The following is a 55,926-nucleotide window of genomic DNA, read 5'->3' on the forward strand; positions in this document are numbered from 1 at the left end:
TGCGACCTGTGGCGAGGGAGCTTGCTCCCGTTGGGGCGCGAAGCGGCCCCAAAAATGGGACTGCTACGCAGTCCAGCGGGAGCAAGCTCCCTCGCCACAGGGACCGGTTCTGTCTTAACTGACTGGCATTAAGGCTTGCCCCCTCCCGCATCTGATACTCAGGTGGCGACCGCCGCCTCAGCCTTGAGCTGCGCTTCCCTGGCCTGGTCATCCGCCAACCGATACAACTCGATATGCCCATCCCAGTGCTCGATCAACGCTGTACACGACTCCACCCAATCGCCGCAATTGAGGTAATCCACCTCGCCCACCTTGCGGATCTCGGCATGGTGAATATGCCCGCACACCACCCCGTGCAACTCACGTTTGGTCACCTCGTGAGCGATGGCCTCTTCGAAATCACTGATGAAACTTACTGCGGTTTTCACCTTGTGCTTCAAGTACGCCGACAGCGACCAATACCCGTAGCCATAGCGCGCTCGCCAGTGATTGAGCCAGCGGTTCAGAGTGAGGGTGAATTCGTAGGCCGAGTCGCCCAGGAAGGCGAGCCAGCGGTGATAACGGGTAATCACATCGAACTGGTCGCCATGAATCACCAGCAGATGACGACCGTCGGCGGTGATATGCACCGCCTCGTCCACCAGTTGGATATTGCCCAGAATCAGCTTGGAATAGCGCCTTAGAAATTCGTCATGGTTACCGGTGACATAGATCACCTCGGTACCACGCTTGGCCATGGTCAGCAGGCGACGGATCACGTTGGTGTGGGCTTGAGGCCAATACATGCCGCCTCGCATTTTCCAGCCGTCGATAATGTCACCGACCAGGTACACCTTGTCGGCGTGGTAACCCTTGAGAAACTGCGACAAGTGCTCGGCCTGGCAGTCCCGGGTGCCCAGATGCACGTCGGAAATCCACAGGGTACGCACGCGTTGTTTGCGGCTGGGCTTGGCGAATTCGGCACGGGTCATGGGTATCCCTCGACGCTGTTTTCGCGAGCTTGCGCCCTGGCGATTAATAGCCAGTGACAGCTGTGCGTCAGTCTGATGACAGCGCATTCGCCACCAGGCATTGTAGACTGCGCCCCTGTTACCCCTTGGCTCAAGGATCGCAATGACTCCCCGCTCAGCCCTAGGCGCCCTGCATATCGGCGCATTGATGTTTGGCCTCACCGGCGTATTCGGCAAACTGGCGGCCGCCTCTGCGGCCATCATCGTATTCGGGCGCGCCGCGTTTGCCGTGCTCGCCCTGGCGGTATTTGCACGCTTTGCCAGCAATGCGCCGTGGAAAAAACTGCAGATGCGCGACTGGCGCCGCCTGCTGGTCAGCGGCGTGCTGCTTGCCGCGCACTGGGTGACCTTCTTCATCGCCGTCAAAGTCGCCGGCGTGGCCGTGGCGACCCTGGGGTTCACCGCTTTCCCCGCCTTTACGGTGATCCTCGAAGGGCTGATCTTCCGTGAGCGGATTCGTGCCAATGAAATCGTCCTGGTAGCGCTGGTCAGCATCGGCCTGGTGCTGGTGACCCCGGATTTCAACCTTGCCAGCGAAGCCACGGGTGGCTTGCTCTGGGGCATCGCATCGGGGCTGCTGTTCTCGTTATTGTCGCTGAACAACCGCGCCGCCTCCGGCCGCATTCCAGCAGTACAGGCCGCGCTGTGCCAGAACGTGGTGGTCGCGGTCTGCCTGCTGCCCGTGGCGGCACCGGGGCTGGCGGATGTGCGTGGGATTGATTGGCTATGGATCGGGCTGCTGGGGGTGTTCTGCACCGGCCTGGCCCACAGCCTGTTCGTCGCCAGCCTCGCGGTGATCAAGGCGCGCACCGCTTCGGTGGTGTTTGCCATGGAACCGGTCTATGGCATCACGGCGGCCTGGCTGCTGTTCGCCGAAACGCCGACCCTGCGCATGTTGCTGGGTGGCGCGCTGATCATCGTCGCCATCGTGCTTTCCGGCCTGATGAGCAGCACCAGCCAGGCCAAGCAGCCGGCGGCGGTCTGACTTCACTGCGTACGGTCGTTATGCCCAAGGTCGCGCTGCGGGTCGATCTGGTCACGTACCCGCTGTTTAAGCACCTTGGCCTCGGGAAAACCGCCATCAGCCTTGCGCTCCCAGATTTGTACACCGTCGCACGTGATGCGAAACGCGCCCCCGCTGGAGGGTTCCAGCGACACTTTGCGCAGATCGTCGGCAAACGTACTCAACAACTCCTGGGCCAGCCACGCGGCACGCAACAGCCACTGGCACTGTGTGCAATAGGTGATCACGATTTCGGGCTTGCTGGCTGACATAACGTGAAAGGCTCCTGTGTGAGGGCGTCAGTGGATCGAGTGGCTATAATACCGGCCTTTATCGCCCAGCCTTGAGATTCATGATGCGCCGCCTGCTGTCCTGCCTGTTCCTGTGCCTGCTTCCCCTTCTCGCCGACGCCGTTGAAAGCCCACGCCCGAAAATCGGCCTGGTGCTGTCCGGCGGTGCCGCCCGTGGCCTGGCGCACATCGGTGTGCTCAAGGCCCTGGAAGAGCAAGGCATCCAGGTCGACGCGATAGCCGGCACCAGCATGGGCGCGGTAATTGGCGGGCTTTACGCTTCGGGCTACAAGATCGACGAACTGGAAAAGCTCGCCCTGAATATCGACTGGCAACAGGCTTTGTCCGACGCACCGCCCCGGGAAGACGTGCCGTTCAGACGCAAGCAGGATGACCGCGATTTCCTGGTCAAACAGAAACTCAGCTTCCGCGACGACGGCAGTCTCGGCCTCCCGCTGGGGGTGATCCAGGGCCAGAACCTGGCACTGCTGCTGGAGAGCATGTTCGCCCACAGCAGCGGCACGCGTAATTTCGACAAGCTGCCGATTCCGTTCCGGGCCGTGGCCACCGACATCACCACCGGCGAAAAAGTCGTGTTCAGCAAGGGCCACCTGCCCCAGGTGATACGCGCCAGCATGTCGATCCCCGCAGTGTTCGCTCCGGTTGAGCTGGACGGGCGCCTGCTGGTCGACGGCGGCATGACCGACAACATTCCGCTGGATGTGGCGCGGGAAATGGGCGTCGACATCGCCATTGTGGTGGACATCGGCACGCCGCTACGTTCACGCCAGCAATTGGCGACCGTGGTCGATGTGCTCAACCAGTCCATCACGTTGATGACCCGGCGTAATTCCGAGGAACAACTCAAGGCTTTGCACCCCAAGGACGTATTGATCCAACCCCCCCTGGCGGCCTATGGCGTGACGGATTTCGGACGCGCCAAGGACATAATCGACGCCGGCTACCGCGCGACACGCGCCCTCGACCTGCGCCTGGCGCATTTGCGGCCCGCCGAACCGGTAGACCCGCAACTGACCGCCGCCCGCACGCCAGGCGAGCGCACCCCGGTCATTACTGCGATCGACGTGGAAAACGATTCCAAAGTCAGTGACGACGTGATCCGCTACTACATCCGTCAGGAGTTGGGCGAACCGCTCAACCTCGGGCGCCTGCAATCGGACATGGGCACGCTGTACGGCCTCGACTACTTCGAGCAGGTGCAATACCGCGTGGTGAAAAAGGCCGGGAACAATACCCTTGTCATCAGCGCGCGAGGCAAACGCAGCGGCACCGACTACCTGCGCCTGGGTTTGAACCTGTCGGATGACATGCGCGGCGACAGCGCCTTCAACCTCGGCGCCAGCTACCGGGTTAACGGGATCAACCACCTCGGCGCCGAATGGCTGACGCGGGTGCAGATCGGTGATCGTCAGGAGCTGTACAGCGAGTTCTATCAACCGATGGACACCGGCTCGCGCTACTTCATCGCGCCTTATATCAGAGCCCAGGCGCAGAACGTCGAACTGACCTTGGACAACGACCCCATCTCGGAATATCGCCTGGAACGCTACGGTTTCGGCTTGAACGTCGGGCGGCAGATCGGCAACAGCGGCGAGATCCGCTTCGGCGTGGGGGAAGCCTGGGGCAAGGCTGACGTGCGTATTGGCGACCGCGACCTGCCAGGCGTGAGTTTCAGCGAGGGCTTTTATGAGTTGAAATACTCGTTCGATTCGTTCGATAACGTGTACTTCCCGCACAGCGGCGAAGACATCGCCCTGGCCTACCGCGAATTCGAGCCAGGGCTGGGGTCGGACCAGCGCTACCGCCAATGGGAGTTCAAGCTGGACAAGGCCATGAGCCACGGCCCCGACACCCTGATTCTAGGCGGGCGCTACGGACGTACCTTGGATGATTCGGACGTGGTGGTTTCCAGCTTCCTGCTGGGCGGCGCGCGGCAATTGTCGGGCTTTCGCCAGGATGCGATCTCGGCCCAGAACATCAGCCTGATGCGTGCGGTGTACTACCGCCGCCTGACTCCGCGCTCGTACCTGCCGCTGGATTTCCCGCTTTACCTTGGAGCCTCGGTAGAACGGGGCCGGGCATGGAACAATGACAATGAGTTCGACAGCGGGTATATCAACGCGGCGAGCATCTTCCTCGGCTTTGACACGCCGCTGGGCCCGTTGAATTTCAGTTATGGGTTCAATGACGACAACCAGAAAGCGGTGTATCTGAACCTCGGCCAGACCTTCTAGAAACGCTGCACACATCCAATGTGGGAGCAGGCGAGCGTGGCGAGGGAGCTTGCTCCCGTGGCGGCAGGGCAGCCTATAGCTATACGATTGATGCCCAGCGTGCCACATATGAGAGCTGGCTTGCCTGCGACGGCGGCCTGACAGCCAACCAGGATGCCGGGTTGGTCCGAGTGCATATCCATTGTCGCAGGACAGGCCCAGGACAGTCAGTTGTATAGATGCCTAGGGCGATCTCAGCCAAGCCGGTGCATTTGGAAACACCGGGGCAAACTGATTGGGGCCGCTTCGCGCCCCGGCGGGAGCAAGCTCCCTCGCCACGGTAGGCTCGCTCACGGTGGCGTGGTTTCAGGACTTTTCCAGATTCGCCAGGATGTGGCCATGCACGCGCATACACACACGCAAATCCTCTTCGTCCACCCCAACAAACAGCTCATGGCGCAACGCCGTGGCGATGGTCTCGATCTGGTCAATGAGGGGCCGGGCGGTGTCACACAGCAGGATACGTTTGGCGCGGCGGTCTTCCACTACTGCCTGGCGTTGCACCAGGCCCTGGCCTTCGAGGCTGTCGAGCAGACGCGCCAGGGTCGGCCCTTCCACTCCGACGCTTTGTGCCAGTTCACGCTGAGTCGGCGCTTCGGTAAAACGGGCCAGGTGCAGCAGCACCAGCCACCGCGCCTGGGACAAGCCCAGCCCCGCCAAACGGCGGTCCAGCTCGGCGCGCCAACCTCGGGACATTTGCGCCAACTGCATGCCAAAACGGTGTTGATCGGTTAACGGCATAAAAAACTCATGATTTATACTGAAAATAAAGTGTGGCTAATTATTAGTCAGCTAAGCATGAGCCATGCCAGTAGGCAAGGCCCGGTATGTACTGATTCGTTACATTGGCGCAATTGGCACTCTAAATTTCGAATTCCGACTGCAAAGCGGCACGTACGCAGTACAAAACGCCCTCAGGAACGCGCCCGGTAAACAGCGGCGCGATCTCTGCGACAGGTGGCAATTCGCCCTCCCCATCGAGAAAGGCATCCTGGATTTCGCCGAGCAAATCCTCAGGTAAATCAAGGGCCTGTTCCAATGACAATTGCTGCTTGCCGATGGCTTCGGCCAGCAGCGTGTACACGTTCCTTTCCGAGCATTGCAGTTGGCCGGCGATCTGGATCGGGGTCATGCCGGCACGGGCCAGGCTGATCAGTTCGTGACGGATATCGGCGATTTCCTTCGGCGCTTCGGCCTGACCGCCGAGAACCTCGAGGAAGGCCTGGCCATAACGCTCCAGCTTGCGCGCGCCCACGCCGCTGACCCTGGCCATCTCGGCCATGCTGGTGGGCTGCTCGCGCAACATCTCCAGCAACGTAGAGTCGGGAAAGATGACGTACGGCGGCACGCTGTGTTCCTGCGCCAGTTTGCGCCGCAGGGCGCGCAAGGCTTCCCACTGTTCGCGCTCCTCGCCACGCACCAGCTGGCTCGCCTGGCTGGTGCTGCTCTTGGCGGTGGTCTGCGGTTTGAGGTCGCGGCGCAGCTCCAGGCTGACTTCGCCCTTGAGCAACGGCCGGCAACTGTCGTTCAGGCGCAGGCCGCCGTAGCCTTCGATATCGATGTCGACCAGCCCGCGCGCCACCATCTGACGGAACAGTGAGCGCCATTCGCCTTCGGCGCGGGCCTTGCCGACACCGTAGACCGAGAGTTTCTCGTGGCCGAAGCTGCGGATTTTTTCGTTGTCCTTGCCCAGCAACACATCCACCAGATGACCCACGCCGTAACGCTGGCCGGTGCGGTAGATCGTCGACAATGCCTGGCGCGCCGGCTCGGTAGCGTCCCAGGTCTGCACACCGTCGATGCAGTTATCGCAGTGCCCGCAGGGTTGCGGCATGTCTTCGTCGAAATACGCCAGCAACGTCTGGCGGCGGCAGCGGGTCTCTTCACACAACGAGAGCATGGCGTCGAGTTTGTGCTGCTCCAGACGCTTGTGGCGCTCGTCGCCTTCGGAGTTCTGCAGCATCTGCTTGAGCATCACCACGTCTTGCAGGCCGTAGACCATCCAGGCGTCCGCCGGCAAGCCGTCGCGGCCGGCACGGCCGGTTTCCTGGTAATAGGCCTCAAGGGACTTGGGCAGATCCATGTGTGCCACGAAACGCACGTTGGACTTGTCGATACCCATGCCGAAGGCGATGGTCGCCACCATGATCAGGCCTTCCTCGTTGAGGAAGCGTTTCTGGTGAGCCGAGCGCGTTTCGTTGGGCAGGCCTGCGTGATAGGGCAACGCCGGATAGCCTTGCTCACAGAGGAACGCGGCCACTTCATCGACCTTCTTGCGTGACAGGCAATAGACGATACCCGCGTCGCTGCGACGCTCGGAGAGAAATGCGAGCAACTGCTTGCGCGGCTGCTCCTTGGGCACGATGCGATAGAAAATATTGGGCCGGTCAAAGCTCGACAGGAACCGCTCGGCGTTCTGCAAATGCAAGCGTTCGACGATCTCTTCGCGGGTACGCTTGTCGGCGGTGGCGGTCAGGGCGATACGCGGCACGTCGGGGAACAGCTCCGCCAGTTGGCCGAGCTGCAGGTATTCGCGGCGGAAATCGTGGCCCCACTGCGACACACAGTGGGCTTCGTCGATGGCGAACAGGGCAATTTCCAGGCTCTGCAAGAACGCCAGCATGCGCGGCTGCACCAGCCGCTCCGGTGCCAGGTAGAGCATCTTCACTTCGCCGCGCTTGATCCGCGCCGCCAGGTCGCGCTGCTGTTCGGCGTTGAGGGTGGAGTTCAAGGCCGCGGCGGCGACACCGAGCTCTTCCAGAGTGGCGACCTGATCGTCCATCAATGCGATCAGCGGCGACACCACCACGGCCAGGCCATTGCGCAACAGCGCCGGCACCTGGAAGCACAACGACTTGCCGCCACCGGTAGGCATCAGCACCAGGGCATCGCCGCCATTGGCCACGCGCTCAATGATCGCACCCTGGCGGCCACGAAAACTGTCGTAGCCGAAGATGTCCTTGAGGACGCGTTGAGCCTGCTCGAGCATGTAAAACTCCAAAATGGTGCTGAAATCCCTCTGTACAGGCTGGCCGAAAAAACCCGCTTTCATGGAAAATAATCCGTAAGCGAAGTTTTCCCGGATTGCTGCATGGCCTGCAGGGGCATCACAAAACGCGGCAGTATACCCGAGCGTTCATCGGCAAAGGGCGTGACTGACGAATAGACCACCTCTGTGTAAAACCGTGCAAATGTGCAGTGCGGCTGGCCTGGGCGCTCAAGAAAGCCTAGAATTCAGCATCGTTTATTCCCAAGGTAACTCTTCAATGTCCTTCGCTGAGCAACTAACCCGCCTGCAAGCCTTCCTCGACGCCGATGAGCTGCATGACGAGGCGCTGGACTACGTGGCCGCCCACGGCTACCTGACCGCCCTGTCGATCTGCTCTGATGTCGTGCCCGACCGTGAGTGGATCGACGCGTTGTTCGCCGAAGAACCTCACTACGCCGACGACGCCCAGCGCGAAGAAATCGAAGCCACCCTGCTGGCCCTCAAAGCCCATATCGCTCGCCAGCTCGCTTCCGATGAAGAGTTCGAGCTGCCATGCGAACTGGACCTGGGCGACGATCCGGACGACTCCGACCTGCGTGGCTGGTGCATCGGCTTCATGGAAGGCGTGTTCCTGCGCGAAGCCGCCTGGTTCGAAACCGCCGAGGAAGAAGTCAGCGAAATGCTGCTGCCGATCATGGTCGGTTCGGGGCTTTTTGAAGAAGAAGCTGAATTTTCCGATATCGCCGCCGACGCCAATCTGATGGACGACATGATTGTGCAGATCCCGGAAGCCCTCACCGCGCTGTACCTGCTGTGCAACGCGCCTGACGAAAAACCGGCGATCCTCAAGCCACGTCACCACTGAGTCGCTTGCCCGTGGACCCCATGGGCAACCGCTCGCCGCTCCTGCGTTATGGGCTGCTGGCCATCGGCTGGCTGAGCGTAGCGCTTGGTGTGATCGGCATTTTCCTGCCGGTATTGCCGACTACGCCCTTTCTCCTGCTTGCCGCCGCCTGCTTCGCTCGAAGCTCCCCGCGCTTCTACCACTGGTTGGTGGAACATCCGCGTCTAGGCCCCTGGATTCGTGATTACCTGGACGGTAGCGGCATCCCGCTCAAGGCCAAGGTCTACGCCATCGGCTTGATGTGGCTGAGCATCGCCCTCTCCTGCTACCTGGTGCCGTTGCCGTGGGCACGCGGCTTTATGCTGACCAGCGCGGTGCTGGTGACGATTTACATCCTGCGCCAGAAAACCCTGCCCCCTCGCTAAACAGCGACATCAAGTCGCGCTCAGACCTTGGTCGACACTGACTAACCCCGGCCATCATGCGAGACTGTCCAACCGGGCCCGGAATGCCTGGGTGTTCTTATGCTCGGAGTTACCATGACGCTGTCCAGCGGGCTGATCGCCGCCGTTGCCCTGGCCTATATGGCCATTATGTTTGCCATCGCCTTTTACGGTGACCGTCGCCATGCGCCGTTGCCACCGCGTGTGCGTGCGTGGGTCTATAGCTTGTCGCTGGCCGTGTATTGCACCAGCTGGACGTTCTTCGGCGCCGTGGGCCAAGCTGCCGAACAGCTTTGGGCATTCTTGCCAATCTACCTGGGGCCGGTGCTGTTGCTGGTGCTGGCACCCTGGGTGCTGCAGAAGATGATTCTGATCAGCAAGCAGGAAAACATCACGTCCATCGCCGACTTTATCGCCGCGCGCTACGGCAAATCCCAATCCCTGGCGGTGGTGGTCGCGTTGATCTGCCTGGTTGGCGTACTGCCTTATATCGCCCTGCAACTCAAAGGCATCGTACTCGGCGTGAACCTGTTGATCGGCTCCGGGCCCGACGCCACAGGCACTCGGGCCCAGGACACCGCACTGGTGGTGTCGCTGGTGCTGGCGCTGTTCACGATCGTGTTTGGTACCCGCAACCTCGACGCCACCGAACACCACCGGGGCATGGTGCTGGCGATTGCCTTTGAATCGCTGGTCAAGCTGTTCGCATTTCTGGCGGTCGGTGCGTTTGTGACCTACGGGCTGTACGACGGCTTCGGCGACCTGTTCAGCCAGGCAATGCTCGCGCCGCGCCTGGAGGAATACTGGAAGGAGACCATCAACTGGCCGTCGATGGTGGTGCAGACCGGCGTCGCGATGATGGCGATCATCTGCCTGCCCCGGCAATTCCACGTGACGGTGGTGGAGAATATCGACCCACAGGACTTGCGCCTGGCCAAATGGGTGTTCCCGGCTTATTTGATCCTTGCCGCGCTGTTCGTGATCCCCATCGCCCTTGGCGGCAAGATGCTATTGCCTGGCTCGGTGCTGCCGGACTCCTATGTGATCAGCCTGCCAATGGCCGAAGCCCACCCGGCCCTCGCCGTACTGGCCTTCATTGGCGGTGCATCGGCGGCCACGGGCATGGTGATCGTGGCCAGCATTGCCTTGTCGACCATGGTCTCCAACGACATGCTGCTGCCCTGGCTGTTGCGCCGCTCCAGCGCCGAACGCCCTTTTGAAGTGTTCCGCCACTGGATGTTGTCGGTGCGCCGGGTCAGCATCGTGATCATCCTGCTGCTGGCCTATGTGAGCTACCGCCTGCTCGGCTCCACCGCGAGCCTGGCGACCATCGGTCAGATCGCCTTTGCCGCCGTGACCCAACTGGCACCGGCGATGCTCGGTGCGCTGTACTGGAAGCAGGCTAACCGGCGCGGGGTATTTGCGGGCTTGGCGGCGGGTACATTCCTATGGTTCTACACCCTGGTCCTACCGGTTACCGCGAAAAGCCTGGGGTGGTCGCTAAGCCTTTTCCCCGGCCTGACCTGGATGCACTCGCATCCGTTCGGCTTTTCCGTGACCTCACTGACCTTAGGCACCGTGTTCTCTCTGGCCGGTAATTTCACGCTGTTCGTGTGGGTGTCCATGCTGTCGCGTACGCGGGTGTCCGAGCACTGGCAGGCCGGCCGCTTCATTGGTCAGGAAATCAGCCAGCGCGCCAGCGCCCGTTCCATGTTGTCGGTACAGATCAGCGACCTGCTCAGCCTGTCGGCGCGCTTTGTGGGCGAAGAACGTGCACAACAAAGCTTTATCCGTTTTGCCTATCGCCAGGGCAAAGGTTTCAACCCCAACCAGAATGCCGACAACGACTGGATCGCCCACACCGAGCGTTTGCTGGCGGGCGTGCTCGGTGCGTCTTCGACGCGAGCCGTGGTGAAAGCCGCCATTGAAGGTCGGGACATGCAGCTGGAGGACGTAGTACGAATCGCCGACGAAGCGTCCGAGGTGCTGCAGTTCAACCGCGCCCTGCTGCAAGGTGCGATCGAAAACATTACCCAAGGCATCAGCGTGGTGGATCAGTCGCTCAAGCTGGTGGCCTGGAACCGGCGCTATCTGGAGCTGTTCAACTACCCCGACGGCCTGATCAGCGTCGGCCGGCCGATTGCCGACATTATTCGCTACAACGCCGAGCGCGGCCTGTGCGGCCCCGGTGAAGCGCAAGTGCACGTGGCGCGACGCCTGCACTGGATGCGCCAGGGCCGTGCACATACCTCCGAGCGCCTGTTCCCCAACGGGCGCGTGATTGAGCTGATCGGCAATCCGATGCCCGGTGGAGGTTTTGTCATGAGCTTCACCGACATCACCGCGTTTCGCGAAGCCGAACAAGCGCTGACCGAGGCCAACGAAGGCCTGGAACAACGGGTGACCGAGCGCACCCATGAACTGTCGCAGCTCAACGTCGCGCTGACCGAGGCCAAGGGCGTGGCCGAATCCGCCAGCCAGTCCAAGACCCGATTTCTTGCCGCCGTCAGCCATGACTTGATGCAACCGCTGAACGCCGCACGCCTGTTCTCCGCCGCCCTCTCCCACCAGTACGAAGGCCTCTCGAGCGAGGCCCGGCAACTGGTGCAGCATCTGGACAGTTCGCTGCGCTCCGCCGAGGATCTGATCAGCGATTTGCTGGATATCTCGCGCCTGGAAAACGGCAAGATCAATCCACAACGCCAGCCGTTCGTACTCAACGAACTGTTCGACACCTTGGGCGCCGAATTCAAGGCGCTGGCCAACGAGCAAGGCCTGCGCTTCCGTTTGCGCGGCAGTCGCCTGCGGGTGGACAGCGACATCAAGTTGCTGCGGCGGATCCTGCAGAATTTTCTTACCAATGCCTTCCGCTATGCCGATGGTCCGGTGCTGCTGGGCGTACGTCGACGCAAGGGTCAATTGTGCCTGGAAGTCTGGGACCGTGGCCCTGGCATCCCGCTGGATAAACAGAAAGTGATTTTCGAAGAGTTCAAGCGCCTGGACAGCCACCAGACCCGCGCCGAAAAGGGCCTGGGCTTGGGCCTGGCGATCGCCGACGGCCTGTGCCGCGTACTGGGCCATCGCTTGAGCGTGCGCTCATGGCCGGGCAAGGGCAGCGTATTCAGTGTGCGTGTGCCGCTGGCGCGCAACCAGGTCAGCCCGCAACACCAGGCGCCCCCGGAAAAAAACGGCCTCCCGCTGAGCGGCGCGCAGGTGTTATGCGTGGATAACGAAGAAAGCATTCTCATCGGCATGCGCAGCCTGCTCACTCGCTGGGGCTGCCAGGTGTGGACCGCTACCGGCCAGGCCCAATGCGCGGCCCTGTTGGCCGAAGGCATGCGCCCGCACCTGGCGTTGGTGGATTACCACCTGGACCACGGCGAGACCGGTACCGAGTTGATGGGCTGGCTGCGCGCAGAATTGGCCGAGCCGATTCCGGGCGTGGTAATCAGTGCCGACGGGCGTGCGGAGATGGTCGCCCAAGTGCACGCGGCGGGGCTGGATTACTTGGCCAAACCGGTTAAACCGGCGGCGTTGCGGGCGCTGTTGAGCCGGCATTTGCCACTTTAACCAGGCTCCAATTATGCCCCTGTGCACTGCGAAGCATCAGTTAGCCAAGCGTCGACTGCCCGGCCGTTACGGGAGCAAGCTCCCTCGCCACAGGTTCAGTGCCGCAACCAACGTTGTGTCGATATCTATGGGCTTCGCAGGCCAGCCCCCACACCAGCGGGTTTATTCGGGGAGATGCGCCACGCCATCCGAATCCGTCATCGCCCTTTCCAGCAAATCCGCCGGCAGGCTTTTGCTGGCCCGAGCGCCAAGCAGGCGCAACTGCTCAGTGCGACTGACAAGATTTCCGCGACCGTCCGTCAGCTTGTTGCGCGCTGCGCTGTAGGCCTTATCCAACTGTTGCAGGCGATTGCCCACTTCGTCCAGATCCTGGATAAACAGCACAAACTTGTCGTACAGCCAACCGGCGCGCTCGGCGATTTCCCGGGCGTTCTGGCTCTGACGCTCCTGCTTCCACAGGCTGTCGATCACCCGCAGGGTGGCCAGTAACGTGGTGGGGCTGACAATCACGATATGGCGGTCAAAGGCTTCCTGGAACAGGTTCGGCTCGGCTTGCAGCGCTGCGGAAAACGCCGCTTCGATCGGCACGAACAGCAGCACGAAATCCAGGCTGTGCAACCCTTCCAGGCGCTTGTAATCCTTGCCGGCCAACCCTTTGACGTGATTGCGCAAAGACAGCACATGCTGCTTCAACGCCGCCTGGCCAATCACCTCGTCATCCGCCGCGACGTATTGCTGATACGCGGTCAGGCTGACCTTGGAGTCCACCACCACCTGCTTGTCGCCCGGCAACATGATCAACACGTCCGGCTGGAAGCGCTCGCCGTCCGGGCCTTTGAGGCTGACCTGGGTCTGGTACTCGCGGCCCTTTTCCAGGCCCGCATGTTCCAGCACCCGCTCGAGGATCAGCTCGCCCCAGTTACCTTGGGTTTTCTGGCCTTTGAGGGCGCGTGTCAGATTGGTGGCTTCGTCCGACAAGCGCAGGTTCAGTTGCTGCAGGCGCTCGAGCTCTTTGGCCAGCGAGAAGCGCTCGCGGGCTTCGTTCTGATAGCTTTCTTCAACGCGCTTCTCGAAGGATTGGATGCGTTCCTTGAGCGGGTCCAGTAACTGCCCCAGGCGCTCCTGGCTGGTTTCGGCAAAGCGTTGCTCGCGCTCATCGAAAATTTTCCCGGCGAGTTCGGCGAATTGCGCGCGCAGCTCGTCCCGGGAACCTTGCAGGTCGGCGAGGCGTTGTTGATGGCTCTCCTGTTGCTCGCGCAGCTCAGCGCGCAGGGCCGCAGCCAAGGCGTCAAGGCGACGCAGCTCGGTTTCCTTGGCGCTGCGGTCAAGATTCCAGGCGTGGGCGGCATCGCGGGCATTATCACGGTCGATCTGCAACAGCTCGACTTCGCGGCGCACCGCCGCCAGGTCGGCCTGTTTGGCGGCATTGGCGTGGCTCAAATCGCTGATCTCGTCGCGGCTGGCATCCAACTGGGCGGCAAGCCCTTCCTGGGCCAATTGCGCGGTCGCCAGGCGCTCTTCAAGCAGCTCCCAGCCGGTGGTGCGCGCGGTCAGTCGCCGTTGAAGCTGCCAGCACCATGCCAATAAAGGCAGGGCTGCGCCGGCAAGGCCCAGGGCGACACTGGTCCAGTCGAAAACCATAGTCATTTCTGCCATCACTAAAAAAGAGCAAGGTTAACCAAGCTATGCGCGGGAGGACAGCTCAGTCTGCGACCTGGCCCAGTTCGCGCTGAGCGCGACGGTCGCCGGCGCGGGCCGCGGAACGCAGCAGGTCCTGGCCGATACGCCGGTCTCGGGCATTTTCGCATTCACGGCACATCAATTGGCCCAGGCGGCTCTGCGCGGCCACCACGCCTTCGCGGGCAGGCTGCTTGAGCAGGCGGCCAGCCAAGTGCTTGATGTTGGTACTCTGCCCCAGGCGCGGGCTGTCTAGGAGCCACAACGCGACTTTCAAAGAGAAACGCTTGGGCGCGGTAACAGTTTGAGGGGTATCGGTAACAGAAGGTGATACTGAGCGAAACTTCATAAAGCACTGTGGGACAGAACGGAAGGCGCGCCACTCTACTCTTTTTTTCGTACAGGTAAAGCTGAAAAAATGCTGCACGCCCGTTCTAGAGCAAGCGCTTGGGACAATCCACAGAAGCTGTGGATAACTCAGTGGACAACCCGGCTTTAACCCTCGCAAAGGCCCATGGAACGGGGGCCGCAGTCAAACTGACGATTTTTTCACCAATAAAAAAAAGCGAGATTTTTCATTGACTTAAATTTTGAATGCAGGCAAACGAGCAGGCTTGCGGGCCGTTCGCGGTAAGGTTACACACGCCGCAACTAATGTGCACAAGTGCGCACCTGATGGTTATATCTCCGGCTTTTTTTGATCCGACGGAGTAGGAAATGTGACTGATACTAGATCCGGGGACTTTTCAAATGCCTTCCGGCTCGCCACACTCCCTCTCCGCTAACGCAACCGTGCTGGGGCCGATGAAAGGCATTCTGATATTCGCCGCATTGCTGCTGGCTATCTGCGTGACGTCCCTGGGCATCAACGCGATGCTGCCGTCGCCGGACGGCGCACTGTTTGCCATCGCGATTCTGCTGTCGGCCGCCTTTACCGCAGTGAGCCTGTGCATCGAACTGGGCGACGGCGCAATCAACGACATGCGTGATGTGATGAGGGTCATCGAAAATGGCCAGTCCCTGCGCCTGTCACTCGCCGCCTACGGGCTAGGGTGTGCCCTGGCTGCGTCGATCACAGTGCTGGTCTATCACGGGTTGCTTGAAGTTTTTTTCTAACGCGCTTCCCTTCCTCGATTCATTCCGTTACTATCCGCGGCGTTAGTACCAAGCTGAAAGTCAATTCTGGTCGAACATATCCCTTGAACAACATGGGGTCGACCACCTCGATGGTTTCCAGGTATCACTTGCGACGACACCGCCTTTGAACAAGCAAAGGGTGCCGCGAAGTCTCCATACTCTGACCGAACCAACCTGCAAATTGATCAGGATCTTCACCCTGGGCCCAGAACCTTTGCCCCTGTTGTATTGCCTGCCCTCCTAAGTACCTACCTGCCAGCCCAAGCGCGCCTAATTAATAGCGCTTCAAACTGGCTGCTTTGTTCCAGACTAGGTTCTTCGTTTGATCAATGGTGATCAACGTTTCTGGAACGTTTTAACGTTGCACGGTTCTTATCCGTGTCATTTGTAGGAACACCAATAATATGAACGCTCAAATCCATACTCAGGATGCCATTCGCACCCTCACCAATGCTTTTGCCCCAATGAACTGCCTGATCATGGCCGCTCGCAAAGGCTGCTTCAGCTTCACCCTGGTCAACGAACACGGCATCGCACGTCACAGCGAACGCCTGTACCCCGATCAATACTCCAGCGCAGAACCGCTGCAGGCCGTGATCGAGCGTACCCGTCAGGCATTGATTGCCTGATCGACCCGAGTCGCTGAAACACAAAAACCCTGTCTGAAAAACAGGGTTTTTTATTGCCTGGAATTCGTGTTTAAAAACCTTCTTATAAAGTCCGAACAGATATAACCGTTAATGCTGACTGAATAAGATGTTTTAAAAACAGTCCTTTACACCATGAATATGACACTACACTTCAACTCAAGCGGCATGATCCGCTTGCGACGGGCCTGAGATCCGATTCACCGCTGCCAAGCCCTCCTTTCTCAGGCTCGTCACCTCATTTCACGAACTGAGGCCTATATGGGTATCGCCGCCAGTGAACTGTGTCGCTATGTGATCAGGCCGACCTTGATGTACCTCGGCTGCCATAACCCGACCGCCGAACCTCTGCTGCTGGGTATCGCCGCCAGCCAATCGGAACTGGGTTCGGCCCTGCATGATCGGCGGGGCCATGGCCTCTACAGCATCACCGAACCGCGCCACCGCGCACTTTGGGATGACTACCTGGCACTCGATCCCGAGCGCGCAAGCCTGGTGCGTGGACTGGCCAGCCAGCATGCGTTTCTCAGCGCACCTCAGCTAGAGTTAACGGTGAACCTGCGCTACGCCACAGCCATCGCCTGGTTGCTGGTGGAACAACATCGTCCCGCACTGCCGCCGGCCGGTGACGTCATCGGGATGGCACGTATCTGGAAAGAAATATTTCATCCTCAAGGCCGACTCCGGGATTTCACACAAGCCTGGCAAACCTGCGTCTAGCCCATAAAACACGTGGCCTGCTGACCGGGCAAATTGCAAGGTTCGCCAAAAAACCCTGAATCTGGTCGGATTGTCCTACAAAACCGCTCTATCTCCAGCGTTACAGCCTATAGCGCGATTTCAAATTTATTGTTACTTTCCGCTGCGGTGATCACCACGGAGTTCTAATAATGAAAAAAGTAATGCTCAAGACCACACTTAGCCTCGCCGTTGCCATGGCCTCCTCCCAACTGTTCGCCAGCGGCTTCGCCCTGAACGAACAGAGCGTCAGCGGAATGGGTACCGGTTTCGCAGGCCGCTCTTCTTCTGCCGATGATGCAAGCACTGTTTTCGGCAACCCTGCCGGTATGGCTCGACTGGAAGGTCAGCAAATCACCGGCGGCGTTGCAGCCATTGATGCCTCCACCGATCTGAGCGATACCAGCGGTCGCTCCAGCGGCAGCAACAAAGGCGATATGGTGCCGTTCACCGCCGTCCCTTTCGGTTTCTACACCAATAAACTCAACGATCAGTGGGCCGTCGGTTTCGGCGTCTATGCACCGTTCGGGCTGGTGACTGACTACGAACGCGGCTTCCAGGGCCGTGGCTTTGGCAGCAAGAGCGAAGTGAAAGTCATCACCTTGCAACCGACTGTCAGCTACGCTTTCAACGATCGCGTTTCCGTGGGTTTTGGCCCGACCATCAACCGTCTTGCCGGCACCCTGGAATCGGACCTGACGCTGAACCCTCGCGCGCCAGACACCAATATCAAGATCAAGGGTGACGACACCGCGCTGGGCTTCAATATCGGCGTGCTGGTACAGGCCACCGATACCACCCGCGTCGGCCTGACCTATCACTCCAAGGTCAGCTACAAGCTGGACGGCCACACCGAAGTCACAGCGCCGACCGCGACCTCGCCGTTCCTGCGCAGCAATCGCTACGATGCTTCGTTGAAGATCGATACGCCTGAGTCCTACGACCTGTCGGTGACCCAAGACCTGACCGACGCCTGGAAGCTCTACGCCGGTGCAACCTGGACCCGCTGGAGCCGCCTGAAAGACATCACCGTCAAGAACGAAGGCGTGAGCGCCGTAACGGGTGGCGCGTTGGCCCCTGCGCTGGTCGGCACCATCAAGGAAGACCAGAACTGGCACGACACTTGGGCCTACGCCGTGGGTACTTCGTACCAGTTGACCAAGCAAGTGGTATTGCGTACCGGCCTGACGTTCGACCAGTCGCCGACCAACAACACTGATCGCTCGCCGCGCATTCCTACCGGCGACCGCACCATCTTCAGTCTGGGCCTGGGCTATGAGGTCATGCCAAACATGACCATCGACGTGGCCTACTCCTACCTGAAGGAAGAGGACGTCAAGGTTGCACGCTCCAACCAATTGGCCAGCTACAACGCCAAGTACGAAAACAGCGCCAACGGTTTCGGCCTGGGCATGACCTACAAGTTCTAACCCACAGTCGTAAAAAAGCCCCGCTCTCCTGCAAAGGAGGCGGGGCTTTTCAATGGCCGGCGATCAGGGTTTGGAGGCCAGCGCCTCTTCCACCGCCTTGATCAACTCCGGGCTGTCGGGCTTGGTCAGGCTGGAAAAATTGGCAATGACCTTGCCCTGGCGATCTACCACGTACTTGTAGAAATTCCACTTGGGCGGCGCGTCGGTCTGCTGCGCCAATACCTTGAACAGGTGCACCGCATCCGGGCCCTTGACCTTCTGCGGGTCGGTCATGGTGAAGGTCACGCCATAGTTCACGTAGCAGACTTTGGCGGTTTCTTCGCCGGTCTTGGCCTCCTGCTTGAAGTCGTCGGAAGGCACGCCAATCACTTCCAGACCTTCACCCTTGTAGCGCTGATACAAGGCTTCGAGGCCTTTGAATTGCGGGGCGAAGCCGCAGAAGCTCGCCGTGTTGACGATCACCAGGGGTTTGCCGGCAAAGCGCTGGCACAGGTCAATGGATTCCTTGGCCCGCAGCTTGGGCAATTGGCCCTCCAGCAACGGCGGGCAGCTGGCGGCCAGGGCCACGCTGCCGGCAGCCATCAGGACGGGTAAAGCGAGCCAGCGCATCAACATATCAAAGGTCCTTGATTCGATTCAGACATAGAACTTAACAGATCGCCATGCCTAACTGCATCAATGCCAGGCCACCGTGCTGCCAGCCCCACCAAGCCAGCAGCAACAGCATCAGCCCTGCCGCCAGCAACATGACCCGCACCGCTGCATTCATGCCGCCTCCATTTGCGCCTGCACCCGCGCCACCGGCCGTTCACGCACCGGCCAGTTCAGGGCCGCCGCGAGCAGGCTGAGCACAATTGCCACTTGCCAGATCAAGTCGTAGTTACCGGTTCGATCATAGACCACCCCGCCCAACCAGCCACCGAGGAACGAGCCGAGTTGATGGAACAGGAACACAATCCCACCCAACATCGAAAGGTTTCGCACGCCGAACAAGGTCGCAACGGTACCGTTGGTCAGCGGTACGGTGGACAGCCACAGGAAGCCCATCGCCATGCCGAACAGGTAAGCCGTGACCTCAGTGACCGGCGCCCATAGAAACACTACGATCACCACCGCGCGCAACAGGTACAAGCCGGTGAGCAAGCGTGGCTTGGACATGCGCCCGCCCAGCCAACCGGCCGTGTAGGTCCCGAACACATTGAACAGGCCAATCAAGGCCAGCACTGTGGTGCCGGCCGTGGCCGGCAAGTGCTGGTCCACCAGATAAGCCGGCAGATGCACACCGATAAACACTACCTGGAAACCGCAGACAAAAAAGCCGAAGGCCAGCAGCCAGAACCCGGAGTGGGAACACGCCTCCTTCAACGCTTCACGCAGGGTTTGCTGACCGATCGTGGGCGGCAGCGGCCGATCCTTGAGCATGGACACCAGCGGCAGGATCAACGCCACCATCAGGCCCAGCGCCAGCAGCGCTGCCGACCAGCCCAGCCAACCTATCAAACCGAGGGTGCCAGGTACCATGGCGAACTGGCCAAAGGAGCCGGCGGCGCTGGCGATGCCCATGGCCATGCTGCGTTTTTCGGGGGGTACGGCGCGGCCGACCACGCCAAGAATCACTGAAAACGAAGTGCCGGAAAGGCCGATGCCGATCAACAACCCTGCACTCAGGGACAATGACCACGCCGAGTCCGACATGCCCATTAACACCAGGCCCACGGCGTACAACACGCCACCGACGAACACCGCTTTGGTCGCGCCGAAACGGTCCGCCAGTGCCCCGGTGAACGGCTGCGCCAGGCCCCAGATCAGGTTCTGCAAAGCAATGGCGAAGGCGAACGTCTCACGGCCCCAGCCAAATTCACTGCTCATCGGCGCCAGGAACAGGCCAAAGCCGTGCCGCACGCCCAAGGACAACGCCAGGATCAGCGCACTCCCCACAAGAACCCAGCCACTGGTGCGCCACATCGAGGTCATTTCTTATTCTCCGCTCACGGGTATATACCCGCTTATAGGCGAACAAACCGCCGTTCAGGCGAGTTCATCCAGCAAGGCCAACAAGGTTTCGCGCTTTTCGGCGCCCAACTTATCGATCAATTTCTGCTGCGCCGCCTCCCATGCCGGCAAGGCCGCAGCCAACCGTTGCCGGCCCGCCTCGGTCAAGACCACCAGGCGGTTGCGCAGGTCATCGCCTTCAACCAGCTGAACCAGACCATCACCTTCCAGTACGCGCAGGTTGCGCCCCAAGGTGCTGCGGTCCAGGCCCATGGCTTCGGCCAGGCTGGAAATGCTCGGCTGATCGAGACGTTGCAAGTTGCACAGCAAAGAATACTGCGCAACGTTGATCCCGAAGCCGTCGAGGGCGCCGTCGTAATGTCTGCTGACGCCACGGGCGGCACGTCGCAGGTTGGTGCATAAACATTGGGAGGCAAGCATGGAGCGTGTATATACCCGGAGTTGAGGAAATGCAAGGAAGTGTTACAGCGCCAACCCGATCAACACCGCCGCTTCTAGCAGCTCCAGCAGAGCGCCGGCGGTATCGCCGGTGGTGCCACCGAGGCGGTTGACCATCACCTGGCGCAACCCGATAAAACAAACTGCGGCGAGCAATACCGCCATCCCACCGTTGAAGCCGCCGATCAGGATGCAAGCCAATCCACTGAGGACCAGTACCTGTTGGCCGACAACCCTTGGTAAATGATCCGACAACGCCTGGCCCAATCCACCTGCGCGCACATAGCGGGTGGTGAGAAACAGCGCCAGCATCGACGCCCGGCCGATCAATGGCGCGAGAATCAGCGCAGCGCCGTTGTGCTGCTCGATCAAAGCCACCAGTGCGGTGAACTTGAGCAGCAACACCAGTCCCAGGGTGACCACGGCAATGGGCCCGCTGCGCGGGTCCTTCATGATGGTCAGGGTGCGTTCGCGGTCGCCGAAGCCACCCAGCCAAGCGTCGGCGCTGTCCGCCAGGCCGTCCAGGTGCAGGCCACCGCTGAGCAGCACCCAGGCGGTCAATAAGAGCGCGGCGTGCAGCAACAGTGGCGTGCCCATTAACAGGCTGTTCAGCCCCCACAGAAGCAGGCCAAACAGCAAGCCCACCATCGGGTAAAACAGCAACGAGCGCCCCAGTTCCCGAGGTTGCGGCATGCCTGGCAGACGAATCGGCAGACTGCTCAGAAATTGCAGGGCGATCCAGAATGGCAACATGTTCAGCCCTCTTCCCGCAACGTGCCATCGGTAGCCACGTGCAGGCTGAACAGCCCACCGTGGCCCACTTCAACATTCAGCAATTGTTCACGGGGCAAACCGCGCGCACGCGCCAATAGCAGCCGCATGACGCCACCGTGGCTGATCAACAGCACGCGCTCACCGGCGTGGGCCTGCCGCAGACGTGAGACAGCGCCCAGTACCCGTTCGGAAAACGCCCCTACCGGCTCACCTTCTGGCGGCGTAAAGCTGTAGGGATCTGCCCAGAACAAGCCTAAGCCTTCGGCGTCGGTTTCCATCAACGCGGCCGCGCTCTGCCCTTCCCAAGCGCCGAAGTGCAGCTCTTGCAGGTCTTTTTCCAGGCTGACGGGAAGGTTGAGACGTTCGCCCAGTTCCTGGGCAAAGCGCGCGCAGCGTTGCAACGGCGAACTGATCAGGCGGTCCCACGGCCCCTGCCCCAGCACGGCGGCGCGCATCTGTTCCCAGCCCCTGGCCGTCAACGCGTCATCCAGACTGCCGCGCAGCCCGCCGCCCAACTCGGTTTCACCGTGACGCAGCAGGTCCAGGTGCAAGCTCATGCGGGGCGATCCGCCACGGCGGCTTCGGCGAATGTCGCCATCTGCCCGTGCAGCGCACAGGCCAGGCGCAGCAACGGCACCGCCAATGCCGCGCCGCTGCCTTCACCCAAGCGCAGGCCCAGGTCCAGCAGAGGTTGTGCGTCGAGACTGTGCAGCACGTGACGATGGCCCGGCTCGGCACCACGATGGCCGAACACCAGCCAGTCGCGGCATGCCGGGTTCAAGCGCGTGGCGACCAGCGCGGCGACGCTGCAGATAAACCCGTCCACCAGCACCACGAGGCCTTCCTGCGCGCAGGCCAGGTAGGCACCGACCAGCGCGGCAATTTCAAAGCCGCCCAGGTTGAACAGCGTCTGCAACGCGTCGTCGCGCTGAGCCGCATGCAACGTCAGGCCGCGCTCGATGACCGCCACCTTATGGCTGACGCCCTGGGCATTCAAACCCGTGCCCGGACCGGTCAGGTCACTCACCGGGCAGTCCAACAGCGCACACGCCAACGCACTGGCGGCGGTGGTGTTGCCAATGCCCATCTCGCCACCGATAAACAGCTGCGCGCCTTCTTCCAGGGCACGGCGTGCGCTGTCTCGGCCGGCGTGCAGGGCCTGGCGCCCCTGGGCCTGGGTCATCGCCGGGCCGTTGACGAAGTTGGCCGTGCCCGCGCCGATATTCAGGTGACGCACGCCGGGCAAAGCCAGGGATGGGGTCACAGTGCCGAGGTCGACCACTTCCAACTGCGCGCCCAACTGCCGGGCCAATACGCTGATGGCCGCGCCGCCGGTGACAAAGTTGTGCAGCATTTGCCCGGTCACTTCTTGGGGAAAGGCCGACACGCCCTCAGCCACCACGCCATGATCGCCGGCAAAAATCGCGATCCACAGGTGCTCTACCGACGGCTTGAGCCGGCCCTGCAAACCGGCCAGTTGCACCGCCAGCGTCTCCAATTGGCCGAGAGAACCGGCGGGCTTGGTCAATTGCTGCTGACGTGAAAGCGCCTGTGCTTGCGCAGAAGCGTCAATGGCCTTGCAGGGGTTGAGCCACCAGGAATCCGTCATAACGCAGTACCTTTCAAAGTCAGGGGCAAGCCGGCAACCGTCAGTACCACGCGCTGACACCGCTCGGCCAAGGCTTGATGCAGCCAACCGGCTTCATCCACATAGCGGCGAGTCAATTCGCCCAGCGGCACGACACCCATTCCGGTTTCGTTGCTGACAAAAATGATCTGCCCCGGCAGTGCAGCCAGGGTTTCCAGCAATTGGTCGCGCTCCAAGGCCAGGCGCTCGGGGTCTTCCAGCATGAGCAGATTGGTCAGCCACAGGGTCAGGCAGTCCACCAGCAGGCAACGCTCGGTTGCAGCGTTTTCACGCAACACCCGCGCCAATGCAACCGGCTCTTCAATCAGGCCCCAATGGTCGGGGCGACGTTGGCGATGCAGGGCGACCCGCTCATTCATCTCACCATCCAGCGCCTGGCTGGTGGCGATGTAAGTGACCGGCAAGCCGCTGTCGCTGGCGAGCTTTTCGGCGAGACGGCTCTTGCCCGAGCGTGCACCGCCCAGGATCAGTTGGAGCATAGCGACACACCTCTATTTACAACGCGGTCCAATGTGGGGGCTGGCTTGCCTGCGATGCAGGCACCTCGGGGTATCCGGCTGATGCCATCGCAGGCAAGCCACCCACACCGGAACCTCGTGCACACAGTCAAACCCCGCATAGCTTGCGCAACAGTTCAGTGTCCAGATGGTTTTCCACCAGATCCGCCAGGCGCTCGATATCCCGCTCACGCAGGGCGTGGTAATCCACTTCCTGCACGTCCTGCAAACCGGCCCAGCGCAGCAATGCGCTGCACGCGGCCGGGGTTTCGAACAGGCCGTGCAGGTATGTCCCGAGGATTTGCCCATCAGCACTGCGGGCGCCATCGTGGCGCCCGTCATCCAGACGCACCGCCGCGTTCAACAACGCCTCGCCGCAGGTCACCCCCGCATGAATCTCGTACCCACTGACCTCGGCATCCTCCAGCAACAACCGCCCTCGCACATTGCGCAATTGCTTTTCCTGCTCCAGCGTCGTGCTGAAGGCCAGCAGCCCCAAGCCGTCGCTGGAACCGGCGAGCCCTTCCAGGCCGAGCGGGTCATGCACCTGCTCGCCGAGCATTTGCAATCCGCCACAAATCCCCAGCACCTTGCCGCCATAACGCAAGTGCCGCGCCACGGCGGTATCCCAGCCGTTGGCACGCAAGTACGCCAAATCATTGCGCACGCTTTTCGAGCCCGGCAGGATGATCAGGTCGGCGGCAGGGATCGACTGACCCGGCCCGACGAATTGGAGATCCACCTGAGGATGCAGGCGCAGCGGGTCGAAATCCGTGTGGTTGCTGATGCGCGGCAGCACCGGCACTACCACCTTGAGCACCTGGGCGGCCTTGTCGATCTGGCGCTGGTCGATGCCGTCTTCGGCCTCAAGGTGCAGGTCCATCACATAGGGCAGCACGCCCAACACCGGCTTACCGGTGCGCGCCTCCAGCCAATCCAGACCCGGCTGCAGCAGCGCGATATCACCGCGAAAACGGTTGATGATAAAACCCCGGACTCGGGCCTGCTCGCTGGGTGACAACAATTCCAGCGTGCCGACCAGATGGGCGAACACCCCGCCGCGATTGATATCGGCGATCAACAGCACAGGGCAATCCACCGCTTCGGCGAAGCCCATATTGGCGATGTCATTGGCGCGCAGGTTGATCTCGGCCGGCGAGCCCGCGCCTTCGACCATGACCACCGGATAGGCTTGGCTCAAGCGTGTATGGGAAGCCAGCACCGCCTGCATCGCGATGGCCTTGTAGTCGTGGTAGGCGAGCGCGTTCATGCTGGTCACGGCGTGGCCATGGATAATTACTTGGGAACCGGTGTCGCTGTTGGGCTTGAGCAATACCGGGTTCATGTCGGTATGGGGCGCCAGGTTGGCGGCCTGCGCCTGCACCGCCTGGGCGCGGCCGATCTCGCCGCCTTCGGCGGTCACCGCGCTGTTGAGCGCCATGTTCTGCGGCTTGAACGGAGCCACGGCTATCCCCTGGCGCACCAGCCAGCGACACAGCGCGGTCACCAGCGTGCTTTTACCGGCGTCGGAGGTCGTGCCCTGCACCATTAACGTACTCATGTCGCTTCCTTGTAAGCGGCCAGGGCCGTCTCGAGACGCTGCCAGTCGGCTTCGCTGTCGGGCAGACCGAAACGTACGCTGCTGTCGTGTACGAACAGGCGCAGCAGAATGCCGCGCTGGGCCATGAATTCGTGCAAGCGTTCGGCGTGCGGTGTGATCAACCACTGGAACAAGGCGCAGCCCCCATGGGGTTTAAAGCCCTGGCGCTCGAGCAGATCGAACAAGCGCTGACCGGCCGCGATGCAACGATCGCGCTGGCGGGTGTGCCCGGCGCCATCGCGCAGGCAGGCTTGGCCGATTACCCGTGTCGGCCCGCTGACCGCCCATGGCCCGACCTGTTCGGCGAGCAACTTGAGCAACCTGCGCTCGGCCAGCACAAAGCCCAGGCGCACACCGGCCAGGCCAAAGAATTTGCCGAATGAGCGCAACACGATCAAGCCGACCCGGTGGGTATGGCTGGCGAGGCTCAAGTGCGGGGTTACGTCCATGAAGGCTTCGTCCACCACCAGCCAGCCGCCGCGCTGGGCCAGCCGCGCATGCCAGTCGAGCAGGCGCTCCGGGGCCAGGCTCAGGCCGGTGGGGTTGTTGGGGTTGACCACCACCAGCACGTCGAGGCCGTCGAGAAAGAAGTCGACTTCCTGCTCCTGCACTTCGCGCACCACATAACCGGCACGCCGCCAGGCTTCAGCGTGCTCGGCGTAGCACGGCGACAGCACGCCGACCTTGCCGGAACGGCGCAGGCGCGGCAGTAATTGGATCGCGGCCTGGGAGCCCGGCGCCGGCAACACCTGCGCAGCACCGTAGTAGTCGCTGGCTGCCTTTTCCAGACCGTCGTCGGTTTCGGGTAACCGTGCCCAGGCACGCAAAGGAATCTCGGGGATCGGCCACGGCCAGGGCGCCAAGCCACTGGACAAATCGAGCCAATCCGCTTCGGCGATCCCGTATTCAATTGCGGCCTTGCGCAGCCGACCACCGTGCTCAAGCATAAAATTGCGCCCCCGCGCACAGGATCAGCAGCCACAACCATACGCCGCGCTGCACCAGCTGCCAGCCACGGTCGATGGCGTCAGCGTCGGCGGGCGGGCCTTCGCCCAACACCGGCCGCTGGTGCACCTGGCCGTGATAAATCGCCGCACCACCCAGTTCGACGCCCAACGCACCGGCACCGGCGGCCATCACCGGGCCGGCGTTGGGACTGTCCCAGGTCGGGCCCTGGGTGCGCCAGCATTTGAGGGCCAGGCGAGTCTTGCCGAGCAACGCGTAGGTCAAGGCCACCAGACGTGCAGGAATATAGTTGAGCCCATCGTCGATCTTTGCCGCGGCCCAGCCAAAGCGTTCGAAGCGTTCATTGCGATAGCCCCACATGGCATCGAGGGTGTTGCTCAAGCGATAGAGCACCACGCCCGGCACGCCGGCGACCACGAACCAGAACAGCGCGGCGAACACGGCGTCGCTGCCGTTTTCCAGCACCGACTCGGTGGCGGCGCGGGCGACTTCGGTGCGGTCCAATTCGCTGGTCTGGCGGCTGACCAGGTAACTCACGCGTTTGCGCGCCGCTTCCAGGTCATCACTGCGCAGGGCCTGGGCGACCGGAATCACATGTTCCCCCAGGCTGCGCATGCCCAGCGCGCAGTACAACGCCAGGATCTCCAGCACCCAGCCGATGTAAGGCGCCCAGGACAATGCGGTTGCCAGCAAGGTCAGCGGCACCACCGCGATAAACCACGCGGTCACGCCATGGCTGCGCCAGCCACGGCCTCCTGTGTTGAAACGTTGTTCGATGCGCCCGGCGAAATTGCCGAACGCCACCAGCGGATGCCAGCGCCTGGGTTCGCCCAGCAGCGCATCCAGCGCCACTGCGGCGACACACAGCAAGGCCACACTCATTGACTCACTCCCCACAGGTTTTCATACAGCATGTCACTCAATGGCCGAGGTTCGGTCCAGCCTTCGAGCTGCAACATCGGTGCCGGATAAAACTCGGTCACCGGGCCCAGGCACAACACGGCCAGGGGTTTTGCGCCAGGCGGCAAACCCAGCAGGTCGGCGAGCGCCTGAGGCTCGAACATCGAGACCCAGCCCATGCCCAGCCCTTCGACGCGGGCCGCCAGCCACAGATTCTGGATCGCACAGGACAGCGAGGCCATGTCCATTTCCGGCAAGGTGCGACGGCCGAAAATGTGCCGCTCGCGGTCGTCCATCAAGGCCGCCACCAGCACTTCGGCGCAGTCGTGGATGCCTTCGACCTTGAGCTTCATGAATGTGTCGGAGCGTTCGCCCAGGGCTTGGGCGGTGCGTAAGCGCTCTTCCTCCACCAACTGTTGAATTCGCCCACGCAATGAGCGGTCGCTGATGCGAATGAAACGCCAGGGCTGCATCAAGCCAACGCTGGGGGCCTGGTGCGCGGCCAGGAGCAGGCGGTGCAGCAATTCGGGAGCTACCGTGCCGCCGCTGAAATGGCGCATGTCGCGGCGTTCGGCAATGGCGCGGTACACGGCTTCGCGGTCGGCTTTGGGGAAGGCGTTGTCGGTCATGGCCGCTTCGCGAGCAAGCCCGCTCCCACATCGGATTGTGTTTCAACTCGGTCAACTGTGGGAGCGGGCTTGCTCGCGAACGCGGTCCCCCTGTCGGGCGCAAATAATGCGGCCACCGCCGATGGATTGGATGGAAAGTAGAAGTGCACGTAGGAAGCCGTCATACGCCCCTGTCGATAAACCGCCTCGGCCCCGCGCCCGCCATTGGGGCTCAAGCCACGGGCAATCGGCTGGCATTCGGTGCTTGTGAGGGAATGGTGATAAGTGTGGCCACGCAATGTGCCTTCCGGCAGCTCGACACTTTGCAGAGCCAGCGCCGCCAGTTTCTTCTGCATGACCGCATCGCCCTGCAACAAACCAAGCAGCTCGGCGCGGTTGCCGTCGACATCGGTGAGCGAGTCCAGCAAGTACAGCATGCCGCCACACTCGGCCAGCAACGGCTTGTCGGCGGCGTGATGGGCGCGGATCGCGGCGAGCATCGCGGTATTTTGCGACAACGCCAGGTGATGCAGTTCCGGGTAGCCGCCGGGCAGGTAAAGGCTATCGGCGTCCGGCAGGTCACGATCATGCACGGGCGAGAAAAATGCCAGCTCGGCGCCCATCGCTCGCAACAGGTCGAGGCTCGCGCCGTAGGTAAAAGCGAAGGCTTCGTCACGGGCCACCGCAATGCGCACCCCGGCGAGCAACGGCTCGGCGGTGATCACGTGCGGCGCGGCAAAGGTGACCGGCGGCGGCAGGGCGACTTCGCAACTGCTGCCCAAGGCTTGGGCGGCGGCGTCCAGGCGCACGTCGAGATCATTCAGTTCGCTGGCCTGCACCAGGCCCAGGTGACGGCTGGGCAGTTCGATGCCGGTTTCGCGCGAAAGCGCGCCGTACCAGCGCAAGCCTTCAGTCAGGCTGCCCTCCAGTAACTGCGCATGGCGCAACGTGCCGACGCGGTTGGCGAGCACGCCGGCGAAGGGCAGGTCCGGCTGGTAGCGCGCCAGGCCCAAGGCGAGCGCGCCAAAGGTCTGAGCCATGGCCGTACCGTCGATCACCCCCAGCACCGGCACACCGAAATGCCGCGCCAGGTCGGCGCTGGACGGGGTGCCGTCGAACAGGCCCATCACGCCCTCGATCAGGATCAGGTCGGCCTCCCCCGCCGCTTCCCACAACAAACGACGGCTTTCCTGCTCGCCGACCATCCACATGTCCAATTGATACACCGGCGCTCCGCTGGCGCGTTCGTGAATCATCGGGTCAAGAAAGTCCGGCCCGCATTTGAATACGCGTACCTTGCGCCCCAGGTTGCGGTGCAAACGCGCCAACGCGGCGGTGACGGTGGTTTTACCCTGGCCGGACGCCGGCGCGGCGATCAATACGGCCGGGCAATGACGGGGCTGATTCAAAGTTCGACGCCCTTTTGAGCCTTGATCCCGGCCTGGAAAGCGTGCTTGAGCATGCCCATTTCGGTGACGGTGTCGCCCATTTCGATCAGTTCAGGCTTGGCGCCACGGCCGGTGACCACCACGTGCTGCATCGGCGGGCGCGCTTGCAGGTCGCTGAGCACTTGGTCCAGGTCGAGGTAGCCGTGCTTGAGCGCGATGTTCAATTCGTCCAGCACAACCAGGCCGATGGAAGGGTCATTGAGCATCGCCCGCGACACCGCCCAGGCCGCTTCGGCGGCGGCGATATCGCGCTGGCGATCCTGGGTTTCCCACGTGAAACCTTCGCCCATCACGTGGAAGCGCACTTGCTCGGGGAAGCGGCGGAAGAACATTTCTTCCCCGGTACTGTGACGCCCCTTGATGAACTGCACCACGCCGCACTGCATGCCATGGCCCATGGCCCGGGCCAGCATGCCAAAGGCCGAGCTGCTTTTGCCCTTGCCGTTGCCGGTCAGCACCAGCAGCAAACCGCACTCATTGGGCGAACTGGCGATGCGTTCGTCGATCACGGCTTTTTTGCGCAGCATGCGCGCCAGGTGGCGTTCTTCGCGGTCGGGGGTATCGGTCATGGCAGCTCTCCGTTGGGGCTGGACAAAAACGGCGGGCAGGAAAAAAGAAAAACAGACAGCCAAGCATCGCCCACCGTGATGCTGTTGAATGTTTCAGGCCGGTCTCCGGGCTCATGAGTGGGGCCCTGTCTTTGTAAAAAGGCAGGGCCTGCCGACGGCGCGCCTTCCCGTATCGCCTGCGATACAGTGGCCAACAGCGCCGTCTTGACTCATTTACCGTTGCGGGGGCAGCGCCGGGATTGCGGCTGCACTGTTTACAAGTGCGCTCACTCACCGGCTTCCCTGTTTCACTCCGTCGACGCAAACGCCACAGAGCACCTGGAACAAGCCGCGAAGGTTAGTGGGTTGGGGGTGGAGCGTCAATTAAAGCTGGCCCTGTACTTGAACCATCAAGGTGATGTGCTTCTCTACCCTTACAGGTATTCAGGAGAACACCATGCATAAAACCAGACTTGCCTTACTGATCATGCTGGCCGGCACCCTCGCCGCCTGCGGAGAAAGCTCTACCCTGCAGGTGGCTGACGGCACCGGGCCATCGCCCAAGCTGCCGGAACCGAACAAGACGCTGATCCCTACCGTGAACATCGCGCCGGCTGTAGGCTGGCCCGACGGCGCCAAGCCAACGGCCGCTGCCGGCACCCAGGTAGCCGCGTTCGCCGAGGGCCTGGAGCATCCGCGCTGGCTCTATGTACTGCCCAACGGCGACATACTGGTGGCCGAGACCAACGCACCGCCCAAGCCGGATGACACCAAAGGCATTCGCGGCTGGGTCATGGAGAAAGTCATGGGCCGCGCCGGGGCCGGGGTGCCGAGCCCGAATCGCATCACCCTGCTGCGCGATGCCGACCACGACGGCGTCGCCGAAACGCGCACGGTGTTCCTGGAAAACCTCAACTCGCCGTTCGGCATGGCACTGGTCGGCAACGACCTGTACGTGGCGGACTCGGATAAGCTGCTGCGCTTCCCCTATCAGCCTGGCGAAACCGCGATCAAGGCGGCCGGCACCAAGGTCGTCGATTTACCGGGGGGCAGCCTCAACCATCACTGGACCAAAAACGTAATAGCCAGCCAGGATGGCAGCAAGCTGTATGTCAGCGTCGGCTCCAACAGCAACGTCGGCGAGAACGGCCTGGAAGCCGAAGAAGGTCGGGCGGCGATCTGGGAAGTCGACCGCGCCACCGGCCAGCATCGTATTTTCGCCTCCGGCCTGCGCAACCCCAATGGCATGGCGTGGGAGCCGCAGAGCGGCAAACTGTGGACGGCGGTGAACGAGCGCGATGAAATCGGCAGTGACCTGGTGCCGGATTACATCACCTCGGTCAAGGATGGCGCGTTCTACGGTTGGCCTTTCAGCTATTACGGGCAACATGTGGATGTGCGCGTCACGCCGCAAAACCCGGCGCTGGTTGCCAGGGCCATTGCGCCGGACTATGCGGTCGGCCCTCATACCGCGTCGCTGGGGCTGACATTTGCACCCGGCAACAAACTCCCGGCGCAGTTCAGCAACGGTGCGTTCATCGGCCAGCACGGTTCATGGAATCGCAAGCCGTACAGCGGCTACAAAGTGATTTTCGTGCCGTTCGAGGGTGGGCAGCCTAAAGGCACGCCGGTGGACGTGCTGACCGGGTTCCTCGATAAGGATGAGAACGCCATGGGCCGGCCGGTGGGCGTGGTGATCGACCAGCAAGGGGCTTTGCTGGTGGCCGATGATGTGGGGAACAAGGTGTGGCGGGTATCGACAGCTAAATAACCCCAGTACGAAAAATGGGAGCGGGCTTGCTCGCGAAGGCAGTGAACCAGTCAGAAACGTATTGACTGACATTCCACCTTCGCGAGCAAGCCCGCTCCCACATTTGCAACTGCATTCAACTCAGGGATTGCGTGCCAGGTTTGCCGGCAGCACACGCTTGGCGCTCAAGTAGGCATTCTGCCAATACGCTTTGGACAAGGTATCGAGCTTCACCGTACCGCCGGTCTGCGGCGCGTGCACAAAACGGCCCTCGCCCACGTAAATGCCCGCGTGGCTCACCCGCGAACCGCCACCGGTGGCAAAGAACAACAGGTCACCGGTTTGCAGGTTTTGCTCGCTGACGTCCTGGGCGCGCATCACGATCAGCTCGCGGGTGGTACGTGGCAGAGAGATACCCGCCGCGTCGCGGTAGACAAAGCCGATCAGGCCGCTGCAATCAAACCCCGAGTCAGGCGTATTGCCGCCCCAGCGGTAAGGCGTGCCTACCAGGCCCAGCGCGCGGAAGAGCACGTCTTCGGCGGCAGGCGAGAAATTCTGGGTGGAATAGTTGAACACCGGCTTAGGCTTGACTGCGACGGGAGCTGGCGGCGGTGGACGGCTTGCGCAGGCGCTGAGGAGCGCGGCGCAAACGAGAAGAATGAGGCGGGCCGAGGTCGACATAAGCAGAAACAATCCTGATCTGGATGCGGCTTTCGCTGCCGAACGCTGAAAACCAGAACGCGCAAGCAGGGCTCGCGCGAACGGATTACAACAATGTCCAGGGATTCTAGCGCTTACGCGTCAAACTTCAAGTATCACTTTAACTTTACTTACTGGCGGTAACCGTAGACGGGGCCATGGCGAGTGCACGCTTGGCTTCGATGAAGGTTTTGCTCCAGTAGCTGTCGCCCAGGTTATCGACCCGCACACCACCGCTACGACGGCTGCTGGAGTGGATAAACTGGTTATCGCCCAAGTAGATACCGGCGTGGCTGACACGGCCGCGGCCGGCAGTACTAAAGAAAAGCAGATCACCGGGCTTGAGGTTGTTGCGTGCGACCAACGGTGCTTTCACGTTGATCATTTCGCGAGTGGAGCGCGGCAGATTCAGGCCGGCCTCTTCACGAAACAGGTAACCGATAAAACCGCTGCAGTCGAAACCGGCTTCGGAAGTGCCGCCGAAACGGTAGCGGGTACCGATCAGGGACATGCCGCGTTCGAGAATGCTGTCGGCCAGAACCGGAAGCTGGTAAGGCTTGCTGCCGGAGAAATCGGCCAGTTCTTTTTCGGTTGCCAGCTCTTCTTCATAAACAGAAGCAGACTGTGCAGCAACGAATTTAGCCTGATTTTGAACCTGTGGTTTTTGCTGTTCCGCCACCTGCTGAGGGTGGGAGGCGCAACCAAACAACAGGGTAACGAGTGCGAGAGGCACGAGGGGTGCGAAGCGATTTAGCATGGGCACGACCGTGGCTGATGTGTAAAGAAGGCGAGACTATGCCCGCTATCACATCGATTTGCAAATTCAATCGGGTTCTTTGTGACTTCTTGTTTGGGCTATGCCATCTAAGCCCTTAATCCCTGATACATGCCTTTTGCGTGGCCAAACCGGCCAGAACGCAGGTTTTCTGGCGCCCGGGATTTGCCGAGCGCCCGCAGATACAAGGGCTGGCTACCAGCCGAGGGTTTCCTTGAGAAACGGAATGGTGAGCTTGCGCTGAGCCTGCAATGAGGCCTGATCGAGCTGTTCGAGCAAATCGAACAACGCGCTCATACTGCGCGTGCCACGGGTCAGGATGAAGTGCCCGACCTCGTCGGTCAGGTGCAGGCCGCGACGCGAGGCGCGCAGCTGCAGGGCGCGCAATTTGTCTTCGTCGGACAAGGGCCGCATCTGGAAGATCAGCGCCAGCGTCAAGCGCGACTTGAGGTCGGCCAGTTTCACCGGCAGCTCACGCGGCGACGTGGATGCGGCGATCAACAGGCGCCGACCACTGTCGCGCAGGCGGTTGAACAGGTGAAACAGCGCCTCTTCCCAATCCGCCTTGCCCGCAATGGCCTGCAAATCGTCAAGACACACCAGTTCGTATTGTTCGAGGTTGTCGAAGATCCCGACACCATGGTCCATCAGTTCAGCCAAAGGCAGGTAAACCGCCGGCTCGCCCATTTGTTCAAAACGCAGGCACGCGGCCTGCAGCAAGTGGGTACGCCCTACGCCATGCTTGCCCCACAGATAGATCAGGCTTTCAGTCCACCCGGCGTCGGCTTCGCAGAGGCGCTCGACATAGCCGAGTGCAGCGGCATTGGCGCCTGGGTAGTAATTGATAAAGGTAGCGTCGTCACGCAGACGCACACCTAGGGGCAGCTGAATCGGTTTCATGCTGACTGAACGGCTCCCATCGAACCGTTAGTGGCCTCTGTGTAAAGTTAACAAAGTTTATACGCGTGGCGCCGGGCGCACAATGCAGCAGACCGCAAGCAAAATCAAAGGTTTGCGTTAACTTGCTGGTTTTATGCAAATTGTTTGACGCACCCGCCCCCCTCTAAACAACAAACCCGGCTATGAGCCGGGTTTGTGACACCGCGTTTACAGATCAGGATCTTCAACGCCCGTGTACACGTCCGAATCCTTGTACACATCGTGAACATGCCGCACCAGCACCATGATCACCGCCGCCACCGGCAGCGCCAGCAGGATCCCGGTAAAGCCGAACAGCTCACCGCCCGCCAGGATCGCAAAGATCACCGCCACAGGATGCAGGCCGATGCGGTCCCCCACCAGCAGCGGCGTCAACACCATGCCTTCCAGCGCCTGGCCGACCATGAACACCGCGACGATCCCCAGCATCGGGTACAGATCGCCGCCAAACTGGAACAGCCCTGCCACCAGCGCGGCGCCGATCCCGATCACGAACCCCATATACGGCACGATCGCAGCCAGGCCGGCAATCAAACCGATCAACAGGCCCAGCTCAAGGCCGATCGCCATCAAGCCTGCGGCGTAGATGATGCCCAGCGCCAACATCACCAGCAGTTGCCCGCGCACGAACGCCCCAAGTACTTCGTGGCACTCGCCCGCCAGGGTCACGATGCGCTCCTCGCGGTCGCGCGGTAGCAGGCTGCGGATCTTGGCCATCATGATGTCCCAGTCACGCAGCAGATAGAACGCCACCACCGGGATCAGCACCAGGTTGGTCAGCCAGCCGATCAGCGCAAGGCTGGAAGCGGTTGCCTGGCTGAGCACCATGCTGACGATATCAGTGGTCTTGTCCATATGTTCACTGATAGCCGCCTTGACCTTGTCGAACTTCCAGAAACCGTCCGACAGCCCCAGCTTGGCCTGAGCCCAAGGCATCGCCGTGTGCTGCAACCAGTCGAGCATCTGCGGCGCCAGCTCGTACAGTCGATACAGCTGCTTGGCCAACATCGGCACCAACACCAGCACCAGTGCGGTGATGATCAGGGTAAACAAGGCAAACACCGCGATCACACCCCAGGTTCGCGACAGGCCGGCTTTCTCCAGGCGATCCACGACGGGGTCGAACAGATAGGCGAGCAGCAACGCAACCAGGAACGGCGTCAGGATCGAATGCAGCAAGAACACAAACACGCACAGCAGGACAATCCCGCCAAGCCACACCCAACGACGCGTATCCGCCATAAACCACTTCCTCTGTTATTTGCTTCCCGCTTATATAGAAGGAAGACCACTTACCTACTTACCTACTTACCTACTTACCTACTTACCAATGAAAACGTAACTGCGCCTGGGGTTCAGGCGCGGCGGCCGGTTGTGTGCCATCGGCCGGCGGCTGCTGGACGGGGGCTTCGCCGGCCGGTACTTCCTGCAATTTGGCCAGGCTCAACTGAGTGCGCAATTGGTCGGCACTGCCATTGACGCGATACACAATACGATTGCCATCGACCCGCTGCGGCTGGCCACCAAAGGGCTCCAGCAAACGACCCAGAACGGCGTAGCGCTCCAGGTTCATGCCTTGCACCTCAAGCAGCTGTTCGGCGCTGACCCCCGGCTTGACCGCAAAGCGCGGTGCCAGCTTTTGGCTGACGGCAAGCAATACGGCATCGGCGACCGCGGCAGTGTCAGCCCCTTGAGCGGTGCCCTGCTCGGTTTTGTCGCCCAGCCACAGGCGCCAGTTGGCCTGCCACTGGCTACCTTCCTGGCGCGCATGAACCGCCAGCAACGCATCGGCGCCATAGCGCTCGGAGGCGGCGCGCAGCGGGGTGGCGTCCGCGCTTTCCAGATTCGGCGCGGTGGCGACGACCTGTTCGTCCAAGTCACCCAGCGGCAGGCGCAGCGGCAAACCTCGGTGCTGGGCCGCCCGGCGCAGCGCCTGAGCCACCGCCTGACCGTCGCCAACCAGGCTGCTGCCCTCAGTGGAGTCGTTCAGCCACCAACCGAGGATCGAGGGTCGATTGCTGCCCCAGATCGCCAAACCGGCGTCACGCAAGGCGCGATCTGTGCTGACCGGGTCGAAATCCACTTGCAGGCTTTCCGGCGGGCCGGCGTCGTAGCCGTATTGGCTGATGATTTGTTGCGGATCCTTGCGGATCGCCGCCAGGCCCGGGCCTTCTGCGGCCTTGGCGTCGCCGGTCAGGCGGATAACCAGGGTTTGCACGGCGCGCTGGGTGGCCTGGTCGCGCTCTTGGGGCGACTGGCTGCTGACCGGTTCGAGAACTTGATAGAGGCCATTGAGGGTTTCGGCATGACTCGCCAGGCTGACCAACGACAAGCAGCCTACAAAAAAGAATTTACACAGACGCATGGAAGATTCCCGAACGACAAATTTAGCGGTTGGAACAGACCGCGTGAACTCGGCTTGGCAAGGCTGTGACACAGCGACCGGTAAAACATTCACGGGCCTCGGTAAGTATTCACACTGTCATAACGACAGCGGGTTCAAGGCTATACCTTAATACGGTCCATTACCGGGCCGGTTCGGTTTTTTTTAGCTCATATGCCCTGCCCGTCGGCCCGAGGATGGCCGCTGCCCCTCAAGCCTGATAAAATCGCGCGCCTTCGCAGACCGTCAACGGCTGGGCCTTTTACCAAAAGTGCCTGCCCGCCCGGTCGTTACCCAGAAATCCCCCCTAAAGGCCTGGATCATGAGCAAGCAACCCTCCCTGAGCTACAAGGACGCCGGTGTAGACATCGACGCCGGTGAAGCATTGGTCGAACGCATCAAGAGCGTCGCCAAGCGCACTGCGCGCCCCGAAGTCATGGGCGGCCTGGGCGGTTTTGGCGCCCTCTGCGAAATCCCGGCCGGCTACAAGCAGCCTGTACTGGTTTCCGGCACCGACGGTGTGGGCACCAAGCTGCGCCTGGCCTTGAACCTGAACAAGCACGACAGCATCGGCATCGACCTGGTTGCCATGTGCGTCAACGACCTGGTGGTGTGCGGCGCCGAGCCGTTGTTCTTCCTCGACTATTACGCCACCGGCAAACTCAATGTCGAGACCGCGACCCAAGTGGTCACCGGCATCGGCGCCGGCTGCGAACTGTCGGGTTGCTCCCTGGTCGGCGGCGAAACCGCTGAAATGCCAGGCATGTACGAAGGCGAAGACTACGACCTGGCGGGTTTCTGCGTCGGCGTGGTAGAAAAAGCCGAGATCATCGACGGTTCCAAAGTGGCTGCCGGCGACGCCCTGCTCGCCCTGCCATCCTCCGGCCCGCACTCCAACGGCTACTCGCTGATCCGTAAGATCATCGAAGTGTCCGGCGCCGACATCGAGAACATCCAGCTCGACGGCAAGCCACTCACCGACCTGCTGATGGCCCCGACGCGCATTTACGTCAAGCCATTGCTCAAGCTGATCAAGGACACCGGCGCTGTCAAAGCCATGGCCCACATCACCGGCGGCGGCCTGCTGGACAACATCCCACGCGTGCTGCCAAAAGGCGCCCAGGCGATTGTCGACGTGGCCAGCTGGCAGCGCCCTGCGGTATTCGACTGGCTGCAAGAGAAAGGCAACGTCAACGAAACCGAGATGCACCGCGTGCTGAACTGCGGCGTGGGCATGGTCATCTGCGTAGCCCAAGAGCACGTTGAAACCGCGCTGAACGTATTGCGTGAAGCCGGCGAACAGCCTTGGGTCATTGGCCAGATCGCCACCGCCGCCGAAGGCGCGGCTTCGGTTGAACTGAAAAACCTTAAGGCTCATTGATGCAAGAGCGGATGCCCGCTACATGTGATGTCGTGGTGCTGCTCTCCGGCACCGGCAGTAACTTGCAGGCCCTGATCGATAGCACGCGTACCGGCGACAGCCCGGTGCGCATCGCTGCGGTGATTTCCAACCGCAGCGACGCCTACGGCCTGCAACGCGCCAGGGACGCGGGTATCGACACCCGCTCGCTGGATCACAAGGCTTTCGAAGGTCGCGAGGCCTTCGACCGCGCCTTGATCGAACTGATCGACGCCTTCAACCCCAAGCTCGTGGTGCTCGCCGGCTTCATGCGCATCCTCAGCGCCGATTTCGTGCGGCATTACGAAGGGCGCCTGCTCAACATCCACCCGTCCCTGCTGCCCAAGTACAAAGGCATGCACACCCACCAGCGTGCCCTAGACGCCTGCGACAGCGAGCATGGCTGCAGCGTGCACTTTGTCACCGAGGAACTCGATGGCGGGCCTCTGGTCGTACAGGCAGTGGTTCCGGTAGAGTCAGGTGACTCGGCGCAGACGCTTGCGCAACGGGTTCATACCCAGGAACACAGGATTTACCCGTTGGCTGTTCGCTGGTTTGCCGAGGGTCGGTTGATTCTTGGTGAACAGGGAGCATTATTGGACGGTCAGTTACTCGCGGCCAGCGGCCACTTGATTCGAACCTAGGAGATTTTATGCGTCGCGCCCTGCTCTTCGCTTTTGCGCTGTTCGCTCTGCCTGCCGTACAAGCGGCAGACCTTCACCCCTTCTCCGTCAGCTACACCGCCGACTGGAAGCAACTGCCCATGAGTGGTTCGGCTGAACGCAGCCTGACCAAAAACGGCGACGGCACGTGGACCTTGAACTTCAAGGCCTCGATGATGATTGCCAGCTTGACCGAAACCAGCGTGATCCTGTTTGACAAGGACACCCTGCAACCCAAGAGCTACAGCTTCGAGCGCGGCGGCTTGGGCAAAGCGAAGAAGATCAACCTGGATTTCGACCAGGCGACCAAGAAAATCACCGGCTTTGAAAACAAGGACCCGGTTAACGTCACCCTCGAAAGCGGCATGCTCGACAAGTCCACGTACCAACTCGCGCTTCAGCGTGATGTGGCTGCCGGCAAGAAAAGCATGAGCTACCGCGTGGCCGAAGGGACTGACGTCGACACCTATGACTTCCGCGTTATTGGTCCGGAAAAAGTCCAGACCAAGGTGGGCTCAATCGACGCGATCAAGGTTGAACGCGTGCGTGACCCGTCGCAGAGCAAGCGCATCACGCAGATGTGGTTTGCCAAGGACCAGGGCGGCATTCTGGTTGCCTTGCGTCAGGTTGAAACGGACGGCAAGGAATACAACATCATGCTGCAGGATGGCACCGTTGACGGTAAGGCCGTCAAAGGTAGCTGACGGGCTGATGATTCAAAGAAGAGCCTCGCTGAATGCGGGGCTTTTTTTCGCCTGTGGCTTTTGCTGATCAAACATCTGTCACCTGCCAAACCCAGCCCTAACATGAAACTTTTGTCATCTGCCTCAAGCCACTGCGACCGCATGTCACGGCTTGCGCGGCCTGCAGCACTGTTGCGTTTCCCGCAATAAATTGTTGTGCGAAAAACAGGTTTACTTAGCAAGCTAACAAATCATATAACAACTGCCTGCGACGACTTGCCGCAGATCAACCAGAGATTGGAGCAAGCAGATGACTGTAAAAGTAACTGAACGCGACGATGAACATATGTCCCATGAAGCGGTAGGCCACGGGATTCACATCTGGGATGTACATCAACAAGATTTGCTGGTCGGCATGTTTCACACCGAGAGCGACGCTCACCACTATAAAAACGAACTTGAAACGCTTGAGATGAAACGCCAGGCAGAAGGCTCCTGAAACACTGAAATCGCGTAGACACCCGGCCCACGCAGCCGGGCTGTCTGCAAACGCAAACCCCGCCTTTTGGCGGGGTTTGTTGTTTCTACAGCCTTACCACATCAGATCATCCGGGATCTGGTAGGCGGCGTACGGATCATCCTCATCCGGCACCTGGCTTTCAGTCAGGATATTGAGCTGCACGATACGCTCAGGCGCGCGCTCCTGGATCTTCAGCGCAGCCTCGCGCGGAATCACCTCGTAGCCGCCGCCGTGGTGCACGATGGCCAGGGAGCCGTTGCTCAGTTTATTGCGCATCAGCGTGTTGACCGACAGGCGCTTGACCTTCTTGTCATCCACGAAGTTGTAGTAGTCCTCGGTGGTCAACTTTGGCAGCCGCGAGGTTTCGATCAATTGCTTGACCTGGGCCGTGCGGGCCTTGGCCTCGGCTTTTTCCTGCTGCTGACGGTTCAGTTCCTGGTCGCGCTTGACCTTCTCGGCGTGCGCCTCGGCTGCCAGGCGCGCCTGAGTGTCATCGACTTCGGCTTGCCCTTTGTGGACCAGCCGCTGCTGTTTCTGCTTCTCTTTGCCGACCTGTTTGGCCTGCTTTTGGTTGACCAGACCTGCTTTGAGCAACTGGTCGCGAAGGGAAAGGCTCATGGTGCTTACTCACTTGGGCAACTGCTCAACCGCAGCTGGATACATTCTTTTCCTGACGTTTGGCTTCGCCCCACAGGGCGTCCAACGTTTCTAGGGTGCAATCTTCTATGGGTTGATGCGTATCGCGCAATGCCTGTTCGATAAATCGGAAGCGTCGCTCGAACTTGGCATTGGCGCCACGCAGCGCGGTTTCCGGGTCGACCTTGAGATGACGGGCCAGGTTGACCGCCGCAAACAACAGGTCGCCGACTTCATCGGCAATGGCTGCCGAGTCGTTATCGGCCATGGCTTCGAGCACTTCATCTAGCTCTTCGCGCACGTTATCCACCACCGGCAACGCGCTCGGCCAGTCGAAACCCACCTGGCTGGCGCGCTTTTGCAATTTGGCGGCGCGGGAAAGAGACGGCAAGGCGGTGGGCACATCATCGAGCAGGGACAGTTGCTCGGGTGCATCGCACTTTTGCGCGCGTTCCTCGGCCTTGATCTGCTCCCAGCGCTGCTTGACCTGCTCTTCGCTCAACTGCGGGATGTCCAGCGGCGCGTACAGATCGCCGGTAGGAAACACATGGGGATGACGCCGGATCAGCTTGTGAGTGATGCTGTCGATCACCCCGGCAAACTCAAAGCGCCCCTCTTCCCGCGCCAACTGGCTGTAATACACCACCTGGAACAACAGGTCGCCCAACTCGCCTTGCAGGTGATCAAAGTCGCCGCGCTCGATGGCATCGGCCACCTCGTAGGCTTCTTCGAGGGTATGCGGCACGATGCTGGCGTAGGTTTGCTTGATGTCCCACGGGCAACCGAATTGCGGGTCGCGCAGGCGGCTCATCAGGTGTAACAGGTCTTCAAGGGAATACATTGTTCAATCTCTGCCCCTATTGCCGAGTGCACGGAAGATCAAATGTGTGAGCACGGTTGCTGGCGAATACGGCGCATCAGCCAACAGTCATGGCACTGACACAGCGCTTTCGCGAGCAAGCCCGCTCCCACCGTTCAGTCCGCGTTTATTCTGATATTCATGGGGTGCGATTACGCCGCGTCTCGATGATGTTCGGCAACTGGGAAATACGCCCCAGCAACCGCCCCAGCGCGTCCAGCCCCGGAATCTCGATGGTCAGGGACATCAACGCGGTGTTGTCCTCTTTATTCGAGCGGGTGTTGACCGCGAGTACGTTGATCCGCTCGTTGAGCAGCACCTGCGACACATCGCGCAGCAGACCGGAGCGGTCGTAGGCACGGATGATGATGTCCACCGGGTAGGTGAGCACCGGCACCGGCCCCCAACTGACCTGAATGATCCGCTCCGGCTCGCGCCCGCCCAGTTGCAACACCGAGGCACAGTCCTGGCGGTGAATGCTCACCCCGCGTCCCTGGGTGATATAGCCGACGATGGCGTCGCCGGGCAACGGCTGGCAGCAACCGGCCATTTGTGTCATCAGGTTGCCCACGCCCTGGATCTGGATATCGCCACGCTTGCCGGGCTTGTAGCCGGTGGCCTTGCGCGGGATCAATTCCAGCTGTTCGTTACCGCGCTCCGGCTCCACCAGTTGCTGGGCCAGGTTGACCAACTGGGCCAGGCGCAGGTCGCCGGCGCCGAGGGCCGCGAACATGTCTTCGGCGATCTTCATGTTGGCCTTTTCGGCCAGTTTGTCGAAGTCCACCTGGGGCAGGCCCAGGCGCGCCAGTTCGCGCTCGAGCAACGTCTTGCCGGCGGCGACGTTCTGGTCGCGGGCCTGCAATTTGAACCAGTGGACGATCTTCGCCCGCGCCCGCGAGGTGGTGATATAACCCAGGTTCGGGTTCAGCCAGTCGCGGCTCGGCGTGCCGTGCTTGCTGGTGATGATCTCGACCTGCTCACCGGTTTGCAGGCTGTAATTGAGCGGGACAATGCGCCCGTTGATCTTGGCGCCCCGGCAGTTATGGCCGATTTCGGTGTGCACACGGTAAGCGAAGTCCAGTGGCGTGGAGCCCTTGGGCAAGTCGATGGCGTGGCCGTCGGGGGTGAAAATGTAGACCCGGTCCGGCTCGATATCCACGCGCAACTGTTCGGCCAGACCGCCGATGTCGCCAAGCTCTTCGTGCCACTCCAGCACTTGGCGCAACCAGGAGATTTTCTCTTCGTACTGGTTGGAACCGGCCTTGACGTCGGTGCCCTTGTAACGCCAATGCGCGCAAACCCCCAGTTCCGCCTCTTCATGCATGGCGTGGGTGCGAATCTGCACTTCCAGCACCTTGCCTTCAGGGCCGATCACCGCAGTGTGCAGCGAGCGGTAACCGTTTTCCTTGGGGTTGGCGATGTAGTCGTCGAACTCTTTGGGAATGTGCCGCCACAGGGTGTGCACGATACCCAGCGCGGTGTAGCAATCGCGCATTTCCGGCACCAGCACACGCACTGCGCGTACGTCGTAGATCTGGCTGAACGCCAGGCCCTTGCGCTGCATTTTGCGCCAGATCGAATAGATATGCTTGGCGCGACCGCTGATGTCGGCATCCACGCCCGTGGCCTGCAGCTCGGCGCGCAACTGGCCCATCACGTCGCTGATAAAGCGCTCGCGGTCGAGCCGCCGCTCATGCAGCAACGTGGCGATCTGTTTGTATTGATCGGGCTCGAGGTAACGGAAGGACAAGTCCTCCAGCTCCCATTTGATATGACCGATACCCAGGCGGTGCGCCAGCGGCGCGTAGATGTCGAAGACTTCGCGGGCGACGCGGTTGCGCTTCTCGTCGTCGGCGGTTTTCACTGCACGGATCGCGCAGGTACGTTCGGCCAGTTTGATCAGCGCGACGCGCACGTCGTCGACCATGGCCACCAGCATCTTGCGCAGGTTTTCCACCTGGCCCTGGGTACCCAGCACCATGGATTGGCGCGGGCTGAGGCTGGCGCTGATGGCCGCCATGCGCAGCACGCCGTCGATCAGCTTGGCCACCACGGCGCCGAAACGCTGGCTGACGGTCAGCAACGGGATGTGCCCTTCACGCACGCCGCGATAGAGCACGGCGGCGATCAGCGAATCCTGGTCCAGCTTGAGATCGGCAAGGATCTCGGCAATTTCCAACCCGGTACGAAAGCTTGAAGTGCCCTCCGCCCACAGGTTCTTGGCCGCATTATCTTGCTGCTCAGACTCACGAGCGAACTCGCAGGCTGCTTTCAAGGCTTCACGGTCAAGTGCCGGGTCGACACTGACGGCATGATCCAGCCATGCCTCGAGATTGATACTGCCGTCAGTGTTGATCGGCTGGTGTGCTCTCACCTGTACCATCTTGCTTACCTTCCCTATGACGCACCTTGGATGCGCCAAAAATCATCGCCGACCTTGCTGCAGTTTCCCTGGCAGTTCACGGCCCTGGAGAATGCAGGCCAGTCGGATTAACGGGCATCCTAGCCCGCTTCAAATAACGCCATCGCCTCGACATGCGCTGTCTGCGGAAACATGTCGAGGATCCCGGCACGCTTTAGCCGGTAGCCTTGCTTGACCAACTCAATCGTGTCCCGCGCCAGCGTGGCTGGATTGCAGGATACGTACACCAGGCGCCTGGCACCCAGACCGGCAAGTTCACGCACAACCTCTTGGGCACCATCGCGAGGTGGGTCCAAGAGTACCGCAGAAAAGCCCTGTTTGGCCCATTGCGCGTCAGTCAGAGGCAGGGACAAATCAGCCTGAAAAAACTTTGCATTATGCAAATGATTGTTTACGGCGTTTTGTGCAGCACGCTCCACCATGGCCTGCACGCCTTCCACGGCCACCACTTCGCGTACCTGCCGGGCCAGTGGCAGGGCGAAATTGCCCAGCCCGCAAAACAGATCCAGTACCCGTTCATCGGGTTGCGGCGCCAACCATTCCATGGCCTGGGCGACCATCGCCTCGTTGACCCCGGCGTTGACCTGTACAAAATCTCCCGGCCGATAAGCCAGTTCCAGGTCCCATGCCTCCAGTCGAAAACCGAGCGCTTTATCTGGCTCGACCGGTTCCGGCTGACCTTCGCCATGCAGCCATAATTGCGCGTCATGGAACGTACAAAACTCCTTCAACACCTGCATGTCCGCGTCTGACAACGGTGCCATATGCCGAAGCAACACGGCGACGGACGTACCGCTGAACAGCTCCACGTGCCCCAACGCCTGCGGTTTGCTCAAGCGGCGCAGCATGTTCGGCAGACGCTGCATGATCGGTTGCAAGGCCTGTACCAATACCGGGCAATCATCGATGGCGACGATGTCCTGGCTGGCCACGGCGCGAAAACCCACCTCGAGTGTTTTCGCCTTGGCGTCCCACCGCACCGCCACGCGGGCGCGACGGCGGTAGCCGAATTCCGGGCCGCTCAACGGTGCGGCCCACTCTTGCGGCTCGACACCGGCCACGCGGGACAATTGCTCGGCGAGCATGCGCTGCTTCAGGGCGAGCTGTTCGTCATGGGGCAGGTGTTGCACGCTGCAGCCGCCGCAGCGGCCAACATGGGCGCAGGGTGCCGGGCGGCGCAGTTCGCTGGCCTTGAACACACGCTCGGTGCGCGCCTCGACCACCTTGCCGTGGGCGCCGAGCACCCGCGCTTCCACCTCTTCGCCGGCCAGCGCACCATTGACGAACCAGGTACGGCCTTCGAAGTACACGATGCCGCGACCGTCGTTGGCCAGGCGTTCGATGGTCAGGCGTTGCTTCTTGCCTACCGGAATCTGCGGGGCGCGGCTGCCGCCCGTCGGTTGGAAGCGCAGGCCTCTCTCGTGCTTGGCCATCAGTTGGGTTCGTCGAAAATGCCGGTCGACAGGTAGCGGTCGCCTCGGTCACAGATGATCGCGACGATCACCGCGTTTTCAACCTCCCTGGACAAACGCAACATACCGGCCACGGCCCCACCGGACGACACGCCGCAGAAGATGCCCTCTTCACGGGCCAGGCGGCGGGTGGTGTCTTCGGCTTCACGCTGGGCCATGTCGATAATGCGGTCCACTCGCGTGGCGTTGTAAATCTTCGGCAAGTACTCTTCAGGCCAGCGCCGGATACCGGGGATGGCCGCGCCCTCCATCGGTTGCAGGCCGACGATCTGAATCGCCGGGTTCTGCTCCTTGAGAAAGCGCGAATTGCCCATGATGGTGCCGGTGGTGCCCATGGAGCTGACGAAATGGGTAACGGTGCCCTGGGTCTGGCGCCAGATTTCCGGGCCGGTACTGGTGTAGTGCGCTTCGGGGTTGTCACCGTTGGCAAACTGGTCCAGCACAACGCCACGGCCTTCGGCGGCCATGCGCTCGGCGAGGTCGCGGGCGCCTTCCATGCCCTGCTCCTGGGTGACCAGGACAAGTTCGGCGCCGTAAGCGGTCATCGCGGCCTTGCGCTCGGCGCTGCCGTTGTCGGGCATGATCAGCACCATCTTGTAACCCTTGATCGCGGCGGCCATGGCCAGGGCGATCCCGGTATTACCCGAGGTGGCTTCGATCAGCGTGTCGCCCGGCTTGATCTGCCCGCGCAGTTCGGCGCGGGTGATCATCGACAGCGCCGGGCGGTCCTTGACGGAGCCGGCGGGGTTGTTGCCTTCAAGCTTGAGCAACAGGGTATTGCTGGTTTCACCCGCCATGCGTTGCAAGCGGACCAGGGGCGTGTTGCCGACGCAATCGGCGATTGTTGGGTACTGCAAGGTCATGGCGTATTCGCAATCCAGACTGCGGGGGCGGACATCATACCGGGAAAGATCCGTGGGCCATATCACGCAAAGTGCGGTGCTTATGGCTTATAGGAATAAGCGAAAAGTCAGGCGTTTACGAAGTCGGTCCATTCCGTAAGGGTCAAATCGCGAATCAGCTCGGCCTTGGCCTGTTGCATCGGCACATTAAGGATGTCGATGTAATTTTTGTACGCCCATTCGGTCATGCCTCCATTGCCGACTTTCTCCGTGGCCAACTCCAGCGCGCGTCGGAATGGCTTGAGCGTAGCGTCAAAACGCTGCGGGTGCTTGCGCTCCAGAAATTCCACCCAGTATTCCTCACTCTCAAGCCGCAGAGGCCAGTTGAGGTGGGATTCTTCACGCAAAATTCGCTGACGTAACTCATTTACGGACTGAGGGCTTGGCGTTGCCGTCGCGCTGTCAAACCTCCCAGGCAGTGCGAGAGGCAAGTCCAGGCTGGGGGCCAGGGCGATTCGATAGATCAGGATACGCGCGCAGGCCTCTCGGGCCAATTGGTGAGGAAAATCGCGAAACAGATGATGCTCGATGGAGGCCAGGCGTCGCAAAGCCCGGTAGTAATTCACAAAGTCCGCGCCTGCGGCTTCAACATTTCCAGCGAGCATCTGCACCGGCAGCATGCGCAGTTCGATCTCATTGAGGCACAACAGCCAACCATCCATGCCTCCGCTCATGTAGCGCCAAGACGTTTGAAAAAGGATCTGCTGCAAACGGCCATTGTGATTGGCGCCTTCAATCACCTGCCAGACGCGCTGCGTAACGTTCTGGCGCAGGGCTTGGTGCTCAGGCGCAATCAAAGGCGGGAACGAGGACAGGTTCCACAACAAGTTGAAAAATTGATCGGCCATCTGCTTGCCGGCCAACACTGTCCATTCATCTCTCCATCGAGGCACTTCATTCAGAGGGACCGGCACCAGCCAGCGTTCAACGGATGGGAGCGGGAATACACCTTCGTGCCACAAACCGAAATCGACGTTCTGATAACCCTGCCGTTTCCGGTAACGGCTGAGCAGCTGCAAGGTAGCCTGGGAAAGTTCATTGCCATGGAGGTTCATAGCGCGATGCACGTTTTCGTTGATATAAAGATCATCCTCTGTAAGCACCTTGAAACGGTTGTCGCGCAAGTCGAAGTCCCGCAGTTTTCGCAGAGTCGTCGCGCCCTGTGGCAATAGGTTTATTTGTGTATTTCTGAGCTTGAGCACCTGCAGTGCCTTCAGCCCATACAGGATCAGGCGCCTACCCTTGCTCAGTGGGTTGTAGGACAGGTCCAGGACAGTCAGGCGCGTCAGGTCTTGCAGGCGCATCGTATCGAGCAGATTAGGCCGAATAAGGTTGTTGGACAGATTCAGCTGCTTCAAATACAGAAGCTCTGACAACCGTTCAGGCAGATGCTCCAGGCGGTTACCGTCGAGAAAAAGCCTGCGCAGCGCCGGGAACTGCCTGAGAAAATTCGACGGCAACCCCTGCAACTGATTGTTCCTCAGGCTCAAGTGCGTGACATGGCCAAAGTACGCGTTCATCAAAGGCAACGCATCCAGCGCCAGATCGTCCAGATACAGTTCGTGGTTCACACCGCGAGGGGAATTTTCCTTACGCCAGCAACGTCGAATTAGCTCAGCGGCTTCGCTGCGTGCAGCCTGCCGGGCCGCACTCCCCGCTTGAGCAGACCAAAGGCTGAGGACTCCGTTCAGGGCGTCCCGCTCCCTGAACAGTGTGTCAATCGCCTCGCCGCGCTCCTTCACCGAATCACTCAGGTTTGCCAACAGTTCAAACGCCTCCAGATCGGTTTTTGCAGGAAACAACTCACGCAAACGCGCCACCTGCGCCCGGTCCGTCGGCCCCAATTTTTCACCGCCGCTCAGCGGATAAGCAATTCGCCCGTCAGATACGCGCCGAGGCGGGTTGAACCAGGCGGGATGTTCTATGCCAAGCAGGGCGTCCACCGAATCGCCCGCATGTTCCTGGCGGTAGCCAATCTCCTCCATCAATTCTTCGACGCCACCCTTATGGGTATAGCCAATCGCCTGGCGATCGAGGGGCGGCAACGCACCTAGCAACACAGACAAGAAAGCCCCGGGGGTTCCCACCGCCCGCCGGCTTGCGTCCGATTGAGGAATGTACGCCTGATAATGACCGGCCACCGGTTCCAGAATGCGCTTGAGCCCTCCATCGGCGGGGCCGATGCTGTCGATCAACAATCCCCGCTCCCATACTTCAACGCGCATGTGGCGCGGCCACCCCGCGATATCCGGCAATGTATGCAGGATCAATTTCGCGCTGTCTTGATTTGCCGCAGCGGGCAGATACACGCCCTCTATAGCCCTGACCCTGCGCAGTTGCTTGACCCACCAGCGGATGGAACCGGTAAGGGCCAAGGGCACGCGGCCGGCCTCCAGGCTCTGCACCTCATCAGCCGACGCTTGATCCACCAGGCTCTCGGCGACAGCCGCCGTCAAGCTGGGGAAATCACGCTGCAGCACCTGCGCCAACGGGTCGAGCGACGCTTCGCTCTTGTGACAAAGTGCCTTGAAAAACAGTCGCTCCATTTGTGGCTTGTCTATATCCACTTTGGACTCCAGCACCGTGACTTGATCGGCGCGAGACGCTCCCGCGACGCCAACCAATACGTCAGCGGGCTCGGGCCCGATCTCACCCAGCAGCTCGTCGTAAAAGTCCCGCCCAACCTCCATGCCCGATTTGACACGTTGATGAATGGTGAAGCGCTCGACTGTTTCTCTCAGGATGGCGGGGGGACGCTCGTTGCGCATATGCACCCGGCGCAGGATGGCCGGCGTCACACCGCTGATCCGCTGGATCTGCGCGATGGCATCCGGTGGCAACGCGCGCGCAATAGGGCCCAAACGATAAAACGGCTTCTGCCCATCCCAGGTCAGCGGATTTTCCCATTCGTGGCGCCAGGCGCCGGCGCCGTTGTGGATCAGTACGGGTTCATAGGCCTGCTCCAGCGAGGGGTGTTGAATACGCCAGGCTTCACGCCCGTGTTCCAGGGCGACCTGGAAATACTCTCCCTCGATAAACACGTAGCGATCCTCGCCCAGCGCGTACAGGCCCAGCGCATCAGGCTCAGCGGCAATCCCCGCCGTATCGACCGCGCTGACGTACTGCCCGACCTCACGCAATGAAGGATAAAACCGGCCATCCGGAGCACGATTGCTTAGCAAGGCCCGTGCGGCGGCGTGTCGGAATTCGGTGATGGCCCGCTGCGCGTTCCATCCCAGCCTGCTCAGGGCGCTTTCAGGGATTTGACTCACAACAGCTTGATAGAAACCATCGGCACCGCTGAAGCTCTCTGCGAGGATGGAGGCTTGGTGGTTGTACAGTGAAAACCGTCCAGTCCCATGATCGATCACAACGACGGTCTTGTCGCGCGCGCCTCGCGAAACATAAGGCACCGCTTGCGCCTGAGGGCTGACAACCAGCGCCTGGCCGGTCAGATCGCGCAGTACGCCGGGAGCATGCTCTGCGGCCCAATTCTGGGTGTTTTGATCGAACCGTCGAGGATGAAACACACCGTCGACAATCGCTTCCCGGCGCGCCACCTGACGGGCGTTGCGCAGCGCGGTGTACAGCGCTTCGGGCTGTAGCTGCGAGTACAGGAGCTGCGTCTGCTGGTGCGCCGACAGCGGGTGCAGACGCAGCACCTCCAACAAGCGTGCCTGGCTCAATTGGGGGTGCAGAGTCTGTAACTGCTCGATCACGGCGGGCACGTGAGGATCGTTGACGACGCTATCGGGCAACAAAGAACGCACCGATTCAGGCGCGCCTATGGCCCCGGCGCGGGTCACATTGGCATACGTCGTGAGCGCGTCGAACAGGTCAATTCGCAAAGCCTTGGCTTTATCAGCCAGTTGCTGGGCCAGTTCATTTAATTTGCTGGATGAAAAAAAACCGGGCAGCAAATCGGCAATGGCCCGGGGCAACTGAGCAGTGATGCGACGGGGCGTCGCATAGGCGAACACATCGCCTTCCAGCATCGTGACCCTTACTTCCGTCCTGGTCTGGCGCGCCGAACTTTTGCTGTAGCGCCGCACCTCAAGGCCCTGCGAGTTTTCAATACTCAGGGATGTGTCTGACGGCCAATCCTTCAGTTGGGTGAACAACGGCGCGAGGATACCTACCGCACCGACCGCCTCGACAGCGTTGGAGTCGGCACCTTCGGTGGCCCAGTTGATCAATCTGTCGACGTTGAATCGATGCACCGCCTCGACCAACGAGGCCGACGGCTGTGCGCCTTCCCAGACCTGGTCCAAGGCATCGCGAGCGCTGTTGCTGGTCTTGAGCGCGCTTTCCAGCTTCGGTAGCGGTGCATCGACGGCGCCGATCATTTTTTCCAGCAACTGCGCGTCGGTCTGGCTTTGACGCTCGGGGACCGTCAGGGGTTTGCTCTGCTGAACAAGCCGCTGATACAACGCTTCATGACGTCGTTTGACTGCAGGGGCCAAACGCGCATGCAAGAATCTGCTACTGAGCAGATCAGCTACATCCAGGGCCACTTGCACCAGGTCCGCACGCTCCCCTTTCTGTAGGCCCTCGAACAATGTTTGCCCCAGAGAAGCGAACATCCCGAACGCCCTCAACCGCCCCAGACCTTTGAGTGGGCCCGGTACCGGGATCAATAGCAGGCTGATGATTTCATTGAACAGGGTCTGGAAGATCTCCAGCAAAGTGGGCATCAGCCCAGGTGTTTCATGGGCGAGCGTCTTGAGGTTGGCTTTGGAACGTTCGGTGTAAAAGCGACAGAGGCTGATGACCGGCGCGTTTTCCACGCTCTCGCGCCTGTAGCCGATGTGTTTGACCTCATTAAGCTCGGGTGCGCGCCCGAACAGCCGATACAAGAACCCGGCAACCACATTGAGCCCCTCCGGCGGGCGCTCTTTAACCAGCGTGGCCATAAGGCGCGCGTAGTCTGACAACGCCATGGCCTGGTACAACCACCCCAGCTCTTTTCGCGAATAGAACGCGTTAAAGGCGACATGAAAATCTTTGGCCGCTTGCGAAAAACTGTCGTAGTGCCTGAGAGCACCACCCGGTCGATTGGGGAAATAACTGAATGCACCTTTGCAGGCTTTAACGGAAAAAATGACATGTGCAACGCTAAGGTAATCGCCTTTCGGCAGGTTCTGATATATCCCCAAAAGTCCATAGCCGGCTCCCCCACCCTCGTTGCCTCGGCCATGTGGAATGAACATCTTTACTTCTTCGGTGTAATCCCAAGCCCCTTCGCCTGACATGGCGCGCGTCACGGCGCGGTATCTTTCCTGATTGACACCGCTTTTATTGGCGGTTCTGAACGCTTCAATCAGTGCAAATTGCAACTCTGCGGTTGCCAACGTCAGCACCTGCCCCCCTAGTTGCGAGGGAGCGCTGAGCGCTTCATTCAAGGACGCGCGCACCTTGGCGCCGATATTGAGTTTGCGCACCAACGCGATAAAGTCCGCCGCGCTGATCCCGACACTCGGGTCCAGGTAACTGGCCTCCTCAAGGCTGACATTCCCGGGAAAGCCCCACCCGGTCAGGCCGCCATAGTTCATACAGGCAGCGTCCCACAGCGTGACGCTGGACACCGCCACGTTGTCCACGCCGGAATCAATGGCGCGGCGAACGCGCAGGAGTGGGTCGGGCTGCGTCCTTATGTCCGCCGGCTTCAGGTAGCGGGTATGAATACGGGCGGACTTGGGGTCGATCGCTTTGCCGGCGAGTTTTTCCAGCCCTGCACTCAGCGCCCCCAACGACGTGGTTTCAAGGTCGGCGCCGAGTTGGCGAATGGCAGCTTCGAAAGTGGTTTGTGCGTTGAGGTAGGTTTTTTGCAGGCGCACATAGTCAAGCTGCTCTTGCGCATCGAGGCCACTGAAAAAACCCTCGAGTTTTTTGCGCAAAGGTACCAGGACGCGCGTCACGGACCACTCCGTGCCGGACATCAATGGCGCTCGAGCGCTTTGTTCCTGGATAAATACGGACAACGCATCCGCGGGTGGGGGAATCCGGTCAGGCTCTGTCATTTTTTCCCTTGAGAAAGGTGATAAATGACGAGCCTATCCAGCGGGGCTTACGCCAGGCGGTAGTTATGTAGCATCGGCATGATTACGTTGGTAGACCACCTCTCCCATCGCCGCAATCTGACCCTCGATCAAGGCCTCGAACGGTTTGAGCAGTGATTCGAACGAAGTCGGGGCTTCCAGCACCTCCAACGCCCGCGTGATGGCTTCCACCGTGGACAAGGCGCCAGGCCCGGGCGCCTTGCGCAGGCGGTAGCGCGATACGCTCTCGCCAGCCAGGGTAACCCGTGGCAAGGCGGCCAATAACGGGTTGAGGTGCAACATTTTACGCGCCTTGCGCCAGGTGCCGTCGGGCACCACCAACAACATCGGCTGGTCATCTGGCGCATAGGCTTGCAGGCGTTGGGCGTCGTCGGCCGGGAACAGCAGACGCGCCTTATAACCGGGCTGATTCAACATCGTTGCCAAATCGTCGAACACCTCGCCCACCACCAACTGCGCATTGTTCAACCCCAACGCCGCCAGTCGCGCGGTATTGAGCGCATGGTTGACCTCGCTCGGATGCTGCAACAGCAACACGCGGGTGCGACTGTCGAGACGGGGGATCAGCGAGCACAAGCAGTGGCTGATTGGCCTGAGGCAACGGGAACACTGGGGTCTGGACATGGTTTTTCAGGCCTGGTTGAGCTGGGCTTTAAGTAAATCGCGAAAGGTCTGGATCAGCGGTTCGCGGCTGCGCCCCCGGCGCATGATCATCGAAAACGGCGCCTGGTAGCCAAAGGTGGCCGGCAGCAGCACGCGCAGGTCGCCCTTGTCGGCCCAGGCCTGGGCATAGTGCTCGGGCAGGTAGCCGATGTAGGCGCCGGACAGCACCAGGATCAGCTGCGCCTCCATGCTTTCCACGGTCGCGGCGCTGTGCTTGAAACCGTGGCGCGCCAGTTCGGCCTGGCTCCAATAACCACGCCCGACCATACGCTGCTGGGTGATGACCTGCTCGGGGATGCGCCGCTCGCTGAATAACGGGTGCCGGGTGCTGCAATACAACCAGTGCTGTTCGCGGTACAGCGGCATATACATCAGCCCGCTCATGCGGTTGGAGAACGCGCCGATGGCCAGGTCCAGGCGATTGTCCTGCACCCCCAGTTGCAGTTCATAAGGGCTCATCACCGACAGGTGCAAATGCACCGCCGGATGTTCGAGGCTGTAGGCGCCGATCACCTCAGCGAACGGCAGGGCCTTGTCGCTGACGGTAGAGTCGAGCACGCCGAGCTTCAGTGTGCCGCGCAACTCGCCCTTCAACGCGGCGGCGTATTGTTCGAAGCCTTCCAGTTCGCCCAATAAACGCAAGGTTTCCTGATGAAACAGCTCGCCCTTGCTGGTCAGGTTGAAGCCGCCCCGCCCGCGGTGGCACAGCACCAGGCCCAACGTCGATTCCAACTGGCTCATATAGGTGCTGATGGCCGACGTCGACAGGTTGAGTTCGTGCTGGGCGTTGGCGAACCCCTGGTGCCGCACGACGCTGACGAAGATGCGCAGGAGTTTCAGGTCGGGCAAGGCGTTGGCCATGGGTTCTCCGGATTCAACTGATGCGGCGCAGTCTACCCCCAGGCTTTAGTTTAGAAAAATCTGAACTAAGTATTTGCCCGTAGCGATTCTTTCGTTCCGATGTATTTCGCAGAATCGGCCCCCTGATAACCACAACAACGATGAGGCACTCCCGTGGACAAGATTTTCCACCAACCACTGGGCGGCAACGAAATGCCGCGCTTCGCCGGCATCGCCACCATGATGCGTCTTCCTCACCTGCAAACGGCCAAGGGCCTGGATGCAGCCTTTATTGGCGTACCTTTGGACATCGGCACCTCATTGCGCGCCGGCACCCGTTTCGGGCCGCGTGAAATCCGCGCCGAATCGGTGATGATCCGCCCGTACAACATGGCCACCGGTGCTGCGCCATTCGATTCGCTGTCGGTTGCCGACATTGGCGACGTGGCGATCAACACCTTCAACCTGCTGGACGCCGTGCGCATCATCGAAGAAGCCTACGATGAAATCCTCGAGCACGACGTAATCCCCATGACCCTGGGCGGCGACCACACCATCACGCTGCCGATCCTGCGGGCGATCCACAAGAAACACGGCAAGGTGGGGCTGGTGCACATCGATGCCCACGCCGACGTCAACGATCATATGTTCGGCGAAAAAATCGCCCACGGCACCACTTTCCGCCGCGCCGTGGAAGAAGGTTTGCTTGATTGCGACCGCGTGGTGCAGATCGGTCTGCGCGCCCAGGGTTACACCGCCGAAGACTTCAACTGGAGCCGCAAGCAGGGCTTCCGTGTGGTCCAGGCCGAAGAATGCTGGCACCACTCTCTGGCGCCACTGATGGCCGAAGTGCGCGAAAAAGTCGGTGGCGGCCCGGTTTACCTGAGCTTTGATATCGATGGCATCGACCCGGCCTGGGCACCGGGTACCGGCACCCCGGAAATCGGCGGGCTGACCACCATCCAGGCGATCGAGATCATCCGTGGCTGCCAGGGCCTGGGCCTGGTCGGTTGTGATCTGGTGGAAGTGTCACCGCCCTACGACACCACCGGCAACACCTCGCTGCTGGGCGCGAACCTGCTGTATGAAATGCTTTGTGTACTGCCCGGCGTTGCGCATCGCTGATGAGCAAGCAATCGGTTTGACCAGAACAAGACACTGACAACAGGGGGTCGCACAGATCCCCGATCAAGATGTACCTGACCTTGGCTCGCGTGCTTACCGAGCCGGCTGCCGCCTGATCGTCCATAAAAAATATAATCGGAGAATCATCGTCATGGCATTGGATTTATTCGTCGTACTCATCTACGCCGCCGGCATGCTCGTGCTCGGCTACTACGGCATGCGCCGCGCCAAAACCCATGAAGACTACCTGGTGGCCGGCCGCAATCTGGGACCATCGCTGTACATGGGCACCATGGCCGCCACCGTATTGGGCGGCGCTTCCACCGTCGGCACCGTGCGCCTGGGTTATGTGCACGGTATTTCAGGTTTCTGGCTGTGCGCCGCGCTGGGTGCGGGGATCATTGCGCTGAACCTGTTCCTGGCCAAGCCGCTGTTGAAACTGAAAATCTTCACCGTCACCCAGGTCCTGGAAAAGCGCTATAACCCCATGGCCCGCCAGGCCAGCGCAGTGATCATGCTGGCCTATGCGCTGATGATCGGTGTGACCTCGATCCTGGCCATCGGCACCGTACTGCAAGTGCTGTTCGGACTGCCGTTCTGGCTCTCGGTGCTGCTGGGCGGTGGCGTGGTGGTGCTGTATTCGACCATCGGCGGTATGTGGTCGCTGACCCTGACCGATATCGTGCAGTTCGTGATCAAGACCGTGGGGCTGATGTTTATCCTGCTGCCGATCTGCCTGTACCGCGTCGGTGGCTGGGACGAACTGGTGGCCAAGCTGCCGGCGTCGAGTTTCAGTTTTACCGCCATCGGTTGGGACACGATCATTACCTACTTCATGATCTACTTCTTCGGCATCCTGATCGGCCAGGACATCTGGCAGCGCGTGTTTACCGCCCGTGACGAAAAAGTCGCCAAGTACGCAGGCACCTTCGCCGGTTTCTATTGCATCCTTTACGGCCTGGCGTGCGCCTTGATCGGTATGGCGGCGCATGTACTGATCCCGGACCTGGATAACGTCAACAACGCGTTCGCAGCCATCGTCAAAGCCTCGCTGCCGGACGGCATTCGTGGCCTGGTGATTGCCGCTGCCCTGGCGGCGATGATGTCAACGGCCAGCGCCGGCCTGCTCGCCGCCTCCACCGTGCTCACCGAAGACTTGCTGCCACGCTTGCGCGGCGGCAGGCAGTCGAGCCTGAACGTCAACCGTTTTTTCACCCTGCTCACCGGCATGGCGGTTCTGGTTATCGCATTGGTGGTAAACGATGTGATCGGCGCCTTGACCCTGGCCTATAACCTGCTGGTAGGCGGCATGCTGGTCCCGCTGATCGGAGCGATCTTCTGGAAGCGCGCGACTACCTCCGGGGCAATTACGTCGATGACCCTGGGCTTCGTGACTGCCCTGGTATTCATGTTCAAGGACGGACTGGACGCAAACACCCCGATTTATTACAGCCTCGCGGTCGCGTTGGTGAGTTTCGTGACGGTGAGTCTGTTGTCGCGTAAACCGGTGACGGTGGCGGCAGGCGCGGCCTGAACATACAAGGCTTCAGCGCGGCCCTTCAGCGGGTGCGACGTCGGTGTCTGACACAAACAAATGTGGGAGCGGGCTTGCTCGCGAATGCAGTG

General features: G+C 61.0%; 48 protein-coding genes and 1 riboswitch. Of the genes, 16 read left to right on the forward strand and 32 right to left on the reverse strand.

What is annotated here, in order from left to right; genetic code table 11:
* Positions 1-158 precede the first annotated feature (158 nt).
* On the reverse strand, positions 159-971 hold the full coding sequence (locus Q1V60_RS08410; RefSeq protein WP_300629196.1) for a UDP-2,3-diacylglucosamine diphosphatase: 813 nt from the start codon (positions 969-971) through the stop codon (positions 159-161).
* Between the two features lie 142 nt (positions 972-1,113).
* On the opposite strand from Q1V60_RS08410, the gene Q1V60_RS08415 reads away from it, so the two are divergent.
* Complete coding sequence (locus tag Q1V60_RS08415) at positions 1,114-1,995, forward strand: DMT family transporter (protein ID WP_300629198.1); 882 nt, start codon at positions 1,114-1,116, stop codon at positions 1,993-1,995.
* Positions 1,996-1,997: 2 nt separating this feature from the next.
* On the opposite strand, the gene Q1V60_RS08420 is transcribed toward Q1V60_RS08415, so the two are convergent.
* On the reverse strand, positions 1,998-2,285 hold the full coding sequence (locus tag Q1V60_RS08420; protein ID WP_300629201.1) for a SelT/SelW/SelH family protein: 288 nt from the start codon (positions 2,283-2,285) through the stop codon (positions 1,998-2,000).
* Between the two features lie 83 nt (positions 2,286-2,368).
* Here Q1V60_RS08420 and Q1V60_RS08425 point away from each other — a divergent pair, with 83 nt between their 5' ends.
* Positions 2,369-4,558, forward strand: a complete 2,190-nt coding sequence (locus Q1V60_RS08425; RefSeq protein WP_300629289.1) for a patatin-like phospholipase family protein — start codon at positions 2,369-2,371, stop codon at positions 4,556-4,558.
* Between the two features lie 345 nt (positions 4,559-4,903).
* On the opposite strand, the gene Q1V60_RS08430 is transcribed toward Q1V60_RS08425, so the two are convergent.
* Entirely contained in the window at positions 4,904-5,338 is a 435-nt protein-coding gene (locus tag Q1V60_RS08430; RefSeq protein WP_065884521.1) for a MarR family transcriptional regulator, read from the reverse strand.
* A gap of 121 nt (positions 5,339-5,459) precedes the next feature.
* The gene (gene recQ / locus Q1V60_RS08435; protein ID WP_300629206.1) at positions 5,460-7,586 is read right to left on the reverse strand and encodes a DNA helicase RecQ; all 2,127 of its coding nucleotides are present in this window, start codon (positions 7,584-7,586) and stop codon (positions 5,460-5,462) included.
* A gap of 277 nt (positions 7,587-7,863) precedes the next feature.
* Here recQ and Q1V60_RS08440 point away from each other — a divergent pair, with 277 nt between their 5' ends.
* The 3 genes from Q1V60_RS08440 to Q1V60_RS08450 all read left to right on the forward strand — a co-directional run bounded on the left by Q1V60_RS08440 (position 7,864) and on the right by Q1V60_RS08450 (position 12,443).
* Positions 7,864-8,451: a YecA family protein gene (locus Q1V60_RS08440; protein WP_300629208.1), complete on the forward strand. Its 588-nt coding sequence runs from the start codon at positions 7,864-7,866 to the stop codon at positions 8,449-8,451.
* 20 nt (positions 8,452-8,471) lie between these two features.
* Positions 8,472-8,855 (forward strand): YbaN family protein, encoded by a 384-nt coding sequence (locus Q1V60_RS08445; protein ID WP_300629291.1) that lies wholly within the window; start codon positions 8,472-8,474, stop codon positions 8,853-8,855.
* Positions 8,856-8,969: 114 nt separating this feature from the next.
* Positions 8,970-12,443: a hybrid sensor histidine kinase/response regulator gene (locus Q1V60_RS08450; RefSeq protein ID WP_300629210.1), complete on the forward strand. Its 3,474-nt coding sequence runs from the start codon at positions 8,970-8,972 to the stop codon at positions 12,441-12,443.
* 162 nt (positions 12,444-12,605) lie between these two features.
* Here Q1V60_RS08450 and rmuC read toward each other — a convergent pair whose 3' ends face one another.
* The gene (gene rmuC / locus Q1V60_RS08455; RefSeq protein WP_300629293.1) at positions 12,606-13,970 is read right to left on the reverse strand and encodes a DNA recombination protein RmuC; all 1,365 of its coding nucleotides are present in this window, start codon (positions 13,968-13,970) and stop codon (positions 12,606-12,608) included.
* Positions 13,971-14,145: 175 nt separating this feature from the next.
* Complete coding sequence (locus tag Q1V60_RS08460; RefSeq protein ID WP_300629212.1) at positions 14,146-14,469, reverse strand: sel1 repeat family protein; 324 nt, start codon at positions 14,467-14,469, stop codon at positions 14,146-14,148.
* 455 nt (positions 14,470-14,924) lie between these two features.
* Here Q1V60_RS08460 and Q1V60_RS08465 point away from each other — a divergent pair, with 455 nt between their 5' ends.
* From Q1V60_RS08465 to Q1V60_RS08480, 4 genes are all read left to right on the forward strand, one after another.
* On the forward strand, positions 14,925-15,236 hold the full coding sequence (locus tag Q1V60_RS08465) for a hypothetical protein (RefSeq protein WP_300629214.1): 312 nt from the start codon (positions 14,925-14,927) through the stop codon (positions 15,234-15,236).
* A gap of 425 nt (positions 15,237-15,661) precedes the next feature.
* Positions 15,662-15,886: a hypothetical protein gene (locus Q1V60_RS08470; RefSeq protein WP_010208698.1), complete on the forward strand. Its 225-nt coding sequence runs from the start codon at positions 15,662-15,664 to the stop codon at positions 15,884-15,886.
* A gap of 279 nt (positions 15,887-16,165) precedes the next feature.
* The gene (locus tag Q1V60_RS08475) at positions 16,166-16,624 is read left to right on the forward strand and encodes a hypothetical protein (RefSeq protein ID WP_300629218.1); all 459 of its coding nucleotides are present in this window, start codon (positions 16,166-16,168) and stop codon (positions 16,622-16,624) included.
* Positions 16,625-16,794: 170 nt separating this feature from the next.
* Positions 16,795-18,072, forward strand: coding sequence for an outer membrane protein transport protein (locus tag Q1V60_RS08480; protein ID WP_300629221.1), 1,278 nt, complete (start codon positions 16,795-16,797; stop codon positions 18,070-18,072).
* A 63-nt stretch (positions 18,073-18,135) separates the two neighbouring features.
* Here Q1V60_RS08480 and Q1V60_RS08485 read toward each other — a convergent pair whose 3' ends face one another.
* The 13 genes from Q1V60_RS08485 to cobO all read right to left on the reverse strand — a co-directional run bounded on the left by Q1V60_RS08485 (position 18,136) and on the right by cobO (position 29,533).
* Positions 18,136-18,687, reverse strand: a complete 552-nt coding sequence (locus Q1V60_RS08485; RefSeq protein ID WP_300629224.1) for a redoxin domain-containing protein — start codon at positions 18,685-18,687, stop codon at positions 18,136-18,138.
* Between the two features lie 150 nt (positions 18,688-18,837).
* On the reverse strand, positions 18,838-20,037 hold the full coding sequence (locus Q1V60_RS08490; protein ID WP_300629295.1) for an MFS transporter: 1,200 nt from the start codon (positions 20,035-20,037) through the stop codon (positions 18,838-18,840).
* A gap of 63 nt (positions 20,038-20,100) precedes the next feature.
* Positions 20,101-20,505: a MarR family transcriptional regulator gene (locus Q1V60_RS08495; protein ID WP_300629225.1), complete on the reverse strand. Its 405-nt coding sequence runs from the start codon at positions 20,503-20,505 to the stop codon at positions 20,101-20,103.
* Between the two features lie 42 nt (positions 20,506-20,547).
* Positions 20,548-21,276 carry an adenosylcobinamide-GDP ribazoletransferase gene (locus Q1V60_RS08500; RefSeq protein ID WP_300629227.1) on the reverse strand — a complete coding sequence of 243 codons (729 nt, stop codon included), beginning with the start codon at positions 21,274-21,276 and terminating at the stop codon, positions 20,548-20,550.
* A 2-nt stretch (positions 21,277-21,278) separates the two neighbouring features.
* Complete coding sequence (gene cobC, locus Q1V60_RS08505) at positions 21,279-21,854, reverse strand: alpha-ribazole phosphatase family protein (protein ID WP_300629228.1); 576 nt, start codon at positions 21,852-21,854, stop codon at positions 21,279-21,281.
* Positions 21,851-22,906, reverse strand: a complete 1,056-nt coding sequence (gene cobT / locus Q1V60_RS08510; RefSeq protein ID WP_300629230.1) for a nicotinate-nucleotide--dimethylbenzimidazole phosphoribosyltransferase — start codon at positions 22,904-22,906, stop codon at positions 21,851-21,853. Before cobT ends, cobC begins: the two co-directional genes overlap by 4 nt.
* The gene (gene cobU, locus Q1V60_RS08515) at positions 22,903-23,424 is read right to left on the reverse strand and encodes a bifunctional adenosylcobinamide kinase/adenosylcobinamide-phosphate guanylyltransferase (protein ID WP_300629232.1); all 522 of its coding nucleotides are present in this window, start codon (positions 23,422-23,424) and stop codon (positions 22,903-22,905) included. The genes cobT and cobU overlap by 4 nt, the downstream gene beginning before the upstream one ends.
* 127 nt (positions 23,425-23,551) lie before the next feature.
* Positions 23,552-25,003, reverse strand: a complete 1,452-nt coding sequence (locus Q1V60_RS08520) for a cobyric acid synthase (RefSeq protein ID WP_300629234.1) — start codon at positions 25,001-25,003, stop codon at positions 23,552-23,554.
* Entirely contained in the window at positions 25,000-25,989 is a 990-nt protein-coding gene (cobD, locus tag Q1V60_RS08525; protein WP_300629237.1) for a threonine-phosphate decarboxylase CobD, read from the reverse strand. The genes Q1V60_RS08520 and cobD overlap by 4 nt, the downstream gene beginning before the upstream one ends.
* On the reverse strand, positions 25,982-26,890 hold the full coding sequence (cbiB, locus tag Q1V60_RS08530; RefSeq protein WP_300629241.1) for an adenosylcobinamide-phosphate synthase CbiB: 909 nt from the start codon (positions 26,888-26,890) through the stop codon (positions 25,982-25,984). The genes cobD and cbiB overlap by 8 nt, the downstream gene beginning before the upstream one ends.
* Positions 26,887-27,537 (reverse strand): 5,6-dimethylbenzimidazole synthase, encoded by a 651-nt coding sequence (gene bluB / locus Q1V60_RS08535; RefSeq protein ID WP_300629243.1) that lies wholly within the window; start codon positions 27,535-27,537, stop codon positions 26,887-26,889. The genes cbiB and bluB overlap by 4 nt, the downstream gene beginning before the upstream one ends.
* Positions 27,534-28,925: a cobyrinate a,c-diamide synthase gene (locus Q1V60_RS08540; protein WP_300629246.1), complete on the reverse strand. Its 1,392-nt coding sequence runs from the start codon at positions 28,923-28,925 to the stop codon at positions 27,534-27,536. The genes bluB and Q1V60_RS08540 overlap by 4 nt, the downstream gene beginning before the upstream one ends.
* Positions 28,922-29,533 (reverse strand): cob(I)yrinic acid a,c-diamide adenosyltransferase, encoded by a 612-nt coding sequence (cobO, locus tag Q1V60_RS08545; RefSeq protein ID WP_300629248.1) that lies wholly within the window; start codon positions 29,531-29,533, stop codon positions 28,922-28,924. The genes Q1V60_RS08540 and cobO overlap by 4 nt, the downstream gene beginning before the upstream one ends.
* A gap of 78 nt (positions 29,534-29,611) precedes the next feature.
* A riboswitch (cobalamin riboswitch) is annotated at positions 29,612-29,870 on the reverse strand.
* 99 nt (positions 29,871-29,969) lie between these two features.
* Here cobO and Q1V60_RS08550 point away from each other — a divergent pair.
* Positions 29,970-31,283 carry a sorbosone dehydrogenase family protein gene (locus Q1V60_RS08550; RefSeq protein WP_300629250.1) on the forward strand — a complete coding sequence of 438 codons (1,314 nt, stop codon included), beginning with the start codon at positions 29,970-29,972 and terminating at the stop codon, positions 31,281-31,283.
* A 120-nt stretch (positions 31,284-31,403) separates the two neighbouring features.
* Here Q1V60_RS08550 and Q1V60_RS08555 read toward each other — a convergent pair whose 3' ends face one another.
* The 5 genes from Q1V60_RS08555 to Q1V60_RS08575 form a co-directional block, all read right to left on the reverse strand.
* The gene (locus Q1V60_RS08555) at positions 31,404-31,943 is read right to left on the reverse strand and encodes a C40 family peptidase (protein ID WP_300629251.1); all 540 of its coding nucleotides are present in this window, start codon (positions 31,941-31,943) and stop codon (positions 31,404-31,406) included.
* Positions 31,944-32,088: 145 nt separating this feature from the next.
* The gene (locus tag Q1V60_RS08560) at positions 32,089-32,718 is read right to left on the reverse strand and encodes an NlpC/P60 family protein (protein ID WP_300629252.1); all 630 of its coding nucleotides are present in this window, start codon (positions 32,716-32,718) and stop codon (positions 32,089-32,091) included.
* A gap of 213 nt (positions 32,719-32,931) precedes the next feature.
* Complete coding sequence (hda, locus tag Q1V60_RS08565) at positions 32,932-33,636, reverse strand: DnaA regulatory inactivator Hda (RefSeq protein ID WP_065884498.1); 705 nt, start codon at positions 33,634-33,636, stop codon at positions 32,932-32,934.
* 207 nt (positions 33,637-33,843) lie between these two features.
* Complete coding sequence (locus Q1V60_RS08570; protein ID WP_300629254.1) at positions 33,844-34,917, reverse strand: AI-2E family transporter; 1,074 nt, start codon at positions 34,915-34,917, stop codon at positions 33,844-33,846.
* 82 nt (positions 34,918-34,999) lie between these two features.
* Positions 35,000-36,040, reverse strand: a complete 1,041-nt coding sequence (locus tag Q1V60_RS08575) for a DUF2066 domain-containing protein (RefSeq protein ID WP_300629255.1) — start codon at positions 36,038-36,040, stop codon at positions 35,000-35,002.
* Between the two features lie 340 nt (positions 36,041-36,380).
* Between Q1V60_RS08575 and purM the strand changes: the two genes are divergently transcribed.
* The 4 genes from purM to Q1V60_RS08595 all read left to right on the forward strand — a co-directional run bounded on the left by purM (position 36,381) and on the right by Q1V60_RS08595 (position 39,301).
* Positions 36,381-37,439 (forward strand): phosphoribosylformylglycinamidine cyclo-ligase, encoded by a 1,059-nt coding sequence (gene purM, locus Q1V60_RS08580; protein WP_300629256.1) that lies wholly within the window; start codon positions 36,381-36,383, stop codon positions 37,437-37,439.
* Positions 37,440-37,450: 11 nt separating this feature from the next.
* The gene (gene purN / locus Q1V60_RS08585) at positions 37,451-38,101 is read left to right on the forward strand and encodes a phosphoribosylglycinamide formyltransferase (protein ID WP_300629259.1); all 651 of its coding nucleotides are present in this window, start codon (positions 37,451-37,453) and stop codon (positions 38,099-38,101) included.
* An 8-nt stretch (positions 38,102-38,109) separates the two neighbouring features.
* Positions 38,110-38,823 carry a DUF3108 domain-containing protein gene (locus Q1V60_RS08590; RefSeq protein WP_300629261.1) on the forward strand — a complete coding sequence of 238 codons (714 nt, stop codon included), beginning with the start codon at positions 38,110-38,112 and terminating at the stop codon, positions 38,821-38,823.
* Positions 38,824-39,112: 289 nt separating this feature from the next.
* Positions 39,113-39,301 (forward strand): hypothetical protein, encoded by a 189-nt coding sequence (locus Q1V60_RS08595; protein ID WP_300629263.1) that lies wholly within the window; start codon positions 39,113-39,115, stop codon positions 39,299-39,301.
* Positions 39,302-39,394: 93 nt separating this feature from the next.
* Here the strand turns inward: Q1V60_RS08595 and Q1V60_RS08600 are convergent, their stop codons facing one another.
* The 8 genes from Q1V60_RS08600 to Q1V60_RS08635 form a co-directional block, all read right to left on the reverse strand.
* Positions 39,395-39,940, reverse strand: a complete 546-nt coding sequence (locus tag Q1V60_RS08600) for a DUF2058 domain-containing protein (RefSeq protein ID WP_014719402.1) — start codon at positions 39,938-39,940, stop codon at positions 39,395-39,397.
* A 25-nt stretch (positions 39,941-39,965) separates the two neighbouring features.
* Entirely contained in the window at positions 39,966-40,799 is an 834-nt protein-coding gene (gene mazG, locus Q1V60_RS08605) for a nucleoside triphosphate pyrophosphohydrolase (protein WP_300629266.1), read from the reverse strand.
* A 157-nt stretch (positions 40,800-40,956) separates the two neighbouring features.
* Positions 40,957-43,200 carry a GTP diphosphokinase gene (relA, locus tag Q1V60_RS08610; RefSeq protein WP_300629268.1) on the reverse strand — a complete coding sequence of 748 codons (2,244 nt, stop codon included), beginning with the start codon at positions 43,198-43,200 and terminating at the stop codon, positions 40,957-40,959.
* 119 nt (positions 43,201-43,319) lie between these two features.
* Positions 43,320-44,672: a 23S rRNA (uracil(1939)-C(5))-methyltransferase RlmD gene (gene rlmD, locus Q1V60_RS08615; protein WP_300629271.1), complete on the reverse strand. Its 1,353-nt coding sequence runs from the start codon at positions 44,670-44,672 to the stop codon at positions 43,320-43,322.
* Complete coding sequence (gene cysM, locus Q1V60_RS08620) at positions 44,672-45,574, reverse strand: cysteine synthase CysM (protein WP_300629274.1); 903 nt, start codon at positions 45,572-45,574, stop codon at positions 44,672-44,674. Before cysM ends, rlmD begins: the two co-directional genes overlap by 1 nt.
* A 107-nt stretch (positions 45,575-45,681) precedes the next feature.
* Positions 45,682-51,531 (reverse strand): NEL-type E3 ubiquitin ligase domain-containing protein, encoded by a 5,850-nt coding sequence (locus Q1V60_RS08625; RefSeq protein ID WP_300629277.1) that lies wholly within the window; start codon positions 51,529-51,531, stop codon positions 45,682-45,684.
* Between the two features lie 165 nt (positions 51,532-51,696).
* A complete protein-coding gene (locus tag Q1V60_RS08630; protein ID WP_300629279.1) occupies positions 51,697-52,296 on the reverse strand; it encodes a DTW domain-containing protein in 600 nt (199 codons plus the stop codon).
* Between the two features lie 6 nt (positions 52,297-52,302).
* The gene (locus tag Q1V60_RS08635) at positions 52,303-53,196 is read right to left on the reverse strand and encodes a LysR family transcriptional regulator (RefSeq protein ID WP_300629282.1); all 894 of its coding nucleotides are present in this window, start codon (positions 53,194-53,196) and stop codon (positions 52,303-52,305) included.
* Positions 53,197-53,349: 153 nt separating this feature from the next.
* Here Q1V60_RS08635 and speB point away from each other — a divergent pair, with 153 nt between their 5' ends.
* Together speB and Q1V60_RS08645 are read left to right on the forward strand one after the other, a co-directional pair.
* Positions 53,350-54,300, forward strand: coding sequence for an agmatinase (speB, locus tag Q1V60_RS08640; protein ID WP_300629284.1), 951 nt, complete (start codon positions 53,350-53,352; stop codon positions 54,298-54,300).
* 151 nt (positions 54,301-54,451) lie between these two features.
* Positions 54,452-55,834: a sodium:solute symporter gene (locus tag Q1V60_RS08645; RefSeq protein WP_300629287.1), complete on the forward strand. Its 1,383-nt coding sequence runs from the start codon at positions 54,452-54,454 to the stop codon at positions 55,832-55,834.
* The last annotated feature ends 92 nt before the right edge of the window (positions 55,835-55,926 follow it).

Origin of the sequence: Pseudomonas sp. (assembly GCF_030147005.1) — a bacterium.
In the GTDB taxonomy this organism is placed as follows: Bacteria; Pseudomonadota; Gammaproteobacteria; order Pseudomonadales; family Pseudomonadaceae; genus Aquipseudomonas.

Excerpts from the sequence above, each read along its gene's own strand:
- Q1V60_RS08450 (WP_300629210.1), top strand. The coding sequence starts at position 8,970 with ATGACGCTGTCCAGCGGGCTGATCGCCGCCGTTGCCCTGGCCTATATG.
- recQ (WP_300629206.1), bottom strand. The coding sequence starts at position 7,586 with ATGCTCGAGCAGGCTCAACGCGTCCTCAAGGACATCTTCGGCTACGAC.
- Q1V60_RS08425 (WP_300629289.1), top strand. The coding sequence starts at position 2,369 with ATGCGCCGCCTGCTGTCCTGCCTGTTCCTGTGCCTGCTTCCCCTTCTC.
- Q1V60_RS08500 (WP_300629227.1), bottom strand. The coding sequence starts at position 21,276 with ATGTTGCCATTCTGGATCGCCCTGCAATTTCTGAGCAGTCTGCCGATT.
- Q1V60_RS08470 (WP_010208698.1), top strand. The coding sequence starts at position 15,662 with ATGAACGCTCAAATCCATACTCAGGATGCCATTCGCACCCTCACCAAT.
- Q1V60_RS08630 (WP_300629279.1), bottom strand. The coding sequence starts at position 52,296 with ATGTCCAGACCCCAGTGTTCCCGTTGCCTCAGGCCAATCAGCCACTGC.
- Q1V60_RS08635 (WP_300629282.1), bottom strand. The coding sequence starts at position 53,196 with ATGGCCAACGCCTTGCCCGACCTGAAACTCCTGCGCATCTTCGTCAGC.
- cbiB (WP_300629241.1), bottom strand. The coding sequence starts at position 26,890 with ATGAGTGTGGCCTTGCTGTGTGTCGCCGCAGTGGCGCTGGATGCGCTG.
- Q1V60_RS08485 (WP_300629224.1), bottom strand. The coding sequence starts at position 18,687 with ATGTTGATGCGCTGGCTCGCTTTACCCGTCCTGATGGCTGCCGGCAGC.
- Q1V60_RS08495 (WP_300629225.1), bottom strand. The coding sequence starts at position 20,505 with ATGCTTGCCTCCCAATGTTTATGCACCAACCTGCGACGTGCCGCCCGT.
- Q1V60_RS08560 (WP_300629252.1), bottom strand. The coding sequence starts at position 32,718 with ATGCTAAATCGCTTCGCACCCCTCGTGCCTCTCGCACTCGTTACCCTG.
- Q1V60_RS08595 (WP_300629263.1), top strand. The coding sequence starts at position 39,113 with ATGACTGTAAAAGTAACTGAACGCGACGATGAACATATGTCCCATGAA.
- purN (WP_300629259.1), top strand. The coding sequence starts at position 37,451 with ATGCCCGCTACATGTGATGTCGTGGTGCTGCTCTCCGGCACCGGCAGT.
- Q1V60_RS08645 (WP_300629287.1), top strand. The coding sequence starts at position 54,452 with ATGGCATTGGATTTATTCGTCGTACTCATCTACGCCGCCGGCATGCTC.
- cobT (WP_300629230.1), bottom strand. The coding sequence starts at position 22,906 with ATGACGGATTCCTGGTGGCTCAACCCCTGCAAGGCCATTGACGCTTCT.
- Q1V60_RS08550 (WP_300629250.1), top strand. The coding sequence starts at position 29,970 with ATGCATAAAACCAGACTTGCCTTACTGATCATGCTGGCCGGCACCCTC.
- Q1V60_RS08555 (WP_300629251.1), bottom strand. The coding sequence starts at position 31,943 with ATGTCGACCTCGGCCCGCCTCATTCTTCTCGTTTGCGCCGCGCTCCTC.
- Q1V60_RS08415 (WP_300629198.1), top strand. The coding sequence starts at position 1,114 with ATGACTCCCCGCTCAGCCCTAGGCGCCCTGCATATCGGCGCATTGATG.
- Q1V60_RS08575 (WP_300629255.1), bottom strand. The coding sequence starts at position 36,040 with ATGCGTCTGTGTAAATTCTTTTTTGTAGGCTGCTTGTCGTTGGTCAGC.
- purM (WP_300629256.1), top strand. The coding sequence starts at position 36,381 with ATGAGCAAGCAACCCTCCCTGAGCTACAAGGACGCCGGTGTAGACATC.
- Q1V60_RS08445 (WP_300629291.1), top strand. The coding sequence starts at position 8,472 with ATGGGCAACCGCTCGCCGCTCCTGCGTTATGGGCTGCTGGCCATCGGC.
- Q1V60_RS08480 (WP_300629221.1), top strand. The coding sequence starts at position 16,795 with ATGAAAAAAGTAATGCTCAAGACCACACTTAGCCTCGCCGTTGCCATG.
- rlmD (WP_300629271.1), bottom strand. The coding sequence starts at position 44,672 with ATGGCCAAGCACGAGAGAGGCCTGCGCTTCCAACCGACGGGCGGCAGC.
- Q1V60_RS08600 (WP_014719402.1), bottom strand. The coding sequence starts at position 39,940 with ATGAGCCTTTCCCTTCGCGACCAGTTGCTCAAAGCAGGTCTGGTCAAC.
- cobU (WP_300629232.1), bottom strand. The coding sequence starts at position 23,424 with ATGCTCCAACTGATCCTGGGCGGTGCACGCTCGGGCAAGAGCCGTCTC.
- bluB (WP_300629243.1), bottom strand. The coding sequence starts at position 27,537 with ATGACCGACAACGCCTTCCCCAAAGCCGACCGCGAAGCCGTGTACCGC.
- cysM (WP_300629274.1), bottom strand. The coding sequence starts at position 45,574 with ATGACCTTGCAGTACCCAACAATCGCCGATTGCGTCGGCAACACGCCC.
- Q1V60_RS08420 (WP_300629201.1), bottom strand. The coding sequence starts at position 2,285 with ATGTCAGCCAGCAAGCCCGAAATCGTGATCACCTATTGCACACAGTGC.
- cobO (WP_300629248.1), bottom strand. The coding sequence starts at position 29,533 with ATGACCGATACCCCCGACCGCGAAGAACGCCACCTGGCGCGCATGCTG.
- cobD (WP_300629237.1), bottom strand. The coding sequence starts at position 25,989 with ATGCTTGAGCACGGTGGTCGGCTGCGCAAGGCCGCAATTGAATACGGG.
- Q1V60_RS08460 (WP_300629212.1), bottom strand. The coding sequence starts at position 14,469 with ATGAAGTTTCGCTCAGTATCACCTTCTGTTACCGATACCCCTCAAACT.
- hda (WP_065884498.1), bottom strand. The coding sequence starts at position 33,636 with ATGAAACCGATTCAGCTGCCCCTAGGTGTGCGTCTGCGTGACGACGCT.
- Q1V60_RS08475 (WP_300629218.1), top strand. The coding sequence starts at position 16,166 with ATGGGTATCGCCGCCAGTGAACTGTGTCGCTATGTGATCAGGCCGACC.
- Q1V60_RS08490 (WP_300629295.1), bottom strand. The coding sequence starts at position 20,037 with ATGTGGCGCACCAGTGGCTGGGTTCTTGTGGGGAGTGCGCTGATCCTG.
- Q1V60_RS08440 (WP_300629208.1), top strand. The coding sequence starts at position 7,864 with ATGTCCTTCGCTGAGCAACTAACCCGCCTGCAAGCCTTCCTCGACGCC.
- Q1V60_RS08520 (WP_300629234.1), bottom strand. The coding sequence starts at position 25,003 with ATGAGTACGTTAATGGTGCAGGGCACGACCTCCGACGCCGGTAAAAGC.
- Q1V60_RS08430 (WP_065884521.1), bottom strand. The coding sequence starts at position 5,338 with ATGCCGTTAACCGATCAACACCGTTTTGGCATGCAGTTGGCGCAAATG.
- Q1V60_RS08570 (WP_300629254.1), bottom strand. The coding sequence starts at position 34,917 with ATGGCGGATACGCGTCGTTGGGTGTGGCTTGGCGGGATTGTCCTGCTG.
- Q1V60_RS08465 (WP_300629214.1), top strand. The coding sequence starts at position 14,925 with ATGAAAGGCATTCTGATATTCGCCGCATTGCTGCTGGCTATCTGCGTG.
- cobC (WP_300629228.1), bottom strand. The coding sequence starts at position 21,854 with ATGAGCTTGCACCTGGACCTGCTGCGTCACGGTGAAACCGAGTTGGGC.
- mazG (WP_300629266.1), bottom strand. The coding sequence starts at position 40,799 with ATGTATTCCCTTGAAGACCTGTTACACCTGATGAGCCGCCTGCGCGAC.
- relA (WP_300629268.1), bottom strand. The coding sequence starts at position 43,200 with ATGGTACAGGTGAGAGCACACCAGCCGATCAACACTGACGGCAGTATC.
- Q1V60_RS08590 (WP_300629261.1), top strand. The coding sequence starts at position 38,110 with ATGCGTCGCGCCCTGCTCTTCGCTTTTGCGCTGTTCGCTCTGCCTGCC.
- Q1V60_RS08410 (WP_300629196.1), bottom strand. The coding sequence starts at position 971 with ATGACCCGTGCCGAATTCGCCAAGCCCAGCCGCAAACAACGCGTGCGT.